Here is a 44718-nt window from a genome sequence, read left to right on the forward strand (position 1 = left end):
CCAACCCCAAGCCCTACATCTGGACCAAGACCGCAGAGGACATCCTCGAACGCCTCGCCGGATATCTGAAGCGAATTCCCGACTCAGAAGACTAGCACTACGATCAGAACTACCAGGACACCCAGGCCCTTGAAAAATGCTCGCATGGGACACTTTCACACTGTGAGTCCCACTCTGTCAGCTGATCGACAAGATGCAGAGACCCCGCTGACCACCTGGGTCACTCGAATCCCTTACGAGTGCCGGTGCTGCACCAGGACTGATCCTTCGTCGTAGGAACGTAATGATCTTCCCCGCCGCGAGCCTGGGGGTCGTCTCCCGCCCAGGTCAGTGACCCACACGCCGCAACAGTCGCCTTGGCCTCCGGAGCCGTGTGCGCAGGTTCGAATCCTGCCGGGGGCACTTCCGTTTCACCACGTGAGTGCCTGGCGAACCCCGCAATCAGCAGCAATGCTGGCGGCGGGGTTTTCTGCATATCCGACGATCGTGCGGGCGAGGGCCGCACTCGCCGCGCGGTCATGCGGATCAGCAGCAGCGGGGGCGGGTCGGGCGGTTCAGAGGCCCAAGGGATGGCTGGAGAGCCATCCGGTATGCCGGGACCGGAGCTGGTCGCGCTCTTGAGGGGTGGAAAGGAAGGCGTCGGCGCCTCCGTCGTAGGGGTGGTAGATGCGCCGCATACCGATGTCCGTGATCATGATTCCCCCCACCTTGTCGTCGGCGACGTCGCGCAGCAGCTCATCAAGGCAGCCGCGCTGCCAGGGTCGGCGTACGACGAAGAGGTGGGCGTAGGTGCGGAATTCCGGGTCCGGGTCGTCCTCCGCCAGCAGGCTCCGCCAGTAGTCGGCCCCCGGTTGGGGAGGTGGTGCCTCGGCTTCCGTGGTCCACGCAGGAGTGATCACGTAGACATCCGTACCGGCGAACAATTCGTCGAGCACAGTGTTGTGACGCTCCAGGACGACGCTGTACTCGGCCTCATCCTCTGCATACCTCTTCGACTCCGGCAGGCTGTGAAAGCGCACCCACACGCCCCCGTACGGGCCTCGGAGCTTGTACCCCACCGGAGGACAGTCCGGCCACCGCTGCTGCCACAACTCGGTCAGGGCCGACTCCCCGCTCACTCACACCAGTCCTTTCCGCATGGGTAACAGCCGAGGACCATGATGCTCACCGCACGTCCGTCGGCGTACCGATTTCTGACGGCATGACGTGAGCCCCGGATTCCTCCGGGCTCACGTCGTTCGCCAGTCCACTGGCCTTGCAGGATGCGGCCGTTCGTCTTGGCTTCCTGGCCGTCGGGCCCTGATCAGTCGTCCACGGTCAGCAGGCACAGACGACCAGGGCCCGGTACGCATCCGGATGCCGGGCGTACGCAGAGGGGCCGGCTCAGTGTCGAATCTCCCGCGCCAATTCACCGGCGTCGTCGTACAGCTCCAGGGCGAACCGAAGGCCGAAGCGGCTGAGCAGGCCTGCGAGATCGTCGAAGCGATCCGGGTCGATGACGCCGTTCAGGAGAACCTCTCGCCCCTCGATCGGGTCCAGCTCGATCTGTCCCCAGCTGGTCTCCACCTCCCAGCCGTACCAGGATGACGGGCGCCGCGACCAGCCGGCGCGGACGAAGGCATTGGCAGCGGCGTAGGCGTCCCGGCAGTCGTTCAAGGCACCGCAGAGGTTGTTGTTCACCTCCGTCCACTGCGAATCCAACCTCTGCCCACCATCGGATATCTCCACGGGGGGAGTATGCAGCCTCGAAGCCCTCACCCAGGTGGACAGTGGGCTCGATCATCCGCTAGCGGACCGATGGGAGCTGCTCGTTGCTGACGTCCTGCTCCCGCTGCCAAGCTGATGCCATGGATCTTGACGCTGCGTCACCCACCGGGTTCGGTCGCGGGACTGCTGCTGCGGCCAGGGCGGCCACGCCGGGCGAAGTCGACTGTGATCCTGGGCGTCTGTTGGAGCGCCTGAACCAGGCGGTGCGTCTGCCCGAGGTGTTCGGCGGCCTCCCGGCGGTGGTACGTCTCCTCGATCGGCTCGCGGCAAGTGAAGCGCAGGGCACGCATCAGGTGTGGATTCCCGACACGAACGGGCGTCTGGCTCCCTCGATGATGCTGAGGGAGGGCTTCCCCGCTCCGGACATCCATGTCGTCGCCTCCCAGTACGGCGAGGACGCCCACCGCCGGGGTTGGCTCCGCCTCGACCGCACGCTCACGTCGGCTGAGCACGCTGACGTCGTGGAACGGGCTCTCACCTGGTCGCAGAACGACCGTTCCCTGCATGAACTTGTCGCCGAGTTCGGCCCCCCGTCCGTCACGTTCGGATCCACGGACCCGGACCGTCCCAAGACGGTCAGCTATGTCACCGGCGACCGCACGGCTCCGGTTGCCGCATTTCATTTCGGCTCCGCTCGGACTGGAGCGGCCGCAGGGACGGGCGACGGGTCGCGAGTCGGCGCGGTCCTCCTCGGGGTCCGCGTCCACGATGACTTCTTGGGCGGATGGGAACTCACGCCATTCGGAGAGGATCGCTTCTGCTGAACGGCCGGGAGAACGCCGAACGCGGGGCTTCGTGCTTCCACGGGCTGCGCGCGCAGCCAGGTACGGGCGGAGGCGGGCGCGGGCGGAGGCGGTCCCATGGCGTCGCGGAGTCCTACCGGGGCTTGCGGTACGTGAATTCGACCTTGCCAAGTCGCCTTCCGTCCCCGTCTGTCCGCACCATTTTCAGTTCGCTTACCGAGCCCTTCAGCTTGGCATGATACTGATAGGACGTGTCGGTGGGCGTGAGCATGTGGCACACCAGCTGATTACCGGAGACGGTATACAGGCCGCGCACGTTGTCGGCTCGTGAGTTGTCGAAGTCGCGCAGCCTGGTGTGCAGGGCCTGGTGGAATTTCCTCGCGGAGCCGAAGCCATGGCGGTAATTCACACTGAATTCAAAAACCTCGCCGGAGTCAGTGAAGGACAGGCACCTGTCCACGTCGTCGTTGGGCAGGAAGAGGATGAACTCGCCACGCGAAGCGGGACGGCTGTACACCCCGTCCAGTCGCGGCAGCACCTTGGCGCCGGCCCGCCATTCGTCGGATGCGGGCCGCGGGTAGCCGCGTGCCACGACGTTGCCGGAATCGCGGGGGACACCGATGTACGCGAAACTCCGGCACCGGTCCGGGACGTCGTCGTCCCCGCAGCGAAGGCAGCTGAGCGCGTCGCACGCAAAGCGCACCAGCGGCACGCCGTACATCACGTGGAGATCGCCCATTCTCCAGGGATGCGCGTAGGCGTCGTTCGGGTGACCGTGGTCGCACTCGACGAAGCGCAGCGGTGAATCCCGCAGGGTTTCCCGGAACCGGTTCATCTCCGCCTCGGTGACCGGATACGGCAATGCGGTCATGATCCCCTCCCCCTGGCCGCCGACCCGGCGAGCCGAAAACGACTCTACCGATCGCGGAATCCACTCGACCGGGAATCGGGCATTTTGCCCGCTTCGAAGTCGGCATGGAAATTCTCGGAGCTGCCGGAGGGTGCCTGCCCGGCCGAGTCGCCTGGTCCTCTGCGCCGCGGGCTCCTGCCGCGACACGGCTCCGTCCCGTGCGGAGCCGTCATCGCACGGCTACGTCTGGATGAGGAAGACCACGACCACGATGACGACCGCGATGACCACGCCCAGGAGCCTCCCGAGCTGCTCCGGCGACTTCCGGTACAACCAGTTTCCCGTGGGCCGGAACCTGGTGGACGGGTCCGTGCTCGCCTTCCACCAGGCGATGATCTCCTCGGAGTTCGCGTCGAAATCAGGGTCGGGGTACAGCGAGCTGCGCTGGAGCGCGGGCAGCGAGCGGGTCCGCCCGCTGTCGAAGGTGACCCGAAGCGTGAAGTACTCGCCGAACCGGCCGCTCCCCTGGTGGACGCCGACCCATCGGATCTCGTGCCAGGGGTGGGTGCGACCCCGCCCGAAGCCGGAGGAGATGGTGACTCCGGCCGCACCGACCGTCGTCCGGCACCGGCGCATCCTGATGAAGTTCAGCCCGGCGAACGCGAACGTCCCGCCGAGAAGCCAGCCCGCCGCCGTGGCGCCGAGTCGCGCGCCGGAGACGGCTGCTTCGACGAGGAGCACTGCTGCCAGCAACCCGATCTTCGACCATCGCGCGTGGCGGTACCGCTCCCTCCCCCGGACGGTCAGTTCGCGACGAGCACTCACAGCGAATCCCCCCGATCTCGCACCCGTGACGGACGTCTGATTCCCCCGCACCCGTCCGGTCCCGCTCCCCGGTGGACCGACCCAGGGATCTTGCTGCCGGGGGCAATCCTTGCACCACCCGGCCGGACATACCTGTGCGGTAATCGGCAGCTTCACCTGCGGCAACGCTGCCGACTGCTGGTGCAACCGCCCGGCGTCCGTACGCGTCCGCCGGGAGCGCCGAGGTCACCTCTAGTGCCGGTCGGAGGGGAGCTTCATGAAACTCAGTGCGCCCGCCTCGTGGTGCTCCGCATGCGGAGTGCGATCACCGTAGCCCTCCCAGTCGAAGGTGAGTTGCGCGAAGGGGAGGGTGAGGTTGCCGGCGTCGTGCTGCGGCCGACCCGGTGAGGTCAGGACGAGGAGGAGCTGATCGTCCAGTTCGAGGATCACCTTGCCGGAGCGGGCCGCGGACCACGTCAGCCGGTGGGCGTTGTCGTACGGACGCCCGAACCAGCCACGCGGGAGCCGCAGTCCGGCCACCCCGTTCGCGGCGAACCAGCCGGTGACGGCCTCGACGATCTCTGCCGTGTCGTTCACGGTGCCCTCCTTGCCCGTTCCAAGCCACGTCCTGGTCCAGGATCGCCGACCTGCTCCGCGCGTGCAGCGGGTTCGAGTCCCGCCGGGCGCGGCCGGGTCCACGCCGGCGGAGGCGCCGGGTCACCAGGGGTCGGGCAGGCCGGCTCCCGTGGTGATCAGGGCGCGCAGGCTGCCGTTGACGTAGTGCAGCCAGGCCGTGGAGCACGCGCCGAAGCACTCGACGTCCGGCAGCAGGCCCACGTGGGTGAAGCGCAGTTCGGTACCGGCGGCGCTGGGGGCGATGTCGAACACGATCTCGGTGCCGGTCCACTCGTCCGGCTCCGGGATGAAGGACAGGTGGCTGTCGGTGACCCGCCAGACCACCCGATGGGCCGGCTCGAGTGCGACCACGCGCTGGAGGCTGTAGTGCTGCGGTGGGTGCCGGTAGGTGAACTCGGCGCCCAACTCGTCGGCCCGACCTTCGACTTGGCCTGTCCACCAGGCGCCGACGTTCAGGACGGCGGCGAAGACCTCCTCGGGTGACTGCTCGACCGTGTACGACGTCGAGTAGCCGCGCTCGGTGCGTGCCGTTTCTGCTGTGCTCATCTGTCCCCCATCTCGTTTCCTCTTCCCCGATCGCCGGGTGGGCGGCTCCGCTTCGGGGCACGGCCCTGCCGCACCGCCACGGGTGTGGCGGCGGGGCGTGATCAGGTCGGCATGCCCCGCTGGATCCGCTCGGCGATCCGCTTGATCCGCTGCAGCCGGGCGTCCCAGGTCGCGCTCACAGCGGCCAGTTGGGCGACGGCACGGGCGAACTGGGCCTCGTCCACGTCGTAGCGGCGCGCGCGGCCCTCCGGCGTCACGTGCACCAGGCCGATGCGCTCCAGCACGCCGAGGTGCTTGGCGACCGCCTGCCGGGTCACGGGCAGCCGCTCGCTGAGCGTGGTCGCCGTGCCGCCTCCGTCGGCCAGGAGCAGGTCGAGTATCCGCCGCCTGGTCGGGTCGCCGACCGCGGACCAGAGGTCGTCGTCGATCGCGGTGCTCACGGCCGCGTGACCAGCCGCTGGGCGTGTGTGGCCAGGCGCGGCAGGAAGAGGTCCCAGCCGCGGGCGTGGTCGAGGTAGGCCTCCTCCATTACGGCGGCCTCCCACCCGCGCTCGCGGAAGCCGGTCTCCTTGAAGCGCAGCAGGGTGCCGTCGCCGGACGGGACGAGGTCGATGGTCACGAGGAACGAGTTCGTCTCGGTGGCCTGCCCCTCGTCGTACCCCCAGCGGAAGGCGAACCGGCGGGGCGGGTCCGCCTCCAGGACGGTGAGCGGCACGATCGCCGCGCCGGGTGCCGCGGGGTCGCCGAACGTGATCGTGCCGGTGGCGCCGGGGACCGGGTCGAGGTCGGCGTCGTCGGGCCACCACTCGCGCAGGTGCTCGGGAGAGGTGATCACCTCGTAGACCACCTCGGGGGCGGCGTCGATGCGCAGCTCCCGCTCGATGCTTCCGTACTCCATGTGACCCTCCTGGCTCGACGCGACACACCGCAGCTCGACGCAACCGGCGGTTGCACATCACGCTATCCGGCACGCGGCCACTGGCGCAACCTTTCGTTGCGCGGGAGATATCGGCGCCGATCACCCCCTCCGCAACCCGCACCGAAGACGACCCGCGCCACGGACGACCAGCACCGCCGAAGCCGCCAGGCCGCCGGCGTCGTCAGCCCTTCACCGTGGCATCCCAGTCGATGCGGTGGGCGAACATCCACGCCATCCTCTCCGGCTTGACCAGCCGGGCGAAGATCCGCAGCATCCAGGCGTTGACGACCCGCCCGACCGGCCCTGCGGCCTTCGCGCTGTTCTTGCGGGTGGTGGCGGCGATGATCTTCTCGACCCGCGGGCGGCGCAGTCCCTCGTACGCGGCGAAGGCCTCGGGGTAGGGCAAGTCCCGCAGGCAGCGGGCCAGTTCGATGGCGCTCTCGATCGCCAGCGCGGCGCCCTGGCCCGAGCTCGACGAGGGCGCGTGGGCCGCGTCGCCGATCAGCACCATCCGGCCGCGGCTCCAGTGCGGCACCTTGGGCATGTTCTCCACCGAGCCGACGATCATCAGGTCCGCCGGATCGGTCCGGTCGATGAGCTGCTGGGCAGGAGTGCGGTCGCCGGCGAACTTCGGCCGCAGCAGGGCCAGCCAGTCGGCGGCCGGGGTCTTCCTGGCCTCGGCGGCCGACAGCGGCTCGCGGTGCGGCAGGTTGACGAACCACAGGGCCGAGGAGTCGTCGTGGACCTGGTAGCCGAGGAATGCCTGCTTGCCGAAGCTCATCGGCATCCGGCCGCCGGTGCCGGGCAGCCCCGAGTCGCGCACCTTGGCCCCGAAGCTGATCAGCCCGGCGTGGGCGGGGCCGGGTGCGTCCGGGTCGACGAGGGTACGGACCGTGGAGCGGATGCCGTCCGCCCCGATCAGCACATCGGCGGTCGCGGTACTGCCGTCGGCGAAGTGCGCGGTCACACCGTCCGGGCCCTCCTCCGCGGAGACCAGCCGCCTGCCGTGCTCGATCCTGATGCCGCGGCGGTCGGCCTCGGCGTAGAGCACCCGGTACAGGTCGGCGCGCCAGAGGAGCTGCATCGGCGGGACGCCGGGCGGGTTGCCGAACTCGCCGAGCCGCCGGCCGGCCCAGTCCTGCATCTCGATGCCGGTCATCGGGACACCGATCGGCCGGACCAGGTCGCCGAGGCCGATCACGTCCAGCGCGTCCATGCCGTTGGGCGCCAGGCTCATACCGGCACCGACCGCGCCTGCCGTCCCCTCGTACGCCTCGTGCACCGTGACCTCGATACCGGCCTGCCGCAGGGCCATCGCGGCCACCGGTCCTGCGATGCCGCCGCCTATGACAAGAGCTGTACGAATCACGGCCGTCTCCCTTTCGACGCGGGGCGAAACTCTCACGGCGCGATAGTCGCACTGCAACTAGTCGCACGTCAACTAGTGACGATCGGGCTATCATCGTCGGCATGAGCGCACAGGCCCGCAGTTCACCCCTGGGACTCACCGTGCTGGGCATGCTGCACACGCAGCCCCTGCACCCCTACGGCATCCAGCGGCTGATCAAGCAGTGGGGAAAGGACCAGGTCGTCAACGTCGGCCAGCGCGCGAGCCTCTACCGCACGATCGACCGGCTGCACGCGGGAGGACTGGTCGCCGTCAAGGAGACCGAGCGCGACCAGCAGTACCCGGAGCGGACGGTCTACGAGATCACCGACGCCGGGCGCGCCGCGACCCGCACATGGCTGGAGGAGATGCTCGCCGTACCCCGGCAGGAGTTCCCCGACTTCCCCGCCGCCCTGTCGCACCTGATGATGCTGACCCCTGACGAGGCCCTGCGGGTCCTGGAGCGGCGGGAGCAGCGGCTCGCCGCGGCCCAGGAGGGGCTGGACGCCGGCCTGGCCGCCGGTGCGGGCCTGCCGCGGGTGCTGGTGCTCGAAGCCGAGTACGCGCACACCGTGGCCACCGCCCAGCTCACCTGGATCCGCTCCACGATCGGCGACCTCCGCGACGGCCGGCTCACCTGGTCGCAGGAGGAGCTGTCCGCGATGGCCGCCGCGTACGGGGACGCGGGGCGCTGAGCCGGCCGCTGGACCGGGCCGCCGCGCGGAGCAGAACCAGCCGCATTGCCCGGCGTCGAGCGGCCGCTCGACCGGGTGCCGAACCGACCGGCGGCCGCCCCGACTTCAGGTCGTGGTGGTCGCGGCATTCCAGGGGGAAATCCCACGGATGGGCTTGTGGTTTGCGTGACCGGCTTCATGGGCCTCAAACCATCGCGCGCTCGGAATGACGGCTGTCAACGAGCGCGGAAAGCCCCGTGAGTTCGCCCGCGCAGGCGCGAAGGAGAGCGGGAGGGCCGACGGCCCGCGCGGGAGGGCGCAGGGCGGGGTACGGGAGCGGCGTGGCGCTGTATCGTCCCCCGGCACGGAAGTGAGAGGGGATCAGAGATGACGCAGCCCAACCGCCGTGAATTCCTGCGCTCCGTCGGGGTCACCGCAGGCGCCGGCGCCATGTTCGCGACCATGGGGGCGCTCGGCCTGGCGCCCACCGCCGAGGCCGCCGCCGGCGAACGGCGGTATCGGGCGCCGCGAGCGGGGGACTTCACGCTCACCGGGACGGCGGCGGCCGAGGTCGTCGTGCTCGGCGGCGGTGTCGCGGGACTGGCCACCGCGTACGAACTCGGCAAGGCCGGCTACCGGTGCACGGTCGTCGAGGCCCGCGACCGGACCGGCGGCCGCAATCTCACCATCCGCGGCGGCGACACCCTCACCGACCTGCTCGGCCACCGGCAGACGGCCCGCTTCGCACCGGGCCAGTACATGAACGCAGGCCCGGCCCGGATGGCCCAGTGGATGCTCACCATGGACTACTGCCGCGAACTCGGCGTGCCCGTCGAGGTGTTCACCAATATGAACGCCGACGCGTACATCTACAACGAGTCCGAGGGCATGGACCGGCCGATGCGCTACCGCACGGCGAAGGCGGACATGCTGGGCTACGTCAGCGAGTTACTGGCAAAGGCCACCGACAGCGGCGCCCTGGACCAGGAGTTGACGGCCGACGATCGGGGTCGGCTGGTCGAATTCCTCGCGGACTACGGCGCTCTGGGCGAGGGCTTCGCGTACACCGGCGGCTCCCGCCGCGGCTTCTCCGTCTACCCCGGCGCGGCGGGCACGCCCGGTGTGCCGTACGGGGACCTGCCCACCGCGTCGCAGATATTCGCCACCGGTGTCGGCCGCTACTTCTCCTTCGAGTCCGAATTCGACCAGGCGATGCCGATGTTCCAGCCGGTGGGCGGGATGGACGCCATCCCCAGGGCGCTCGCCCGTGCCGTCGGCGGCGACAGGATCCGCACCGGGTGCGCGGTCACCGAGGTCACCGACAAGGCCGACGGGGTCACCGTCACCTACACCCGGGGCGGCCGCACCCATGTTCTCGACGCGGACTACTGCGTGGCCGCCATGCCGCCGAACCTCCTCGCCGGGGTGCGGCACAACCTCGGGTCCGCGGTGCGGTCCGCCCTCGGCGGCTTCAACCCCTTCTCCGCGGGCAAGATCGGCCTGGAGTACGCCTCACGCTGGTGGGAGAGCGACCACCGGATCTACGGCGGCATCACGGAGACCGACCTCGACGTCAACCAGATCTGGCACCCCTCGCACGGCTACCACGGCGAACGCGGCGTCCTCATGGGCTACTACACCCTGGACACGGGCGCCGACGCGTACGCGGAGCTGAGCCCGGTGGAGCGGGAGCAGCGGGCCGTCGCCGCGGGTCTGCGGATCTACGGCGACAAATACCGCACCGAACTGGCCTCCTCCTTCTCGGTCCACTGGCGGCAGTTCCCCTACCAGGAGGCCGCTTGGCACACCTCGCTGGAAAGCCCGGACGCGGCCCGCTACAAGCCGCTCACCGAGCCGACCGGGCGCGTCTACTTCGCGGGCGACTGGCTCAGCTACATGGACGCCTGGCAGCACGGCGCCTTCGCCTCCGCCCGCAAGGCCGTCACCGCCCTCCACCAGCGGGTCCTGGCCACGCGCCGGTAGTGCCCGCGCGGGACGCCGGGGTGTGAGGGCGAGCCCTCGGGAGTGGTCACCCCCCGCTCGTGCGGCGGAAATGTCGGCCGCGTTCCCGGGGCTCCGGGATTTTCGCGGGGGCGGCGGCCTCAGAGGTCGAGGACGACCTCGCCGGAGGGTTCGCTGCAGCAGACCAGGACGGTGCCCTCTTCGGGGAGTTCGAGGGGCGGGGTGGTGTAGGTGACGTCGCCCGAGACCAGGTGGGTGACGCAGGTGTGGCAGACGCCGGTGCGGCAGGACCAGCGGGTGGGGACGTCGCAGGCCTCGGCGAGTTCGAGGATCGAGTCGCGGTCGGATGGCCAGGGGGTGGTGACGCCGCTGCGGGCGAAGGTGACGGCGGGGCCGGTGCCCGGGGTGCCCGGGGGCTGGTGCGGGCGGACGGTGGCGGTGGGTTTCACTCCGGGGTTGACGGCGGGGAGGGCGCTGAACTGCTCGACGTGGATCCGCTCTGTGGGCAGTTCGTGCTCGCGCAGGTAGCCGCTGAGGGCGTCCATGAAGGCGGTCGGCCCGCACAGGTAGGCGTCGGCGTCGGTGGGGATGCCCATGTCCGCGAGTGACCTGGCGGTCGGTCGGCCGCTGAGGATGTGGGCGACCCCGCCGGTGCGGGGCTCGTCGCGGTCGGCGGCGCTCTCGCCGGTGTAGTAGATGTACGCGCGGGCGTCGGGCAGTCGCGCCAGCAGGGTGTGGGTCTCGTCGGCGAAGACGTGGTGCGACGGGTCGTGGGCGGTGTGGACCCACCACACGGGCCGCGGGTCCTTCGCGGCGGCGAGCCGGTGGAGCATGGCGAGTACGGGCGTGGCGCCGATCCCCGCGGACAGCAGGACGACCGGCCGGGTGCCCTCTTCGAGGACGAACGTCCCGCGCGGGCTGGCGACGTCCACGAGGTCGCCGGGGCGGAGGGTGGCGTGGATGTAGCCGCTGACCTTGCCGTGCGGCTCGCGTTTGACGCTGATGCGGTAGCTGTCCGCGGCGGGGGCCGAGGACAGGGAGTAGCTGCGCACGGTGGGGGCGTCGTCGCCGACGGCCAGGCGGAGGGAGAGGTACTGGCCGGGGCGGGCCTCGGGGAGGGGCGTGTCGTCGGTGCTGTCGAGGTAGACCGACGAGACGGAGTCGGTCTCGTGGACGATGCGGGCCACGCGCATGGTCTTGAAGCCCGGCCAGCCCGGCTCCTCCCTGGGCTGCTGCGAGCCGGCGTGCTCGTCGGGCCAGCCCGGTTCCTGCTCGGGCTTCCCGGCGGCGACGAGTTCGCGGAAGGACTGCTGCCATCCGGGGCTGAGCGCGGGGATCTTCAGCGCGCTGCGCAGCTTCGCGGGGTCGCGGTCGGGGAGGTAGAGCAGCGCGTCGGTGTCGGCGACGCTGAGTTCCTCCGGGCCCTTGCGGGTGCGGGTGATCTCGTTCCCGGCCTCGACCCGCCCCTCGGTGATGACGCGCAGGTAGAAGCCGGGGCGGTGGTGGGCCACGAGCAGGGCGGCCATGGTGGGTTCGCCCAGCCGCATGCCGACGCGGTAGCAGGTGACGCGGGGCTGGGTGACCTCGAACTCGGCTTCGCCGATGCGGTAGCGGTCGCCGATGCACACGTCGTCGTCGGGCAGCCCGTCGACGGTGAAGTTCTCGCCGAAGATCCCGTAGGTCAGGTCGTCGCGGCCGAGCTCCTCGCGCCAGTGGTGGTAGGACTGGAGCTGGTAGACGAGGACGGCGCGCATCTCGCCGCCGTGGCCGGCGAGGTCGCCCTGGCCGTCGCCCTCGATGTTCAGCCGCCGCACCATCCGGGAGCCGGGAGCCGGGGATTTCCAGGCACCGGTGTGGACGGTCCGCCCCTTCCAGGGGACGTCCTTGGGCATGCCTACGTTGACGGACACCAGCGTCGCCATTGCGGACCTCCTGCGGGGTGGCCGGACCATTCATATCGCGCGCGGGCGCGAAGTGGGCGTGACCCGGCTCCCGTGTCGTGCCGCCTGCCGCGCCGGCGCGGGCACGGCCACGGGTCGGGGGTGGCCGTCCGGGGACGGCGGCGCGTCGGTGTCCGCCGGCCGCCGCGGTGTCCCGGGCGCGCCGGTGGTGCCGCCCGGCCTTCATCCGGTTGCCGCAGACCGGCGTGGACCTCCGTCCGCAGGTCCGGCGGCGCTTCAGGGGCTCCCGGGCGCCGCTGCTCGCGGTGCGGGGCGCCGGCGACGGGGTCTTCGGGCCCGTTGGTCCGAGGGCCCGAAGGCCTTCGGCTGACCTGCGGGCCGCGCCCGGGCGGGACCGGCGGGCCGGAGACCTGGCTCCCCGGCCCCGGTCCGCCGCGCTACCGGGCGGCCAGCTCCAGCAGCAGCTTCTTGACCTCGGTCGCCTCGTACTGCTCGCGGGCCCCGTGCGGGTCGGAGCACAGCAGGACCGGGCCGTCCTGCGGGCTGTCGGGCAGCCGGCCGTGGGTGCCCCGCACCGCCGCCGCGCCGGCGTCCAGGCCGATGGCGCTCATCAGGTAGCGCATGCCGATCTTCTTGCGCGCCAGCGCGATGCCGGCCCTGCGCTTGGCGCCGGCGGGATCCGCGGGGTCGAAGAACAGCTCGGCGGGGTCGTAGCCGGGCTTGCGGTGGATCTCCACCAGCCGGGCGAAGTCCGGCGCCCTGGCGTCGTCGAGCCAGTAGTAGTAGGTGAACCAGGCGTCGGGCTCCGCGACGAGGACCAGGTCGCCGGCCCGCGCATGGTCCAGGCCGTACTCGGCCTTCTCCGCCTCGCCCAGCACCTCGGCGACGCCCGGCAGTTCCGCGCAGATCTTGCGTACGGCCGGCAGGTCGGCCGGGTCGGCGACGTAGACGTGCGCGATCTGGTGGTCGGCGACGGCGAACGCGCGCGACGTCCACGGGTCCAGGTACTCCATGCCGGCCTGCGTGTGGACGCGCAGCAGGTTCTCGCCGCGCAGCGCCCTGTTGATGTCGACCGGGCGGTTCGCGCGGGTGATGCCGTACTCGGACAGCGCCACCACGGTCGCGCCGCGGTCGAGGGCCAGGTCGAGCAACGGGCCGAGCACCGCGTCCAGTTCGGCGGCGGCGGCCGCGGCCTGCGGCGCGTCGGGGCCGAACCGCTGGAGGTCGTAGTCGAGGTGCGGGACGTAGACCAGGGTCAGGTCCGGGTCGTGGCGCGCCATGATCTGCTGGGCCGCGCCGCAGATCCACGCGGACGACGGCAGCCCGGCGCCGGGGCCCCAGTAGCTGAACAGCGGGAAGGTGCCGAGCGCCGCGGTCAGTTCGTCATGCAGCTCGGGCGGGTCGGTGTAGCAGTCGGGGTCCTTGCGGCCGTCGGCGTGGTAGACGGGGCGCGGGGTGACCGTCCAGTCGGTGTCGGCGCCCATGGCGTACCACCAGCAGACGTTGGCGACCGTGTAGCCGGGGTGTTCGCGGCGGGCCGCGTCCCAGAGCTTGTCGCCGCCCATGAGCCCGTTGTGCTGGCGCCACAGCAGGACCTCGCCGAGGTCGCGGAAGTACCAGCCGTTGCCGACGATGCCGTGCTCGCGCGGCGGCGCCCCGGTGAGCAGCGTGGCCTGCACGGAGCACGTGACGGCGGGCAGCACCGGGGTGAGCCCGGCCTGCCAGCCGCGCTCGGCGACGGCGGCCAGTCGCGGCATGTGCCGGAGCAGCCGGGGGGTGAGCCCGACGATGTCGAGGACGACGAGGGGGGTCGGTGGGCGGTTCAATGCGTCATCTCCCTCACGGGTTGGTCGCGCAGCCCCAGGGCGAGCAGTTCGTCCCGGGTGAAGCCCAGCTCCGCGGCGATGCCCTCGGCCAGCTGCGCGGGGCCCGAGGGGCGCCGGCCGGGCGGCAGCACGTTCCAGGTGTACGTCTCGACCTCGAGGTGGTCGCACAGGGCGGTCTCGCCGCCGACCAGTACGCCGAGCGCGGCGCGCAGTACGTCGACGGTCGCGTGCAGCGGCGGCTGCGGGGCCGCGTGCAGCGGCACGTGGTAGTGCACCCGCCACGGCCCCGGCAGGCCCGCGTCCAGCGCCTCGGCCAGGTCGTCGGCGGCCGGGCCCGCGGCTGAGCGGGTCTGGTGCAGGAAGCGCGGCTCGGCGTATCCGCGCAGCGCGGCGGCGGTGTCGGCCCTCTCGGGGTGCTCCGCGCCGAGCGCGGCGGACACCTGGACCTTCACCACCGGGAGCCCCGCGGCGGCCAGCCGGCCCAGGGCGGCGGCCGGTTCCTCCCAGGCGCAGGCCAGGTGGGCCAGGTCGAGGCACACCCCGAGGTAGCGGGTGTCGACTCCCGAGAGCTGCGCGGCGACCTGCTCGGTCGTCTCCATGACGCAGCCGGGTTCCGCCTCGAAGCCGACCCGGACCAGCCGGCCGGTCTGCGCGTGCACCGCGGCCAGCCGGTGGGCGAGTTCCGCCATCCGCCGCTCGGCGGCCGCCCGGTGCTCCGCGGTCCAGGGCGTGCGCCAGGCCAGTGGCAGGGTCGACACCGAGCCGCGGGCGGCGTCGTCGGGGAGCAGTCCCGCGAGTACCCGGGCCAGGTCGATCGTGTAGTCCATGCGCGCGTCGGTCAGCCAGTCGGGCTGGTAGACGGCGTGCTTGACGACCGGGGCGTGGAAGGAGCGGTAGGGGAAGCCGTTGCAGGTGACGACTTCGAGGCCGCGTACGTCGAGGTCGCGGCGCAGCCGGGCCACCGCGTCGGGGTCTGCGGCCAGCTGGGCGGCGACCGGTGCGGCCAGCCACAGCCCGACGCCGAGCCGGTCGGCGCCGAGCAGCCGGCGGGCGGTGACGGCGTAGGTGTCCAACTGGCCGATGATCTCGGGGAGTTCCTCGCCCGCGTGGACGTTGGTGCAGTAGCCGAGGTGGACGGTCTGGCCGTCGCGGTGCCGCAGTCGCATCAGCTGCCCCCGCGTGCCAGGGAGTTGCCGGCGAACGCCGCTTCCTGCTCCTGCGCGGGTGACAGGTCCAGCCGCCCCGACTGGCCGTAGAAGTCGACGGGGTTGCGCCACAGCACCCGGTCGACCTCGTCGTCGGTGAAGCCGGCCGCCAGCATGGCCTGCCCGGTGCGCAGGGTGAGCAGCGGGTCGCTGCGGCCCCAGTCCGCGGCGGAGTTGACCAGGATCCGCTCCGGGCCGTACTCGCGCAGCACCGCGGCCATCCGGTCGGGGGACATCTTGGTGCCGGGGTAGATGGAGAAGCCCATCCAGCAGCCGCTGCCGGCCACCGAGCCCACGGTCACCTCGTTGAGGTGGTCGACGACGACCATTCCCGGGTCCATCCCGGACTCCTTGACGACGTCCAGGGTGCGCAGGGTGCCGCGCTGCTTGTCCCGGTGCGGGGTGTGCACCAGCGCGGGCAGGCCGTGCTCGACGGCCATGGCGAGCTGCGCGGCGAAGACCTCGTCCTCCTCCGGCGTCATGGAGTCGTAGCCGAGTTCGCCCACCGCGACGACGCCGTCCTTGGCCAGGTAGCGCGGCAGTACGCCGAGCACCTCGCGGCAGCGCGGGTCGTTGGCCTCTTTCGGGTTGAGGCCGATGGTGCAGTGGTGGCGGATGCCGAACTGGGCCGCCCTGAAGGGCTCCCAGCCGATCAGCGAGTCGAAGTAGTCGGTGAAGGCGCCGGCGTTGGTGCGCGGCTGGCCGAGCCAGAAGGCCGGTTCCACCAGTGCCCGCACGCCGGCCGCGGCCATGCGCTCGTAGTCGTCCGTGGTCCGTGAGGTCATGTGGATGTGGGGGTCGAAGATGCGCATCAGCGTGCCTTTCCCTCGCGTTCTGCCGGCCGGTCCCGCATGCCGTCCCCTTCCGTGCCCGGCAGGTCGCCGAGCAGCGCCAGCAGGACCTCGGCGTCGGCGGGCATGGACCGTCCCGCGGCGCGCCGCTCGGCGGCCAGGTCGGCCAGCATGCGGGCCAGTTCGCCGTCGGCCCGGCGGTTCAGGTCCGCCACCGCGGTCAGCGGGATGTCCATGAAGACGCACTTGAGTACGGCCTGCCGCCACATCCGGTCGTCGAGGTGGGCCGCGTAGGGTCCCATGGCGGCGGCGACCAGCCGGGTGTCGTTGGTACGGATCGCGTCGTGCAGGATGTGGACCGCCCCGTCGCCCACGTCCAGCAGATGCAGGGCGCGCAGGACCGCGCGCTTCTCGTCGGCGCTGCCGTACCGGTACAGCGCGCCGACCCGTTCGGCCAGGTCGGGGCCGTGCAGCGGCAGCGCGGTCAGCAGCAGGACCCGGGCCGCCTCGTCCACGGTCCAGCCCGCCTGGTCGGAGCGGGCGCCGAAGCCGGGGCCGAGGCCGGGGCCGTCGTGGGGGCCGTGGCCCGGGCCGAACAGCGGGCCGCGCCCGCACCGCCGGCCTGCCGCGGGGAAGAGTACGGCGACCGCGTCCGGGTCGCGCGCGACCCGGCCCACCGCGTCCGCCAGCCATGCCGGGTCGGCGACCCGGCTTTCCAGTACGTGTGCGAGCTGTCCGCCGGTCAGGGCCTGGCCTCCTTCGCTTCAGCGGGTCCGCCCGCGGCCCGGGACGCGGCGAGCGCTTCGCGCAGGAAGTCCAGCGAAGCGCGCGCGACCTCGGGCGCGGCATGGGAGTGGCGGGGCAGCTCCACGGCTGTGAGCCCGTCGTATCCGGTGTCGGCGAGCGCGCCGAGCGCGGCGGGGAAGGCGACCTCGCCCGCGCCGAACTCCAGGTGCTCGTGCACGTCCCTGCGCATGTCGTCGATCTGTACGTTGACCAGGTGCGGACCGGCCTTGGTGACGCAGTCGGCCACCGGCAGCGGCTCGATGCAGCGGCAGTGCCCGATGTCGAGGGTGAGGCCGAAGGCGTCGGGAGCGCCGAGCCGGTCGCGCAGCTCGAACCAGTCGTCGATCGTCTGCACCAGCATCCCGGGTTCGGGTTCGAAGCCCAGCCGTACGCCCGCGGCGTCCGCCACGCCCACCACCTCGTCGCAGCCCCGCACCAGGCGGTCCCACGCGGCCTCGGGCGCAATCTCCGCCGGGCGGATCCCGGCCCAGAAGGAGACGGCCTCCGCCCCGAGGTCGGCCCCGACGCGGACGGCCCGCCGCAGGAAGTCCAGCCGCAGCGCGGGCTCGTCGTCGAGCAGGGTCGGGGCGTGCTTGTGCCACGGGTCGAGCAGGTAGCGGGCGCCGGTCTCGATGACGACGGCGAGCCCGAGCCGCTCCAGCCGCGCCGCGAGGGCGTCGATCCTGCGTGCCAGGTCGGGGCCGAAGGGGTCGAGGTGCTGGTGGTCGAGGGTCAGCGCGACGCCCTCGTAGCCGAGGTCGGCGACGACGGTGAGCGCGTCCTCGAGCCGGTGGTTGGCGAACCCGTTGGTGCCGTAGCCGAATCTCACGCTCATGTCGGGGACACCCTCCTGGCCAGCGCCTGGCCGAGCGGGGCGCAGGCGGCCACCGCCGCGGCGGGCAGCAGGCCGGCGGAGCGGGCGATCAGGGAGCCCTGCAGGGCGGGCAGTCCGGTGATCCCGGCGCGGACGGCGGCCCGCATGCTGCCGGCGTCGGGGGTGGCCAGGGCGCGCACCTGCGGTGCCCCGTAGCCGGCCGCGTACCAGCCGGCCAGCCCCCGGGACAGCCGGGCCCGCGGCGCCCGGTCCCGCGCGCCCGCGGGCATCCCGGCCGCGGCGAGCGCGACTCCCGCGGTGCCGGCGAGCGTCGCGGCGGGCAGCAGGCGGTCGCCGCCGCTGACCTCGCGGCGGGACAGCGCTGTCACCGTGTAGGTGTGCGCGGCGACGGTGAGCGCGGGCAGCACCGCCCGCCGCCAGCCCTTCGGGCGTGCGGCCGCGCCGAGCATGACGTCGAGCCCGCGGCACGCCGCCATCGCGGCGGGCCCCGCCGGGGTGTCCTTGAGCGCGACGTCGTAGGCCCACACCGCGCCGGCCAGCGGCACCGCCACGGCGAGCGCCCGGCGGCCGCCGGCCAGCCCGGCGAGGGCGAGCCCCGCCGCGCTGAGCCCGGCGGCGACGCCCAGGGCGGTGCCGGGCGAGACGCGTCCCGAGGGGACCGGCCGCTCGGGGCGCTCCTTGGCGTCCAGTTCGCGGTCCGCCCAGTCGTTGGCCGCCATGCCCGCCCAGTACAGGCACACCGCGGCGGCCGACAGCCCCGCGGTCCCGGCGCCGAGTGCGCCTCCGGCGGCGGCGCCCGCCACGGCGTCGCCAGGCACGGACAGTGCGGCGGGCGCGCGGACCAGTTCGGCGAGGTCGCGCAGCGAGGTCATCGCCCGCCGCCGAGCCCGGCGACGAAGGTGCGCAGCGTCTCCCACTGGGCGTGCAGCGCGTGGTCGACGTCGCCCATCGGGTCCTTGAAGAAGTACGCCAGCGGCTCCAGCGGCCCGGTCCGCCCCGCCTCGTGCGCGGCGAGCGTGATCCGTGCCAGGTCCAGGACGAGCGGCGCGGCGAGGGCCGAGTCGCAGCCCTGCCAGGTGAACTGCAGGCACATGCCGGTGCCGAGGAAGCCGGCGAAGGTGATCAGGTCCCAGGCGGTCTTGAAGTCGCCGATGTCGGGGACGTAGTCGATGCGGGTGTCGCCGTCGGGTGCGTAGCCGAGGGTCTCGTGCAGCACCCGCTGCTTGCTGACCGCCTTCGCGGCGTTGGCCCCCGGGTCGACCAGGTTGGCGCCGTCGCCGCCGCCGAGGAGGTTGACGCCCGACCAGGAGCGGACGGCGAGGTTGCGCATCGCGAACATCGGGGCGAGCACCGACTTCAGGAGCGTCTCGCCGGTCTTGCCGTCGTGGCCCGCGTAGGGCAGGCCGCGCTTCGCGGCGAGTTCGGCGAGGGCCGGCAGCCGGGCGCCGGTCGAGGGGGTGAAGTCGACGTAGGGGCAGCCGGCGGTGAAGGCCGCGTAGGCGTAGAGCGAGCTGGGCGGCAGCACGTTGCCGGGGGCGGCGAGCGCGGTGTCGAGCGCGGCGAGGCCGGCGTGGGCGGGCTGCTGCTCCACCGCGGCCTCGGTGGAGGCGACGTTGACCACCACGACCCGGTCGAGGCGGTGGCGGGTGCGGAATTCCGCGAGGTCGTGGGCGATCGCCCGGGCGGTGGCGGCCTGCGTGGCGCCCTCGGGGGCGTGTCGCAGATCCGCGTCGACCGCTTCGAGGTCGGACTGCAGGGCCTGGACCAGCCGGGCGGGTACGATCCCGGCGGCCGCGAGTTGTTCGGCCTTCTTGGCCAGCGACCCGGTGGTCACGTCGTGACCGCCGAAGTACAGGTCGCCGAAGCCGGGCAGGGCCGCGCCGTTCATTTCGGGGTGGGCGGTCACGCAGCCCACCGGGTCGGTCAGTCCCGCGCGCAGCGCGAGCGCTCCGACCACGCTGGTGGTGGCGACGGATCCACGGGCGCCGATGAGCCAGATGCCAGCACGCACTTCTTGTCCTCCGAACGCGAACACAGCGGAAGGATCTTGCGCTTCCCGTTGCGGGCCGGGCCGCGACCGGCGCGGCCGGTCAGGCCGCGGCCCGCAACAGGGGTGACCGGAATGGATCAGCCGATCTTGACGATCTCTCCGTCGTGCGCGCCGATGTCCGAGGAGCTGGTGCAGGCCGGGGCATCGGTGCAGGCGGGCCACATCATGGTGTTGTTGGCGACGTAGATCGAGCCGTCGCGGCCGGCCAGGAAGCCGGTGGGCGCGAAGAGCTTGCCCGACGCGAGGACGGTCCGCGCGTTGGTCTTGTGGTTGATCTGGATGACGTCACCGATGGGGTCGGCGGTCGGCAGGAAGCCGGTGGTGTCGAACTCGGTCACGTAGAAGTCGCCGTTGGCGCCGAAGCCGCAGCCGCTGATGGCGCTGAAGCCGCTCTGCCACACCGTCAGCTTGCCGGTACGCGGGGCGTACTTGTACACCTTGGCCTCGGTGGCCGAGCTGGGCTTGCCGGTGATCTCGCCGACGTAGACCGAGCCGTCCTTGCCCACGGCGACGCAGGAGGGTACGGCGTCGGGTCCGGTCGAGGTGTTGGGGATGTACTTCAGGACGTCGACATTGCCGTGCTTGTCGACCGAGTCCAGGGTGTTGGACGCCGCGTCGACCAGGTAGAAGCCGCCGCCGGGCTTGTTGGCCAGGGCGTAGGGGTTGGCCTCGGGGAAGTCCTCGGGGTTCAGGTCCTCGTTGGCCTTCGTCCACTCGTAGTCGACGTAGCCCGGGTTCGCGATCTGCTTGAAGGACCGGCCGGTGACCTTGAGCAGCGCGCCGGCCTGCTTGGTGAACTGCGCCGTGAGGTCCGCGGGGATCTCGGCCGGGATCTGCTGCGCGGACCCGGTCTCCAGTACGTAGAGGTGGCCGTCGGAGTAGGCCAGGCCGTTGGCGCCGACCACCTCCTCCTGGTTGAGGTTCGACGCCAGGCCCTCGACGATGCGGACGGGCTTGCCCGAGGACACGTCGGCGAGCGAGCTGGTGAATCCGTAGCACCTGGTGAGGAAGCTTTCGCCGATGCAGTACGGCGGGGCCTCACCCACCTCGGAGACGATGAGGTGCCCGCGCGGTCCCCAGACGAGGCTGCGCGGCGAGTTCAGGCCGCTTGCCACGACCTTGACCGGTGCGTCACTGGTCAGATGCGCCGGATGGCCGGCCGATTCGGCCTGCGCTGAGGGTCCAGTACCCACGCCGACGAGGGCTGTCGCCGCCGCCACTCCGGCGAACAGCAACCTGCTCGTTTTGAGACGCCACATCTTGGCCCCATCTCCCTGCGGGTTCGGGTGATCTGATTGGATGAACGGCAGCGTGTACGGGGAAAGCGCCTGTCACGGTCGTGACGGACGCGTTCCCCGCTGCTCCAGCCGCCTCAGCATCGATCAGGGGCCTTGGCTTGGACTGTTCGGCCACTAGGCGCGGACTTGGTGCGCCGGGCAGCGCGTCAGGAGCGCGCCTTCTCCGCCTGCGGGGCGGGCTTGCCCGCCGGCGGGAAGGCGGGCGCGGGCAGCGGGCCGCCGCGGAGCAGCGCACCGCAGACGACGGCGCCGGCCGCGAAGATGGCGGTGCACACCCAGAACACGGTGGTGTAGCCGTGGATGGTCGCGAGGTGGATCTGCGCCGCGGCCGGCTTGCCGTGCGCGTGGCTGCTGAGGTAGTCGCTCGCGGCGCTGGCCGCGAGCGTGTTGAGCAGCGCGGTGCCCATCGCACCGCCCAGCTGCTGGCCGGTGCTGATGGACGCCGAGGCGATGCCCGCGTCGCGGGGCTCCACGCCGGATGTACCGGTGCGCAGCGCGGCGGCGTAGATCAGGCCCATGCCGAGCCCGATCAGCATGGTCGGGCCGAGCAGCGCGGCCGCGTAGCCCGATTCGGGGCCGATCCTGGTCAGCCAGGCCATGCCGCCCGCGTTGACCAGCATGCCGGCGGCGACCAGCGGCCTGGGGCCGACCTTCGGCATCAGCACGATGTTGCCCACGTTGCTCGCCACCGCGGTGGCCACCACCATCGGCAGCAGGGCGACGCCGGAGGTGATCGCGGAGTACCCCAGGTCGGTCTGCATGTAGTAGATGACGAAGAGCAGCACACCGTAGATGCCGATGCCGACGATCAGCGCGGTGAGGTAGGCACCGCCGCGGTTGCGGTCGAGCACCACCCGGGGCGGCAGCAGCGGGTGCTCGGCGCGGAACATCCAGAACGAGAAGACGACGAGCAGCACCCCGCCGAGCGCGAGGACGCCCCAGGTCGAGGTCGCGTGCCAGCTGTGCGTCGCGGCGTTGGAGAAGCCGTAGACCAGGCAGAACATCCCGCCGGACACCACGACCACGCCGGGGACGTCCATCCTGGCGCCGGTCCTTGGCTGCCTGGTCAGCAGCATCGCGCCGCCGATGAGCGCGAACGCGGCGAAGAGCAGGTTGACGTACATGCACCAGCGCCAGTTCAGGCCCGAGGTCAGCGCGCCGCCGATGAGCAGTCCCAGGCCCGCGCCGCTGGCCGCGACGGCGCTGAACACGCCGAAGGCCTTGCCGCGCTCCTTGGGGTCGGTGAAGGTCGTGGCCAGCAGCGACAGGGCGGTCGGCGCCAGCAGCGCGGCGAAGACGCCCTGGCAGGCGCGTGCCGCCACCAGCATGCCGAAGCTGCCGGAGGCGCCGCCGACGGCGGAGGCCACCGCGAAGCCGGTCAGCCCGACGAGGAAGGTCTCCTTGCGGCCGACCAGGTCGGCCAGCCGCCCGCAGAAGAGCAGCAGGCTGCCGAAGCACAGCGCGTACGCGGTGACGATCCACTGCTTGTCGGCGTCCGTGAAGTGGAGCGCGTCCTGGGCCGACGGCAGCGCCAGGTTCATCACCGTCGCGTCGAGGGTGATCATGAGGTAGGCGGAGCAGATGACGGTGAGGATCAGCCAGCGGTTCGAGTCGCCGGCCGATGCGGTGGCTGCCCCCGGGCCCCCAGCGGCCGCGGGTGCCGCGCTCCGTGCTGACATGGTCGTCTCCTAGTCGCAGTGGCCGCTCGAGCTGAGCGTCCGTGAGGCTCTGCCTGTATGACAGGCCCGCGCTGCGGGATGTGACGGAGCCGCCGGGACGAGTGCCGGCGCGGTGGGGGTCCCGCGGGTGCGGGACCCCCACCGGGGCGCCTTCAGGAGAGGGCGACGTCGAGGCCGGCCAGGTCGGCCTGGATGTCGATGGCGCTGATCAGGCCGTCGGCGATGGTGAAGCGGAACACCGTGCGCGGCTCGCCGTCGCGCACCCAGGCCAGGCCGGGCTCCCCGTCGACGAGGGCGGGAAGCGGTGCCCAGACGCGGTTGAGGAAGGCGCGGCTGACGGCGTCGATGCCGCGCAGCTCGGCGTCGACCGGAACCCCGGAGTCGATGCCCATCCGGATCGCGGTCCGGTCGGCGCGGACCACGATATCCGGGTCGAGCACGGCGAGCAGCGCGTCGAATCGGCCCTCGCGGGACGCGGCGAGGAAAGCCCTGACGAGGTCGGCCCGGGCGGCGCGGGCGCTGTCCGCGGCGTCGTCGCCCGCCTCCTTGCCTGAGCCGCCCTGCTGGACGCGGCGGCGGGCCCTGCTGGCCAGCTGCCGGGCGGCGGCGGGCGTGCGGTCCACGATGGGCGCGATCTCCTCGAAGGGGACGGCGAACATGTCGTGCAGCACGAAGGCCAGCCGCTCGGCGGGGGTGAGCGTGTCGAGGACGACGAGCAGGGCCAGGCCGACCGAGTCGGAGAGCACCGCCTCCCGCTCCGGGTCGGCGGCTGCCTCTCCGGTGGCCACCGCGCCGGGCTCGGGGGCGTCCACGAGTTCCTCGCGGCGGGACCTGCGGGACTTGAGCATGTTCAGCGAGACGCGGGCGACGACCGTCGTCAGCCAGCCGCCCAGGTTCTCCACGGATTCGACGTCCGCCCGGCTCAGCCGGATCCACGCCTCCTGGACGGCGTCGTCCGCCTCGGCGGGCGAGCCGAGCATCCGGTAGGCCACGGAGCGCAAGCGGGGACGCTCGGCTTCGAACCGTTCGACCAGCAGGTCGTGTTCGCTCATCTCGTCACCATCTCTCGGTGCCTGTCATCTCATGACGGGCGGGAGCCCCCCGTTGTGACAGGACGGGGGCCCATCCGGCACACCCGTCACCCGGGACACCACTCACCACGGCACCGACGATACGGGCCCTCCCGCGTGCCCCGGCGGGCGGCCGCACCCCCGGGAGGGCCGGCGGGCGAGGCGGCCGGAGAGCAGGTAACCAGCGATCATCAGCCCGGCGACCAGCAGGGTCTCCGACGTGCCCCACACCCAGGTCGAGACGCTGACCTCCTTGGCGGGGATCTTGGGCAGGTCGTCGGGCGCGACGGCCGAGTGCCGGGCCGCGTCAGCCTGGAAGGCCTGGTTGCGGGCCGAGCCGTGGGTGCGGCGACAGATCGGGCGAGGGCGTGGCGGACCACCATCGGTGAGTACGCGGGGACGGGCGACTTAGGTAGGCATCCCTAAGTTGCACGGTCAACGTGGCGCAACCGGCTGCCGCGGCGCTGAACGCCGCGCGCCCCTGCCACGTACTCCCCCGGCCCCTCCGCCGCGCCCGCCCCGCGCGGCCGGCCGCTACTGGCCCGCCTCCCACAGGGTCCTGAACCGCTGCACGCGCTTGGCGACCCGGTCGGCGCGCAGGTCCATCAGCGTCTTGGTGTTGACACCGCGCAGGTCGGAGCCGATCTCGTAGGACAGTGCCTCGTCGAAGACGATGAAGTCGTTGGTCTCGTCCATCCGGGCGATGGGCGACAGGTCGGACAGCGCGAGGACCCGCACCTCGATGCCGAGGCTCTGCTGGTCGTCGCAGAGCTGGCCGAGCTCGATGGTGTTGTCCTCCGGCTTCTCGACAATGAACAGCCGCCTGATCTGCACCCCGTGCTGCTCGATGGCGTCGCGCTGCGCCCGCAGGTAGCGCTGGCCGAGCTCGCTGGGCCAGAAGTTGCGGTCCACCGCCGTGCTGGTGGCGTCGATGGTCCTGGACGCGCAACCGGTCAGGCTGACGATCCAGTCGTGGTCCTCGCCCTCGTAGTCGACGAGCTTCTGGTTGAGGTTCTCCATCAGGTTGGTCAGCCTGTCGACCTCCTGACGGGCGAAGGCCTGCATGATCACCGGTGCGCCGGAGCCCACCTTGGTGGCGCTGCGGATGAGCCGGGTGACCCGCTCGGGCGGCAGGGCGGAGCGGTCCACCATCACGAAGAGCTCGGTGACCTCGTTTATCCGGGCGAAGCCGTTGGCGACCAGTTCCTTCATCTCGGTGTTGTGGGTGGCCAGCGTGTCCTCGACCGAGGTGAGCCGGCGCTCGAAGTCGGTCATGTACTGGATGATCAGCGCCGCGCCGCCGAGGAAGATCGAGGAGGTGAGCTTCCACACCTCGGGCTGGTCGGTGACGTCGGTCAGCACGTAGCTGACACCGCCGACCAGCGCGGTCACCAGCGTCTTGAAAAGGACGGGCGGAACTCGGGGCGCGGCGGGAGCCGCCGTGGAGCGTGAGCCTGAAGTGTCTAACGATCCGGCCATGATTCGTCATCTCCCCCGGTGGGATCGTGCGCGGCTACGCCCGTTTCCGGGCGGGTCAGGGCTGCACGTGCGCGGACACGGCCAGCAGGGCCAGCTGGTCCCTGATCCGCTGCACCAGGATCTGCCACTGCCGGCTGAATCCCGGCTCCCGCTCCAACACCTCCCAGAGCGGGTGGAGTTCCAGGTCCACACGTGCCGTCGGAATCCACAGGTGCAACAGGTGGTCGATGGCGGGCCGCAGCGCGACCACGGCGTCGCGTCCGTCGGCGGAACCGAGCCGGCTGCGCTCGACCATCCGTACCAGTGTCGTGAGCAGCCAGTCGTGCAGTGCGAGGTCCTCGCAGAGCCTCGCCGCCGCGGCCGTGCCGACTCCCCCCGCCAGCCGCAGCTCCACCGTGCGCAGTCCGTCCTGCGCGACGGTGAAATTCTCGATGGACGAGCCCGCGCCGTCAGGGGCCCGCAGTGCCACCCAGCGCAGCCGGGTGAGCCGGGCGCGGAAGGGCGCCGCCCGGTCGAGCGCCGGGTCGCGCAGCACCGTACGCAGCACGCGCTCGGCTATCGCCCCCACGTCGAGTTCGCCGAGCCGGCCCGCGCCGGCCAGCATGCCGTCGGCGACGTCCCGGTCGGGCAGCTTGCCGAACGGCTCGACCATGCCGGGCCTGGCCAGGTAGTGGCCCCAGTGGCGGCGCCGGTCGGGACCGTCGGCGGTGACCGCGCAGAACGCGTCGGTCTGCAGCAGCCGGCCCTCGGTGAGGGTGGCGCGGGCGGTGACGGTGCCGACCGCGCGGACCTTCGCCCCGGACGCGGTGGGCAGGTCGCAGTCCACGCCCGTCAGCACGTCGGGCGACAGGGCGTACGGGTTGGGCCGCTCGGACAGCAGCACCCGCTGGCCCGCACGCAGCCGCAGCAGGCCGGCGGCGGCCTGGCCGGTCAGTGCCTGCGAGTGCTGCAGCAGGCAGGTGCGGACCTCTCCGCAGGCCAGGACCGCCTCCGCCGCAGCCGGCACGTCAGCCGCGCCCGGCACCTGCGACACCTGCGGGACCGCCTGGCCGCCGGCCATGTCAGGGCCCCGGGTAGAAGACGTAGGACATCCGGTCGGCGATCTCCTCGGGCACCGGCCGGCCCTCGCCCAGTGAGCGGGCCGCGACCTGCGCGAGTGCGGCGGGGTCGGCGTCGACCTGGTCGAGGATGACGCGGACCGCGAGCTCCACGGGCAGGAAGCGGGACGGCAGGAAGGAGCAGGTGCGGTAGGCGGAGAAGGGCGCGGCGGACGGGTTGAGCCGGATCACCGGCGGCAGGTCGTCCCAGTCGTGCGGGAAGTCCGTGCCCTGCCACGGCACCGGCTGGAGCACCGGGTCGCCGGCGTGGCGCAGCAGGCCGAGCCGGGAGAGCTGCCACACGGCGGCCAGGAACGGGCAGGACCAGGTGCGGCGTTCGCCCTGCCGGTCCCACAACTCGACGTCGACGAAGACCGAATGGCGGCGGGCCGCCGTCTCGGCCGGCGGCCGCCACGGTTCGGCGCCCGCCATCGCCTCCTGCGCAGGACCGCCAGGGCTGCGCTCGCCGTTGGCGAGCCAGCCGGTCTGCACGGCGGGCGGCCGGGTGCCGTCGGTGCCGGGCGGCGGCGACTCCACCAGCCGGGCCTGAACCTCCTCGGCGACCTCGATCCCGTCGGCGACCGCGCAACCGGACTCGCGGGCCAGGTAGTCGATGACCAGCCCGGCCCGCTCGGCCTCGGCGATCAGCATCGGGACGAGTTCAGCCGGCGTGGAGAAGCGGGTGAAGTAGTCGTCCACCAGGAAGCAGGTGCTCACCCTGGCCCGGCGGCCGCCCGCCGCGGCCAGCGCCTGGGCCGCGTCGGCCCACGGCTTGACCTCGGCGAAGTGCCGGCGCAGCCGGTCGGGACCCGCCTCGAAGTCCTCCATGTAGAGGTGGCCGAGTTCCAGGGAGAGCTGCGCGAGCGGCACCGACTGGGTGCGCGGCTCCGCGGTGGTCTCCCGGAAGACGGCCGCCGTCCCGGCCCCCTGGCCCGTCCCGATCCCGGTCATACCGGACCCCACGCCTCGTCGTCGTCCAGCTTGTCGGCGAGGTCCTGGAGGGCGATCAGCGTCTCCACGTTGGCGACCCGGCTGGACAGGACGTCCTCGTCGGTGATCAGCTGCTCGCGCCACTGGAGGACGGGTTCGAGCGGTACGGCGCCGAGGATCGCGGTGAAGCCGATCTCGCGGTCGGCGGCCAGCCGGTGCAGCTCCTGGTCGCACTTGCGCATCCAGGCCGACTGGGCGGGCGGCACCAGCGACCACGGCGGCGCCTCCGGGTCGGGCACCGCGGCCCGGACGAAGCGGATGTTGCCGCGCAGCTCCTCCTCGTCGTGCCCGCGGGCGACCCCGCCGGTGATGATGCCGCGCGGGCCGAACACCAGCCCGGCGGCGGCGATCACGTGCTGCCTGGTCCAGCGGTGGTAGACCAGCCAGTGGGTGCCGATGCCGCGCATCTCGGGCCGGGCGGTGACGTCGAGTGCCATGTCCATCGCATAGCTGCGGCCCGCGCTCAGGTCGACGATGACCACGTCGAACTCGCTGTCGAGCCGCAGGAAGAGGTCGATGCAGCGGCTCACCGTGTCCTTGACGACGGCGAACTCGCCGCCGCTGCGGTCGCCGGGGAGCAGCACCAGGTTGCCGGAGTTGGCCGGCCGGTCGCGCAGCAGCTGGTGCTCGGTCTGCGCCCAGACGTCGAGCCTGGTCGGCTCGTTGGCCTTGCCCTGGAGGTAGGAGTGCAGACCGCCCTGCTCGATGCCGCCCATGGCGCTGGGCACGTCGAAGACCGCGGCGGCGGTGGGCGAGCCGAAGTCGAAGTCCAGGTAGGCGACGTCGTCACCGCCCAGCGCGCGGCGGAAGGCGATGTTGGCGCTGGTGACGGAACGGCCGGTGCCGCCCTTGTCGGACGCGGCGAAGACGAGCAACCGTCACACCCCCCTGGAGGCGGTGTGTCTGGCGAGCGCCAGGCCGTCGAGCTCGCCGAGGATCTCCACGGTGAGCGCGACCGCAGAACCCGGTTGCCGGTCGAGCAGCTCCCGGGCGCGGTTGAGTTTGACCTCGACGGACTTCAGGGCGATGCCGCGGGAGGCGTCGTGGCTCGACGTGGGCTCCAGTTGCTCGTTGCCCAGCAGGTGGGTCGCCTCGCTGAGCAACGACGAGGCGTAGGCCGCGAGTTCGTTGCTGCGGATCGGTGGCTGCACGTAGAGCTGGCGGCCGGCCACCATGCACTCGGTGACGCGCTCGGTGATGCTCCAGGACAGCGGTGACTCGCCGGAGGGCGCGGCGGGATAGACGGCCTGGACGTTGTCCCACAGGCCGACGCCCACGCCCTCCCTGATGCGCCGCTTCCACACGTGGTCGAAGATCCGCTCGGCGAGCCGCAGCAGCCGGTCGTGCGAGGAGATGTTCCGCGACAGGGTGCACAGCTGGATGCTGCGTTTGAGCAGCTGTACGGAGAAGTCGCCCATCGTCCACTGCATCGGGTTGCCCGTCTCGCTGCTGCCCTGGAGGGGGAGCCGGATACCGGGGCTGTGCAGGGCGATCGCCTTGTCCCCCACCGTCATCCGGCTGACGATCCTGGCGCGTTCCGCCAGCCGCTCCATGACCGCGACGGTGCGGGTCAGGTCGTCGTCCGTGGCGCGGCGGCGGACCAGGTCGTGGACCAGGATGGAGGCGATGCTGAGCGAGAAGTACTCGGACTCCAGGCGCTGTCCCGTGGTCCGCCAGGGGATGTCCTCCAGCGGCCAGGTGGTGTCGCCGAAGCGGGCGATGCCCGACCAGTACTGCTGGGTGATCTCCCAGCGCAGGCGCAACGCCTCGGCCAGCCGCTGCTGTTCGGGATTGAGCAGGCCGAGGGTCAGGGTGCGGTCGCTGAAGAGGTCCTGGATGCCGTCGAGGGCGACCACGGTGAAGTAGAGGTAGGGGATCGGCCGGGCGACGCCGTCGGGCTGCGGGCCGATCTGCTCGCTGGTCTCCACCGGCGGGGCTTCCTTGACCAGGCTCCAGGCCCAGCCGCACTCGAAGAGCTGGTTCTCGTCCTTGAGGCGGTCGGCGATGTCGACGCCGAGGACGAAGCTCTCGCCGATGGTGGCCCGCAGCGCGGCGAACCGGCGCTGGAAGCGCTCGACCACGACCCGGTCGGAGAGCCGGCCCTGGCCGAGGACCGAGCACAGGGTGCGGCCCTGCGGCTCCTCGGCGTCGAAGGCGTTGACGGTGAAGGAGCGCAGCAGGCTGACCATGGCTGCGGTGAGCCGGGCCTCGGTGGCCTGCCTGAGCTCGTCGATCAGCCCCCGCACCTCGCCGCGGCGGGTCTTGCCCTCGTAGATCTTCAGGAAGCCCAGGGTGGCGAGGCACAGGGTGATGGACATCGAGAAGGAGTCGACCACGCCGAGCCGGCGCTGCTCCTCGGTGATCTCCCGCTCCGGGTCGGCGGGGACGAAGTAGTAACCGCCGGCGAAGCTCGGCCGCTTGTCGTCGGTGGTGTGGGTGCGCATGAACTCGGCGAGGATCTGCACCAGTTTCGCCGGGATGTCGACCCTGCCGCCGACGTTCTTGAGGGCGGCGTGGACGTCGCGCTCTGTCGTGTCGGGGTCGTCCAGCCGGAAGGCCGGGATTTCGGTGGCCGGATACATCAGGCACAGCAGCCGTTCCGCGTCGGCCACGCTGCTGCGACCTCCCCATTCCCCCCATTCCCACGCGCCGCTCTCGAACGAATGGCGCGAAATCGCCTGCCAGATGTCCAGCAGGTGCTGGCGCGGCTTGATCTGCATCCCCCACTCCTCGCCCGGATGCCCCGTTGCTTGTCCTGCGCCGTCAGGGTGACCGGTGTCCCGGCCACCCCTGTCCCGAATCGAATATCCGGAACGGGTTATTCACAGGCGCGCCGTCCGCACGCCACGATCATTCCCTCATACCCCTCCCGCAAGGCGCCGCCCGGCATTCCGATGGCCGTGATGGCGACCTCCTCCCCTTCCGCGTAGGGGCTCAGGCTCTTGCGCACCTCGGTCTCCGAGACACTGCACGCGGGGAAGAAGTGCTCACCGACCCTGTACCCCTCCGAGCCCTCCATGAAAGCCGCGGCGAAGGGGGCGCCTGGCGCCAGTGCGTGCATGAAGCGCTCGACCGCGAGGAAGAACTCCTCGTCCGAGGTGGACATCGACTCGGCGACGAAGAACATCGTGCCGATCTGCCAGCGTCCCGGGCGGTCATGCAGGTCGAAGAGGTTGCCGCGCTCGATCTCGACCGCTTGCCGGAAGCCGGCGCGGGGGTCGGCGACCCGTCGGGCGTAGACGTCCTGCGCGCACAGCGCGGCCCAGAACTGGTCCCAGTGCGGATCGTAGGACGCCCGCTGGGCCTCCAGATAGGCGACGTTGCTCGCCGAGGTCTCGAAGAGGGTGATCTCGCCGCACCACGGCAGCATGGCCAGGGCCGGGTACAGGTTCGCGCCCGCACCGACGTCGATACCGCGGAGCCGTGCGCCGCTCCGGTCTCCCGCGCCCTTGAAGTGATCGGCGAAATGCGCGCTCATGATCTCAATGATCTTCGCGTCGTCCGAACGCAGGCTGCCGTAATTGTGATCAACGTAGGCAGCGGGATCGAACGCGTCCCAGGGCGCCTCGGAATTCAGCCTGCGAACGGGCGTGCGCACCGGGTCATTCGCCACCTCGGGCGTTCTGAGATCCATCGTTCCATAATAGCCGTGAAGTCCCTGCCCGATGCCCGGCTTGCCAGCCGTGCGGAAATGATCAGGGCGCACAGAGGGCGCGTTGCAGCATGCGCAGAATTCGACCGTATAGCAGCTTGAACAGCCGGAAAACGCGGCTGATCCTGGTCTGACTCCGGTGAACCTGACGCCGGGTCAACCCTACGCATGCGGCGCGGCCCGTGTCACCCGAACGGGAGAACGTCACCTTGACCATCGGCCGGCCCGTGGCCGTGCCCCCGCCCGACCTGGGTTCCCCAGCCCCCAGCCCCTTAGGAGTGGCATGACGACCCCCCTTCCCGGAACCGGATCCCCGCGCATCGTGCCCCTGCCGGCCCCCTCCCCCGCGCTCCGCCTCGCCGCGGACGACCTGCCGCCCCGGGTCCGCGGGGTCACCGACGCGGACCTCCCCGAACTGCACCGCCTGGACCGGGAGGTCTTCCAGGAGAACGCCTATCCCTATTTCGTCCTGCGGCAGTTCTACGACCTGTACCGGGACGATCTGTTCGTGGTGGACGACGGCGGCACGTTACGGGGCTACGTCCTCGCCGGCGTCGCGTCGGACGGCGCCAGGGGCTGGATACTCGGCCTGGCGATCGACCGGAACTGGCGCCGCCACGGCTTCGGCCGCGAGTTGATGGCGGAGTCGCTGCGCAGCCTGCGCCTGCGGGGGGTGCGGGAGGTGTGGCTGACCGTGGAGCCGGGCAACCTCACCGCCATCGATCTCTACGTCTCGCTCGGCTTCTCCCATGTGGACCACCGTGACGACTACTTCGGCCCCACCGCCGACCGCCTGCTGATGGTGCTGGCGCTCGACGGCTGACCGGCCGGCGCGCCGGACCACCCCGGGGTGTGCGGCCCCGGGCCTGCGTGCTTCACGGCCGGCCGCCGGGGACGGTGATCCGCGGCCCGGCCTTCCTTCCACGCGATCCGCCCCGGCGGCGGCACGAGGCAGCGCCCCCGCCGTCGGAGTACGGCGGGGGCGCTGTTCACCGGCTCGGGCCGGTGGGCTGCGGCGGGTCAGCGGTGGTGACGGTGGCCCCACGACTCGGTGTCGACCACGTGGCCGCGCCTGTCGCGCAGGGTCGCGGTGTCGGCGTTGTTGTCCCACGCGTAGTTGGTGCGGTCCTGGTAGAGGTCGCGGTTCGTGTCGTGGCCGCGGCCGGTGTGGATACGGACCGACTGGTGGCCGCGCAGGGTCACATGGTGGAAGCGGTAGACCACGTGCTGCCGCCCGCTGAGGGTCCAGCCGTCCAGGTTGACCGCGCTGCGGGACTCGTTGGTGACGGTGACCCACTCGGAGTTGAGCGACCAGGCGGAGCGGTTGTCGTGGCCGGGGCTGTCGTACTGGATCTCGCCCAGGACGACGTGCGGGCGCTGCTCGTGGTGGCGGCCGTGGTCCGCGGCGGCGGCGGGCAGAGCGGCAGCGGCGACGACGGCTCCGGCGGCGATGGCGGTCGCGGTCAGGCGGTAGGCGATACGGGACACGTAGTCCCCCTTCTTCGTGCGGGCACGGCTGGCCGTGCTGGTGGTACTTGTCCCGGCGAGTGCCGAGGGCATCACTGTGACCTGCGAACCGGCCCTGATCGCGGCGAAATCGCTTCGCGTTACGAATTCCGGACATATCAGCAACTGTCGGATGGTGTGGTCACGCAGGGGACCGTCCGGGTGTGTCGCCGTCCGCCCGGTCCGGCACATGCCTTGCCCCGTAAGGCGCCCGGCATGTTCGCCATGCCGGGCCACCCCGAACGCGTGCCCGAGGCGATCTCGGCCCTGGGCGCGGCGGAAGGTAACAGCGTCGTACCCGCAGGTCACCGCGGGATGCGGCAGGGCCGGCCGCCTTCCGCGCTCACCGGCTCCGCGGCGGGGCCGTCAGCACGGGGAGGGTCTTGAACCCGCGCAGCACCATACGGTCACGGCGGGTCGGGGCGGACGCCGGGGCGAGGTCGGGGAAGCGGGCGAGGAGGCGGGGGAAGGCGACGGCGGCCTCCAGCCGGGCCAGGCCGTTGCCGAGGCAGACGTGCGCGCCGACGCCGAAGCTCAGCGGCTTGACCGCGGTACGGGTGGGGTCGAAGACGTCGGGCTCCCGGTAGCGCGAGGGGTCGCGGTTGGCGGCGCCGAGCAGCACGATGAGCCGGGAGCCGGCGGGTATCGGCACCCCGGCGACGGCCAGACCGTCGGTCAGGGCGACCCGGGTGGTCAGCTGGACCGGGGACTCGAAGCGCAGCACCTCCTCGACGAAGGCCGCGACATCGCCGCCGGCGGAGCGCAGCCGGCGCGCGGTGTCGGGCCGGTCGAAGAGCAGACCGAGCCCGTTGCCCAGCAGGTCGGTGGTGGTCTCGAAGCCCGCGACCAGCAACAGGGTGAGGTTGGCGAGCAGTTCGGCCTCCGACAGCCGTCCGTCCGCCGCGTCGCGGGCCGCCACCAGCGCGCCGACCAGGTCGTCGCCGCGGTCCGCCTGCCGTCCGGCGATCAACGCCGCGAAGTAGCCGGACAGTTCGGTCGCCGCCGCGTCGGCGGGCGCGAGCTCCGACGGGTCGGACATGAATTCCAGCGCCGTCGTCAGCCCGGCGGCCAGCGTGCGGAAGCGGTGCCGGTCGGCCTCCGGCACCCCGAGCATGTCGCAGATCACGGTGACCGGCAGCCGGAAGGCGAACTCCGCCATGAAGTCGACGGGGGCTCCGTCGGCCCCGGACTCCGCGAGGTCGTCGAGCAGCCGGTCGACCGCCGCCGTGACCATCGGTTCGAGCGCGGCGACGCGGCGCGGGGTGAAGACCGAGCCGATCAGCGACCGCATCCGGGTGTGCTCGGGCGGGTCGCTCTCCAGGATCGACCGGGCGAGCAGCGCGAGCGAGGCGTGCTCTTCCAGCTGCTCCCCGCCGATCTGCGCCCCGCTCACCCCGAAGCCGGTACGCCGCAGCACCTGGTCGACCGCTTCGTAGCCGGCCACGAGGAACCAGCCGCCGCCGATCCCGGAGACCGGGCCGAGGCGGTGGGCCGCCGCGTACAGCGGGTACGGGTCCGACCTGCCCTCGGGGGACATCAGTCGCATGGCGACGGTCACCGCGTCCTGCGGGTCCTCGGCCACGGCGGCGGGCCCGCCGCCCGTCCCGTCCTGGCCGGCCTGCCCGAGGGACGCCGTCAGGGCGGTTCTGCCCAGCGGCTCCGGCGGGTCCGCGGGGGCGGGGACAATGGCCATGACGGCTCCTCTCGTCGGCCGCCGCCGTCCGCACCGGCGACCGGGCCGCACCGGTGATGTCGGGCACTCTTTCGAAACACTCTGTCGCTGTCAATACAGAGCGTCGGAGACATGGAAAGCCGCCGCCCCCGGCGGGGGAGCGGCGGCTGACGGGGCTTCACGCGCGGCGGCGGCCCTTGGCCCGGCGCGGGTGGGGGAAGAGCCGCGGCCCTCGCTTGGCGGCCACGGTCGACCGGCGCCTGCTGGAGCCAGCAGAACGCGCCGTCGGGGAGCAGCAGCAAGCTGGCGGTGGGCGACACCGGGCTCTCGCCGGGCAACGACAGCGACACCGACCACTCGGCCAGGCCGGTTAGGAACGTCCTGGTCACCCCGGGGTCGACGGCCGGCCGCACCGAGGTCGACGCGTTCGACACCGCCACCGGGGCGAGGCTGCGGAGCCGCCACGGCGCCGGCGGCGGCCGTCGCCGGCGACGACCGGGTCTACGCCCTCGCCGGCTCCCCCGCCGACCCGCAGCCGGTCCGGCTCGATCCGCGCACCGGCAGCGCCACCGCGGTCGCGGCCCTGCCGCCCGCCACCGGCAGCCGGCACTTCACCGCGGGGACGCTGTACGCGACGCCCGGCGGCGGGGTGCTGGAGCTGGACGCGCAGGGCACCGGCGTCGGCGTCCGCTTCTCCCGGTAGCGGCTCCCGCGCCGACCCGCACCGCCGGTGCCGACGCCCAGCCGATGGTCAAGTGCGGGTAAAATCCGCACAGTTGGTCTAGTCCACTCCATCAGCGGTGACGCGGCCCGTCGGCCCGGATTGGTCCAGTCCAATTCTCGCCCGGCGCATTGCCGCCGCCGCGGATCTCGGTTGTCCTGGGAGAGCCGCCCTCGCGCTTCCCCCACACACCGAGGAGAGCCGTGTCCACCGGACCAAGTTCACGGAGATCGTCCCGCACCCTCGCTCATGCGCGCCGGCGGCTGGCCGCCGGGGTCGCCGTCGTCGCCACCGCAGCGCTCGTCCTGGCCGGGCTCACCGGCCTGGGCGCGCCCGCCGCACAGGCCGCGGGAGCGCTCACCGCACAGTTCAGCAGCAGCGGCAGCGGCTCGTCGTGGACGGGCACCTATGTCGTCAAGAACGCTACGGCCGCAGCGGTCAACGGCTGGACCCTGGAGTTCGACCTGCCGGCCGGAGTACGGATCACAGGGGAGACGTACGGCACCTCGACCGTCAGCGGCGCGCACGTCGTGGCCTCCCCCGCCTACTACAACGCCACGGTGCCCGCGGGCGGTTCGACCTACCCCTACAGCTACACCTTCACCGCGTCCGGGCCGCTCGGCACCCCCACCGGATGCCTGATCAACGGGGACAAGTGCGACGGCAGCGCCGCGACACCGCCGCACGCGCCCACCGGCGTCACCGTCGCCGACGCCACCGCCCACACGGTGAGCCTGCGGTGGACCGCCGCCGCCGTCGGCGACTTCCCCGTGGCCTCCTACGACGTGCTGCGCGCCGGCGCCGTGGTGGCGTCGAGCGCGACCGCCACGGCGACCGTCCAGGGCCTGTCCCCCGCGACCGCCTACCAGTTCACCGTCCGGGCCAGGGACAGCCGCGGCAACACCGGGGAGCCCAGCGCCCCGGTCACCGCGACGACCTTCGACCCGGCGACCGACACCGTCCCGCCGACCGCCCCGGGCAACCTCCGGGCGGGCAGCGTCACTTCCAGCACCGTCCAGCTGTCCTGGGACGCGGCGACCGACGACAAACGGGTCGCCGCCTACGACGTACGGCAGGGATCCGCACTGGTCGCCACCGTCCCCGCCGACACCCGCACCACCACCCTCACCGGCCTTGCGCCCGCCACCGCCTACACCTTCGCCGTCACCGCCCGCGACCTCGCCGACAATCCCTCGCCCGCGAGCACCGCGGTCACCGTCACCACGCAGGAGGCGGTGGGCAACGGCGGTTACGCGAAGGTCGGCTATTTCGTGCAGTGGGGCATCTACGGCCGCCAGTACTTCGTCAGGAACCTCGACACCTCCGGCGCCGCGGCCAAGCTCGACGTCATCAACTACGCCTTCGGCAATGTGGACCCGAAGAACCTCACCTGCCTGGGCGGCGTGACCAAGGCCACCACCGCCGACCCGGAGGACCCGTCACAGGGCGACGGCGCCGGCGACGCGGAGGCCGACTACGCCAGGGCCTTCCCCGCATCGCAGTCGGTCGACGGCCAGGCCGACGACGGCTGGGGCAAGCTGCGCGGCAACTTCAACCAGCTCAAGGAGCTCAAGGCGAAGTACCCGCACCTCAAGGTCGTGATGTCGCTCGGCGGCTGGACGTACTCGAAGTACTTCTCCGACGTCGCGGCCACCGACGCGTCACGGAAGAAGTTCGTGTCGTCCTGCATCGACATGTACATCAAGGGCAACCTGCCCTCCTACGAGGGCGCAGGCGGCCCCGGTGTCGCGGCCGGGATCTTCGACGGCTTCGACCTGGACTGGGAATGGCCGGGCTCGCCCGACGGCCACCCGGGCAACCACCACGCGGCGGCCGACAAGGCGAACCTCACCGCGCTGCTCGCCGAATTCCGCAGCCAGCTGGACGCGCTGGGCGGCGACCACAAGCTGCTCACCGCCTTCACCCCGGCCGATCCCGCCAAGATCGCCGCCGGCTGGGACCTTCCCCAGGTCTCCAGGTCGCTGGACATCGAGAACATCCAGGGCTACGACTTCCACGGCTCGGGCAGCGACAACTCCTGGGAGCCGAACCGCACCGGCAGCCAGGCCAACCTCTACCCCGACCCCACCTCCCCCCACCCGGCCGACTTCAGCGTCGACAGCGCCGTCCACCTCTACCTGGACGCCGGGATCAGCCCCCGCAAGCTGACCATCGGCCTGCCCTTCTACGGCCGCGGCTGGCAGCAGGTCACCGACGGCGGTGCGCACGGCGTCTGGCAGCCCGCCAACGGCGCCGCCCCGGGCCAGTTCGCCGAGGAGGCCGGCACCCGGGGCTACGGCAACCTCGTCGCGGGTGTCCCCGGCCTGACCGTCTACCACGACGCCCAGTCGGTGGCCACCTACGGCTACACCGGCAACGGCGGCCAGTGGTGGTCCTTCGACGACACCTGGTCCATCGGCAGGAAGGCCGCGTACATCAAGTCCGAGCACCTGCTCGGCGCGATGATCTGGGAGATGTCGGGCGACACACCCTCCGGCACCCTGCTGGGCGCACTGGACTCCGGCCTCCGGCCCTGACCCACCCCCACTCCGCGGGCCCCGCCGCCCCACCCCCCGGCGGGGCCCGCGGTCCGGTCTCGGCAGGACTCCCCCGAACGGCCCGAGGGGCCGTACCGCCGGTGGTTCCGGCGACACGGCCCCCCGGTGGGGCGGATGGGGCGGGTGGGGCTACGACGTCCAGGGGGAGGCCGTGGCCCAGCTCACGTCGTCGGCCCAGGAGGTGGCGGAGTCCCAGGCGTTCGAGCCGCCGTTGCTGGCGATGTACACGTTGTAGCTGTAGTGGCGCAGGTACTTGTCGGGGAAGTTCACGGACTGGAGCGAGAAGCCTTGCCCGTTCTGACCCGATTGCGGGCAGAAGGTGGCGTCCTGCGAGAAGACCGAACTGCCGTCGCTCGCCGCCACTTGCAGCCGGTAGTTGTAATGGCGCAGGTACTGGCCCGACTTGTTGGCGGACTCGAAGGAGACGCAGGAGCTGTTGGCCAGGCCCGCGCGTACGATCCAGGTCGCGTCGGCCTTGTCCGTCGCGGAACTCGACGACGTGATCGGGGAGATCACCACATTGCTGTCGGCGTCGTCGTGCCGGATGTAGTCGCCCGTGCAGCACGACGTGGTGGCCCGCAGCGACAGCCGGCTGCCCGCGGCGGGGAAGCCGGTGCCGCCGCCGGAGGAGCCGTTGCCGTAGCCGACCGAGTTGATGTTCGCCTGGACCGCGTTCTCCGTGGCGTCCGACGGGTAGCCGGAGGTCATGACGCCCTCGTAGAAGGTGCCCGCGGCGCCGACGCTGTTGTCGCCGCCGATGCCGAGGATGATCGCGCCCTGCTTGCGCATCGGGTTGTAGCCGGAGACGTTGGGCCGCACCCCGTTGTAGAAGGTGGAAAGGCCGCCGGACTGCGCGTTGCCGCCGCGGATGGCCCAGTGGTTGGGCTCACCCTTGATGATGGCGGTGGTGTAGCGGTAGTTGACCGTCGGGTCGCCGGAGTTCAGGTGCTGGTTGACGCCGGAGAACAGGCCGTTCTCCAGGTCGGCCATGATCCACGGGCCGTTGCCCGAGCCGTAGCCCCAGACCTTGATGTTGCCGAAGTAGATGGCCTCCATCGTGCCGTTGCCGTCGTCGCGGCTGTCGGTCTCGGCGTTGCCGTAGTCGAAGCAGCAGCCGCCGTTGTAGTGCGTGCCGTCGAAGATGGCGTACATGCCCTCGGCCGCGTCACCGGTGGCGATGCCGTTGGTGTGGTTGTTGCGGTAGCCGGTGCCGGGGGCGACGAAGACGCCGTAGGCCTTGTGGCCGCCCACCGTGGTGGGGGCCGCGGTGGCGTTCGCGAGGTTGTCATAACCGCCGGAGGCCGGGCCGTTGAAACCGCCGGGAGGCGCCTGGGTGAGGTTGTTGCCGCGGCCCGACTGGTCGTAGATCACGGTGATCACGCAGGTCGTACCGGAGCAGAAGGAGTCCTGCGCGGCCGCGTTGGCGTAACCGCCCGCGCTGAGCACTCCGATGTTCTGCGTGGCGTTGTCCTTGGCGCGCCTGACCTGGTAGAGCGAGCCGTTGTACGAGCCGTAGAGCGCGCGGGTGGTGCTGTGCGCGGCCACGCAGGGCGTACCGCCTGACTGGTAGATGTCGCACGGGCCGGTCCCGGCGGCCTGCGAGGCCGGCGAGCTGCCGACCAGGACGCCGGCGACCAGTGCGACGACGGCAGCGAACGCCAGCGCCCATTTTCTGACGTTCCGTTGGAGATGAGCCATTGCGGGTGCGGACACGGAGTCCTCCTCCGGTGGGGGGTGGGGCGACCGGCGGCCACGAGTGTGGTTCCGGTACGTGGGGGCGCCCGTGTGCGGGCAGGCCGAAGGCCGGCCCGGCGCCGAGGAGGTCCGGCGCGGGCCCGCTTCCTGCGGGGCTCAGCTGCGTCGGGCGACGCTTCTGGCGCGCAGCCGGTCTGCGGTGATGGCCAGGCCGAGAACGCAACCGAGCACGATGTTGGTGTAGTTGGAGTTGATCTGCAGGGTGGTCAGGCCGTTGTTGATCAGCTCGAGCAGGACGGCGCCGGCGACGATGCCGACGATCCGGCCCTGGCCGCCGACCAGGCTCACCCCGCCGATGACAGCGGCGGCGATCGCGGACAGCTCCCAGCCCACACCGACACCGCTGGCCGAACCGACACCCATCCGGCCGAGCACCATGATCCCGGCGAAGGCGGACAGCAGTGAGCTGGTGACGTACATGGACACGATCCGCCGGTCGCCGCGGATACCGGCGAGCCGGGCCGCCTCCGCGTTGCCGCCGACCGCGTAGACCTGGCGGCCCGCGTAGGTGCGCTCCAGGAAGAACCACGCGACGACCGCGACGATCACGAAAAGGATCAGCGGCAGCGGGACCTGCGCGACGTACTGCTGGCCGACGTCGGAGAAGAAGCCGCCGATGCCGATGATCGAGGTACCCGAGGTGATGGCGAGGGTGACGCCCTGGGCGACGGTGTAGGTGACCAGGGTGACGACGAAGGGCGGCATCTTCAGCCGGGTGACGGCCAGACCGTGGATGAGGCCGACCGTGCCCGCGATGACGAGCGTGACCAGGACGGCGAGGACGGGTGGCAGGCCGGCCCGCACGTTGAACCAGGACATCAGGATCACGCTGGTGCCCAGCAGCGCCCCGACCGACAGGTCGATACCGCCGGTGAGGATGACCAGCGACTCGCCGATCGCGATGAGGCCGTACTGCGCCAGGTCGAAGCCCATGCCCTGGAGGTTGACGGCGCTGGCGAACGTGGACTTGTCGATCGCGAGCGCCACGAAGACGACCACGCAGGCTGCGACGACACCGACTTCCGGGGTCTCGGCCAGCCGCCGGACCAGCGAGGAACGCGGCAGATCACCGGCGTCCAGGTCCGCGAGAGCCGGGGCGGTACTGGTCTTCATGCGCGTGCCTTCCCTTCGCCGGGCGAACCGGCTTCCTCCGTACGGCCGGGCGGTGGACCGGGGTCCTCACCGGCTGCCTCGCCGGCGCCGGCATCGGTGTCCGAGCCGGTGTCCGTACCGGCTGCCGACCCGTTCTGCGAGCCGGCCGCCGCGGTCATGATCACTTCCTTGCCGAACCGCTCACGCGGGATGTCCGCGACGATCCGGCCGTGGGCCATCACCACGATGCGGTGGCAGATCCAGAGCAGCTCCTCCAGCTCGGAGGAGGCGACCAGGACCGCGAGCCCGTCCTGGGCCGCCGTGTCGATCAGGCTGTAGATCTCGGCCTTGGCGCCGACGTCCACCCCGCGGGTCGGCTCGTCGAGCAGCAGCAGCTTCGGGCGTGCCGCGAGCCAGCGCCCGAAGACCGCCTTCTGCTGGTTGCCGCCCGACAGCGAGCTGATCGGCTGCTCCTGGCTGTGCAGGCGTACGCCCAGGTCCTTGACGATCCTGGCCGCGTGCTCCTTGTCGTGCCGGGGCCGCAGCACGCCGCGGCGGCTGATCCGGCGCAGCGTGGTGAGCGTGACGTTCCAGCGCACCGAGTGGGTCGGCAGCAGCGACTGGACCTTGCGGTCCTCGGGCACCAGGCCGATGCCCGCCTGCACGGACTCGGCCGGGTGCCGCGGGTGGAAGTCGGCGCCGTCGAAGGCCACCGACCCGCCCGTCCTCGGCTGGGCGCCCATCACGGTGTGCAGCAGCCGGCTGCGCCCCGAGCCCATCAGGCCCGCCACGCCGACGATCTCGCCGGCCCTGACGTCCAGGTCGACCGGGCCCAGACCATCGGCGGTGAGCTCGCGGACGCTCAGCGTCGTCTTGCGCTCGACCGAGGACGGCGGGGCGAGGTCGGCGCGGGCCAGTTCGCTGCCGACCATCTCGCGGATCATCCGCTCCTCGGTCGCCTCGGCCGGCGTCAGGTCGGCGACCAGCCGGCCGCTGCGCAGCACGACGACCCGGTCGGCCACCGACCGCACCTCGTCGAGGCGGTGGCCGATGAAGAGCACCGCTCCCCCGGCGGCGGCGTGCGTGCGGGCCAGGTCGAGGACCCGCTCGGCCTCGACCGGGCCGAGGGAGGAGGTCGGCTCGTCCAGGATCAGTACGACCGGGCGGTGCCCCCATGCCTTGGCGATCTCGATCATCTGCCGTACGGGGACCGGGAACCGCCCGACCGGGCGGTCCACGTCGATACCGGTCACCCCGACCTCGGCCAGCAGCGTCCTGGCCTCCGCCCTGGTGCCGGCCCGGTCGACCACCACCCGGCCGAGCGGCCGGGTGGCGGCCCGCTGGGGGCGCCGGCCGAGCAGCAGGTTCTCTGCCACGCTCAGCTGGCCCACCAGCGGGAACTCCTGTGCCACCAGGGCCACTCCCATGTCACGGGAGTGGTCCGGGCGTCCGGGCTGGAGCGCCTGCCCGGCGATCTCGATACTGCCGGTGGTCGGGGTGACGGTGCCGGAGAGCACGCCCATCAGCGTGGACTTCCCGGCCCCGTTCTCACCCACCACCGCCACGATCTGACCGCGCGCCAGGTCGAGCCGCGGGATGTCGAGCACCTTCACCGGGCCGTAGACCTTGCTGACGTCCCGGAGCGAGACGGCGATGTCGGACGAAGTGCCGCTCGACATCAGCCGATGCCGAGTTCGGTGAGCTTGGCCTGGTAGTCGGTGAGGTTGGCCTGCGTCACCAGACCCACGCCGGAGCTGATCGTGGTGCCGTCGGACTCCAGGTAGGGCTTGACCAGGTCCAGGGTGGCCTGCTTGCCGAGCACCTTGAGCGCCGCCAGCAGGTAGGCGCCGGTGTAGCCCTGCTGGTACGGCTCCTGCAGGACGGTGGCCTGGATGACGCCCGACTGGACGAACTTCAGGGTCTGCGGGTCGCTGTCGTCCGAGATGATCTTGACCTTCCCGGACTTGCCCGCCGCCTGCACGGCCTGGCCCGCGGACGGGCCGTCGTAGGAGTAGACGCCGTAGAGGCCGTTGATGTTCGGGTTGGTCTGGATGGCGGTCTGCGCGTTGGTGAGCGCCTTCGCCGCGTCCATGCCGTCGCTGAGCTTCTGGGCGACCTTGATGTCGGTGCCCTTGAGCGCGTCCTCGAAGCCCTGGATGCGCTCGACCGCGTTGGAGGTGGTGAGCGATCCGACCAGGATGACGACCTGGCCCTTGCCGCCCAGCGCCTGCTTCATCGCCTCGCCGGCCTTCTGGCCCGCCTGGTAGTTCGGGGTGCCGAGGTAGAGCGCGGCGCCGTCCTCCTTCGGCAGCGGCGAGTCGATCGCCAGCACCGGGATGCCGGCCTTGTTCGCCGACGCGATCGGCGCCTTGATCGCGGTGGGGTCGATCGCGGACACGCTCAGGCCGGTGATGCCCTGGCCGCGCAGCGTCTGGATGATCGACAGCTGCTGGTCGAGCCGGCCGTTCGCCGGGGCCTGGTAGGTGCCCTTGACGCCGAGGTCCTTCAGGCCCTTGTTGAAGCCGATCTTTCCGGCGTTCCAGTAGTCGACGGCGACGTTGACGACCATCGCCTCGTCCAGCTTCGACAGATCCTTGCCGGCCAGCGCCGCCTTCAGCGCGGCGTCCAGCTTCGCGAGGTTGGTGTCGTTGAAAGTGATGTCGCCCTGGATCGCGACCGCGGGCGCACTCGACCCCGTACCCCCGGAGGAGCCGGACGCCTTGCCCGCGTCCGACCCCGAGTCACCGGCGCCGCTCTTGCTGCACGCCGCCGCGCCGACCAGCACCGCGAGCACGACCGCGGCTGCGCCGCAGCGGCGTCCCACTCCGGCCCGCCCGGCCTGTCCGACCCGCCCACTCCGCACTGCACCCATGACCAACATCCCGTCCGGAAAGGCCTCGCAGCCATTTGTTAGCGCTCACATACAGATCGCGCAGAAAATCCCATTCACATCCCCGCGCCGCACCGACCCACGGGTCGGCACAACCCGCGGCACTGCGGTGGGCCGGGGCCCACGGTGACCACGACCGGAAGGAACCGATGCCATATGCACCGACATCGCGTCCTCCCACGTCTCACGAGCGCCAGTGCGTACTCACGAGCCACACGGCGCCGCCCGGTGCCACAGGTTCGGTAGCCACACGTACCTCCCCTGGACTCCGTCGTCTTCCGAGAATGTTAGCGTTCACTGAGGGACCGTCAAGATGTTGCGCAGAAGAAAATCGGCCTCCCGGCCAGGGGGGTGGGGTGACGGGTTGCCCGCCCTCAACGGGCCCTGCACGCAGGCGTGTCGGCCGTCGACGGGGGCTCCGCCGGGCTGCATCGCGCCCTGATCCGACGTGCCGTCACCCCTGGCGCGGGTGCCACCCCTTGGGCTGGCCTCCACGCCGTGGCCGGGCCCGCACGCCGTGGCCGGGGGCACCCCGGGAGCCGCGTGTCGCCGGGGGCGGGTGGGGGCGCGAGGGGGGCCGCACTGCGGCGGCCACCGGGATGGCGCGCTGACCGCCAGCGGTCGAACGGGCCTGTACCCCACCGGGATACACGCCCGGCGAACGCCGACCAGCCACCAGGACGGGACCCGGCCACCAACGGTCCAACCGGCCTGTACCCCACCGGGATACACGCCCGGCGAACGCCGACCACCACCAGGACGGGACCCGGCCACCAACGGTCCAACCGGCCTGTACCCCACCGGGATACACGCCCGGCGAACGCCGACCACCACCAGGACGGGACCCGGCCACCAACGGTCCAACCGGCCTGTACGCCACCGGGATACACGCCCGGCGAACGCCGACCACCACCAGGACGGGACCCGGCCGCCAGCGGTCGAACGGGCCTGTACGCCACCGGGATACACGCCCGGCGAACGCCGACCACCACCAGGACGGGACCCGGCCGCCAACGGTTGAGCGGAGCTGTACCTCAACGGGGGACGGGCCGCAGCGGGGGCGGAGGCGAGGGCCGGACGGCGTGCCCCGCCGAACCCACGACCGCAGCGGCGGTCGGGATCTGGCGGCGTGCCCCGGCCCGGACGCGTCGGGGCGGGACCGCGTCGGCGTGTCCGGGTCGCGGGCCTCGATGTGCCGACCCCACGCTGTGCGCCGTCTAGGCGCTTGGTCCACCTCCCGGCCGGTCGTGGTCGCCGGCTTCCCGGCAACGCCCCCGGCGGCCGAGCACCGGCAGGGCGGGCGCGGCCGTGGTGGGGAGCAGCTCGCGGCCCCGGTGACGGCCGCTGCCGAACGGACGGGACGGCCTGCAGCTCGCAGCGCCGCGTACCGGCGGTGCGGGTGAGCCGGGGGTGCGGGCACGAGGGCCCGCTGCTGCGCAAGGCGGCGCCCTGCGCAGCAGGAAGGGGCGTGGGGGTGGGTCAGGTCACAGGCCGCGTGCGAGGTGGTAGTAGGCCTGGTTCCAGCGGATCTCCTGGGTGAAGCGGCGGATGTCGGTGTCATGGTCGATCATGAGGAG

General features: G+C 71.9%; 38 protein-coding genes. 5 read left to right on the plus strand and 33 right to left on the minus strand.

Annotated elements, in window-relative coordinates; translation table 11 throughout:
* Positions 1-554: 554 nt before the first annotated feature.
* Both ACGFMP_RS36015 and ACGFMP_RS36020 read right to left on the minus strand, forming a co-directional pair.
* Positions 555-1019: a hypothetical protein gene (locus ACGFMP_RS36015; RefSeq protein ID WP_393678150.1), complete on the minus strand. Its 465-nt coding sequence runs from the start codon at positions 1017-1019 to the stop codon at positions 555-557.
* A gap of 364 nt (positions 1020-1383) precedes the next feature.
* Positions 1384-1728, minus strand: a complete 345-nt coding sequence (locus ACGFMP_RS36020) for a hypothetical protein (RefSeq protein WP_393678152.1) — start codon at positions 1726-1728, stop codon at positions 1384-1386.
* Between the two features lie 119 nt (positions 1729-1847).
* Between ACGFMP_RS36020 and ACGFMP_RS36025 the strand changes: the two genes are divergently transcribed.
* On the plus strand, positions 1848-2531 hold the full coding sequence (locus ACGFMP_RS36025; RefSeq protein ID WP_393678154.1) for a hypothetical protein: 684 nt from the start codon (positions 1848-1850) through the stop codon (positions 2529-2531).
* A gap of 112 nt (positions 2532-2643) precedes the next feature.
* Here ACGFMP_RS36025 and ACGFMP_RS36030 read toward each other — a convergent pair whose 3' ends face one another.
* The 7 genes from ACGFMP_RS36030 to ACGFMP_RS36060 all read right to left on the minus strand — a co-directional run bounded on the left by ACGFMP_RS36030 (position 2644) and on the right by ACGFMP_RS36060 (position 7634).
* Positions 2644-3381, minus strand: a complete 738-nt coding sequence (locus ACGFMP_RS36030; protein ID WP_393678156.1) for a hypothetical protein — start codon at positions 3379-3381, stop codon at positions 2644-2646.
* Between the two features lie 219 nt (positions 3382-3600).
* Entirely contained in the window at positions 3601-4185 is a 585-nt protein-coding gene (locus tag ACGFMP_RS36035; protein WP_393678157.1) for a PH domain-containing protein, read from the minus strand.
* Positions 4186-4416: 231 nt separating this feature from the next.
* Positions 4417-4761 (minus strand): hypothetical protein, encoded by a 345-nt coding sequence (locus ACGFMP_RS36040; protein WP_393678159.1) that lies wholly within the window; start codon positions 4759-4761, stop codon positions 4417-4419.
* 120 nt (positions 4762-4881) lie between these two features.
* Positions 4882-5346 (minus strand): SRPBCC domain-containing protein, encoded by a 465-nt coding sequence (locus ACGFMP_RS36045; RefSeq protein ID WP_393678161.1) that lies wholly within the window; start codon positions 5344-5346, stop codon positions 4882-4884.
* A 101-nt stretch (positions 5347-5447) separates the two neighbouring features.
* Positions 5448-5786, minus strand: coding sequence for an ArsR/SmtB family transcription factor (locus tag ACGFMP_RS36050; RefSeq protein ID WP_393678162.1), 339 nt, complete (start codon positions 5784-5786; stop codon positions 5448-5450).
* Positions 5783-6244: an SRPBCC domain-containing protein gene (locus tag ACGFMP_RS36055; protein ID WP_393678164.1), complete on the minus strand. Its 462-nt coding sequence runs from the start codon at positions 6242-6244 to the stop codon at positions 5783-5785. Before ACGFMP_RS36055 ends, ACGFMP_RS36050 begins: the two co-directional genes overlap by 4 nt.
* 202 nt (positions 6245-6446) lie before the next feature.
* Positions 6447-7634, minus strand: coding sequence for an FAD-dependent oxidoreductase (locus ACGFMP_RS36060; protein ID WP_393678165.1), 1188 nt, complete (start codon positions 7632-7634; stop codon positions 6447-6449).
* A gap of 101 nt (positions 7635-7735) precedes the next feature.
* Here ACGFMP_RS36060 and ACGFMP_RS36065 point away from each other — a divergent pair, with 101 nt between their 5' ends.
* The gene (locus ACGFMP_RS36065; RefSeq protein WP_393678167.1) at positions 7736-8347 is read left to right on the plus strand and encodes a PadR family transcriptional regulator; all 612 of its coding nucleotides are present in this window, start codon (positions 7736-7738) and stop codon (positions 8345-8347) included.
* 429 nt (positions 8348-8776) lie between these two features.
* Positions 8777-10309, plus strand: a complete 1533-nt coding sequence (locus ACGFMP_RS36070; RefSeq protein WP_393678210.1) for a flavin monoamine oxidase family protein — start codon at positions 8777-8779, stop codon at positions 10307-10309.
* Positions 10310-10428: 119 nt separating this feature from the next.
* On the opposite strand, the gene ACGFMP_RS36075 is transcribed toward ACGFMP_RS36070, so the two are convergent.
* The 17 genes from ACGFMP_RS36075 to ACGFMP_RS36155 all read right to left on the minus strand — a co-directional run bounded on the left by ACGFMP_RS36075 (position 10429) and on the right by ACGFMP_RS36155 (position 30929).
* A complete protein-coding gene (locus tag ACGFMP_RS36075) occupies positions 10429-12210 on the minus strand; it encodes an MOSC domain-containing protein (protein WP_393678168.1) in 1782 nt (593 codons plus the stop codon).
* 416 nt (positions 12211-12626) lie between these two features.
* On the minus strand, positions 12627-14015 hold the full coding sequence (locus ACGFMP_RS36080; RefSeq protein ID WP_393678169.1) for an alkaline phosphatase family protein: 1389 nt from the start codon (positions 14013-14015) through the stop codon (positions 12627-12629).
* Positions 14012-15181 (minus strand): metabolite traffic protein EboE, encoded by a 1170-nt coding sequence (gene eboE, locus ACGFMP_RS36085; RefSeq protein WP_393678171.1) that lies wholly within the window; start codon positions 15179-15181, stop codon positions 14012-14014. The genes ACGFMP_RS36080 and eboE overlap by 4 nt, the downstream gene beginning before the upstream one ends.
* Positions 15181-16032: a TatD family hydrolase gene (locus ACGFMP_RS36090; protein WP_393678173.1), complete on the minus strand. Its 852-nt coding sequence runs from the start codon at positions 16030-16032 to the stop codon at positions 15181-15183. Before ACGFMP_RS36090 ends, eboE begins: the two co-directional genes overlap by 1 nt.
* Positions 16032-16688: an EboA domain-containing protein gene (locus ACGFMP_RS36095; protein WP_393678174.1), complete on the minus strand. Its 657-nt coding sequence runs from the start codon at positions 16686-16688 to the stop codon at positions 16032-16034. Before ACGFMP_RS36095 ends, ACGFMP_RS36090 begins: the two co-directional genes overlap by 1 nt.
* A gap of 65 nt (positions 16689-16753) precedes the next feature.
* The gene (locus ACGFMP_RS36100) at positions 16754-17632 is read right to left on the minus strand and encodes a sugar phosphate isomerase/epimerase family protein (RefSeq protein WP_393678176.1); all 879 of its coding nucleotides are present in this window, start codon (positions 17630-17632) and stop codon (positions 16754-16756) included.
* Positions 17629-18504 (minus strand): SCO3242 family prenyltransferase, encoded by an 876-nt coding sequence (locus tag ACGFMP_RS36105; RefSeq protein ID WP_393678177.1) that lies wholly within the window; start codon positions 18502-18504, stop codon positions 17629-17631. The genes ACGFMP_RS36100 and ACGFMP_RS36105 overlap by 4 nt, the downstream gene beginning before the upstream one ends.
* On the minus strand, positions 18501-19643 hold the full coding sequence (locus tag ACGFMP_RS36110; RefSeq protein ID WP_393678179.1) for an inositol-3-phosphate synthase: 1143 nt from the start codon (positions 19641-19643) through the stop codon (positions 18501-18503). The genes ACGFMP_RS36105 and ACGFMP_RS36110 overlap by 4 nt, the downstream gene beginning before the upstream one ends.
* Before the next feature lie 116 nt (positions 19644-19759).
* Positions 19760-20941: a ScyD/ScyE family protein gene (locus ACGFMP_RS36115; protein ID WP_393678181.1), complete on the minus strand. Its 1182-nt coding sequence runs from the start codon at positions 20939-20941 to the stop codon at positions 19760-19762.
* Positions 20942-21126: 185 nt separating this feature from the next.
* Positions 21127-22659 carry an MFS transporter gene (locus ACGFMP_RS36120; RefSeq protein ID WP_393678182.1) on the minus strand — a complete coding sequence of 511 codons (1533 nt, stop codon included), beginning with the start codon at positions 22657-22659 and terminating at the stop codon, positions 21127-21129.
* A 152-nt stretch (positions 22660-22811) separates the two neighbouring features.
* The gene (locus tag ACGFMP_RS36125) at positions 22812-23711 is read right to left on the minus strand and encodes a sigma-70 family RNA polymerase sigma factor (RefSeq protein WP_393678184.1); all 900 of its coding nucleotides are present in this window, start codon (positions 23709-23711) and stop codon (positions 22812-22814) included.
* Positions 23712-24263: 552 nt separating this feature from the next.
* The gene (locus ACGFMP_RS36130; RefSeq protein WP_393678186.1) at positions 24264-25121 is read right to left on the minus strand and encodes a DUF6879 family protein; all 858 of its coding nucleotides are present in this window, start codon (positions 25119-25121) and stop codon (positions 24264-24266) included.
* Positions 25122-25263: 142 nt separating this feature from the next.
* Complete coding sequence (locus ACGFMP_RS36135) at positions 25264-26268, minus strand: SCO2521 family protein (protein WP_393678188.1); 1005 nt, start codon at positions 26266-26268, stop codon at positions 25264-25266.
* A gap of 1 nt (position 26269) precedes the next feature.
* Positions 26270-27256 carry an SCO2522 family protein gene (locus ACGFMP_RS36140; protein ID WP_393678190.1) on the minus strand — a complete coding sequence of 329 codons (987 nt, stop codon included), beginning with the start codon at positions 27254-27256 and terminating at the stop codon, positions 26270-26272.
* Positions 27253-28170: an SCO2523 family variant P-loop protein gene (locus ACGFMP_RS36145; RefSeq protein WP_393678192.1), complete on the minus strand. Its 918-nt coding sequence runs from the start codon at positions 28168-28170 to the stop codon at positions 27253-27255. Before ACGFMP_RS36145 ends, ACGFMP_RS36140 begins: the two co-directional genes overlap by 4 nt.
* A gap of 3 nt (positions 28171-28173) precedes the next feature.
* Positions 28174-30015, minus strand: coding sequence for an SCO2524 family protein (locus ACGFMP_RS36150; RefSeq protein ID WP_393678194.1), 1842 nt, complete (start codon positions 30013-30015; stop codon positions 28174-28176).
* 98 nt (positions 30016-30113) lie between these two features.
* On the minus strand, positions 30114-30929 hold the full coding sequence (locus tag ACGFMP_RS36155; RefSeq protein WP_393678196.1) for an SCO2525 family SAM-dependent methyltransferase: 816 nt from the start codon (positions 30927-30929) through the stop codon (positions 30114-30116).
* A gap of 301 nt (positions 30930-31230) precedes the next feature.
* On the opposite strand from ACGFMP_RS36155, the gene ACGFMP_RS36160 reads away from it, so the two are divergent.
* Positions 31231-31770, plus strand: a complete 540-nt coding sequence (locus ACGFMP_RS36160) for a GNAT family N-acetyltransferase (RefSeq protein WP_393678197.1) — start codon at positions 31231-31233, stop codon at positions 31768-31770.
* 197 nt (positions 31771-31967) lie between these two features.
* Here the strand turns inward: ACGFMP_RS36160 and ACGFMP_RS36165 are convergent, their stop codons facing one another.
* From ACGFMP_RS36165 to ACGFMP_RS36175, 3 genes are all read right to left on the minus strand, one after another.
* The gene (locus ACGFMP_RS36165; protein WP_393678211.1) at positions 31968-32435 is read right to left on the minus strand and encodes a lamin tail domain-containing protein; all 468 of its coding nucleotides are present in this window, start codon (positions 32433-32435) and stop codon (positions 31968-31970) included.
* A gap of 361 nt (positions 32436-32796) precedes the next feature.
* The gene (locus tag ACGFMP_RS36170; RefSeq protein WP_393678198.1) at positions 32797-34146 is read right to left on the minus strand and encodes a cytochrome P450; all 1350 of its coding nucleotides are present in this window, start codon (positions 34144-34146) and stop codon (positions 32797-32799) included.
* A 480-nt stretch (positions 34147-34626) separates the two neighbouring features.
* On the minus strand, positions 34627-34899 hold the full coding sequence (locus ACGFMP_RS36175) for a hypothetical protein (protein WP_393678200.1): 273 nt from the start codon (positions 34897-34899) through the stop codon (positions 34627-34629).
* Between the two features lie 150 nt (positions 34900-35049).
* Between ACGFMP_RS36175 and ACGFMP_RS36180 the strand changes: the two genes are divergently transcribed.
* On the plus strand, positions 35050-37383 hold the full coding sequence (locus ACGFMP_RS36180; protein ID WP_393678202.1) for a glycosyl hydrolase family 18 protein: 2334 nt from the start codon (positions 35050-35052) through the stop codon (positions 37381-37383).
* 150 nt (positions 37384-37533) lie between these two features.
* Here the strand turns inward: ACGFMP_RS36180 and ACGFMP_RS36185 are convergent, their stop codons facing one another.
* The 4 genes from ACGFMP_RS36185 to ACGFMP_RS36200 all read right to left on the minus strand — a co-directional run bounded on the left by ACGFMP_RS36185 (position 37534) and on the right by ACGFMP_RS36200 (position 43123).
* On the minus strand, positions 37534-39102 hold the full coding sequence (locus tag ACGFMP_RS36185; RefSeq protein ID WP_393678213.1) for an alpha-L-arabinofuranosidase B: 1569 nt from the start codon (positions 39100-39102) through the stop codon (positions 37534-37536).
* A 153-nt stretch (positions 39103-39255) separates the two neighbouring features.
* Positions 39256-40272: an ABC transporter permease gene (locus tag ACGFMP_RS36190; RefSeq protein WP_393678204.1), complete on the minus strand. Its 1017-nt coding sequence runs from the start codon at positions 40270-40272 to the stop codon at positions 39256-39258.
* A complete protein-coding gene (locus tag ACGFMP_RS36195; protein WP_393678206.1) occupies positions 40269-41930 on the minus strand; it encodes a sugar ABC transporter ATP-binding protein in 1662 nt (553 codons plus the stop codon). The genes ACGFMP_RS36190 and ACGFMP_RS36195 overlap by 4 nt, the downstream gene beginning before the upstream one ends.
* The gene (locus ACGFMP_RS36200; RefSeq protein ID WP_393678208.1) at positions 41930-43123 is read right to left on the minus strand and encodes a substrate-binding domain-containing protein; all 1194 of its coding nucleotides are present in this window, start codon (positions 43121-43123) and stop codon (positions 41930-41932) included. Before ACGFMP_RS36200 ends, ACGFMP_RS36195 begins: the two co-directional genes overlap by 1 nt.
* Positions 43124-44718: the final 1595 nt, after the last annotated feature.

Source organism: Streptomyces sp. NPDC049040, assembly GCF_043197715.1.
Taxonomy (GTDB): Bacteria; Actinomycetota; Actinomycetes; order Streptomycetales; family Streptomycetaceae; genus Actinacidiphila.

Excerpts from the sequence above, each read along its gene's own strand:
- ACGFMP_RS36190 (WP_393678204.1), bottom strand. The coding sequence starts at position 40,272 with ATGAAGACCAGTACCGCCCCGGCTCTCGCGGACCTGGACGCCGGTGAT.
- ACGFMP_RS36025 (WP_393678154.1), top strand. The coding sequence starts at position 1,848 with ATGGATCTTGACGCTGCGTCACCCACCGGGTTCGGTCGCGGGACTGCT.
- ACGFMP_RS36125 (WP_393678184.1), bottom strand. The coding sequence starts at position 23,711 with ATGAGCGAACACGACCTGCTGGTCGAACGGTTCGAAGCCGAGCGTCCC.
- ACGFMP_RS36065 (WP_393678167.1), top strand. The coding sequence starts at position 7,736 with ATGAGCGCACAGGCCCGCAGTTCACCCCTGGGACTCACCGTGCTGGGC.
- ACGFMP_RS36075 (WP_393678168.1), bottom strand. The coding sequence starts at position 12,210 with ATGGCGACGCTGGTGTCCGTCAACGTAGGCATGCCCAAGGACGTCCCC.
- ACGFMP_RS36055 (WP_393678164.1), bottom strand. The coding sequence starts at position 6,244 with ATGGAGTACGGAAGCATCGAGCGGGAGCTGCGCATCGACGCCGCCCCC.
- ACGFMP_RS36090 (WP_393678173.1), bottom strand. The coding sequence starts at position 16,032 with ATGCGCATCTTCGACCCCCACATCCACATGACCTCACGGACCACGGAC.
- ACGFMP_RS36140 (WP_393678190.1), bottom strand. The coding sequence starts at position 27,256 with ATGACCGGGATCGGGACGGGCCAGGGGGCCGGGACGGCGGCCGTCTTC.
- ACGFMP_RS36170 (WP_393678198.1), bottom strand. The coding sequence starts at position 34,146 with ATGGCCATTGTCCCCGCCCCCGCGGACCCGCCGGAGCCGCTGGGCAGA.
- ACGFMP_RS36045 (WP_393678161.1), bottom strand. The coding sequence starts at position 5,346 with ATGAGCACAGCAGAAACGGCACGCACCGAGCGCGGCTACTCGACGTCG.
- ACGFMP_RS36150 (WP_393678194.1), bottom strand. The coding sequence starts at position 30,015 with ATGCAGATCAAGCCGCGCCAGCACCTGCTGGACATCTGGCAGGCGATT.
- ACGFMP_RS36030 (WP_393678156.1), bottom strand. The coding sequence starts at position 3,381 with ATGACCGCATTGCCGTATCCGGTCACCGAGGCGGAGATGAACCGGTTC.
- ACGFMP_RS36185 (WP_393678213.1), bottom strand. The coding sequence starts at position 39,102 with ATGGCTCATCTCCAACGGAACGTCAGAAAATGGGCGCTGGCGTTCGCT.
- ACGFMP_RS36155 (WP_393678196.1), bottom strand. The coding sequence starts at position 30,929 with ATGGATCTCAGAACGCCCGAGGTGGCGAATGACCCGGTGCGCACGCCC.
- eboE (WP_393678171.1), bottom strand. The coding sequence starts at position 15,181 with ATGCGACTGCGGCACCGCGACGGCCAGACCGTCCACCTCGGCTACTGC.
- ACGFMP_RS36105 (WP_393678177.1), bottom strand. The coding sequence starts at position 18,504 with ATGACCTCGCTGCGCGACCTCGCCGAACTGGTCCGCGCGCCCGCCGCA.
- ACGFMP_RS36070 (WP_393678210.1), top strand. The coding sequence starts at position 8,777 with ATGTTCGCGACCATGGGGGCGCTCGGCCTGGCGCCCACCGCCGAGGCC.
- ACGFMP_RS36100 (WP_393678176.1), bottom strand. The coding sequence starts at position 17,632 with ATGAGCGTGAGATTCGGCTACGGCACCAACGGGTTCGCCAACCACCGG.
- ACGFMP_RS36195 (WP_393678206.1), bottom strand. The coding sequence starts at position 41,930 with ATGTCGAGCGGCACTTCGTCCGACATCGCCGTCTCGCTCCGGGACGTC.
- ACGFMP_RS36160 (WP_393678197.1), top strand. The coding sequence starts at position 31,231 with ATGACGACCCCCCTTCCCGGAACCGGATCCCCGCGCATCGTGCCCCTG.
- ACGFMP_RS36115 (WP_393678181.1), bottom strand. The coding sequence starts at position 20,941 with ATGTGGCGTCTCAAAACGAGCAGGTTGCTGTTCGCCGGAGTGGCGGCG.
- ACGFMP_RS36120 (WP_393678182.1), bottom strand. The coding sequence starts at position 22,659 with ATGTCAGCACGGAGCGCGGCACCCGCGGCCGCTGGGGGCCCGGGGGCA.
- ACGFMP_RS36200 (WP_393678208.1), bottom strand. The coding sequence starts at position 43,123 with ATGGGTGCAGTGCGGAGTGGGCGGGTCGGACAGGCCGGGCGGGCCGGA.
- ACGFMP_RS36135 (WP_393678188.1), bottom strand. The coding sequence starts at position 26,268 with ATGGCCGGCGGCCAGGCGGTCCCGCAGGTGTCGCAGGTGCCGGGCGCG.